Genomic DNA, 57,671 nt, shown 5'->3' on the forward strand with positions numbered 1-57,671 from the left:
GCCTCGGCGAAGTGCTCGGCGAGCCGCTCGGCCAGCCACACCGAGCGTTCGTGTGCCCACACGAAATTGTCGCCGACCGCGGTCGCGGTCTGGTCGATCAGCCACTCCGACAACCGGTCCCAGTCCTTCTCCGGATCGCCGTCGTCGATGGCGCGCTCGGCCTCCCGGGTCACCGCGCGCAGCCGGTCCCGCAGATCGTGATCGATGTCGGCGGCCAGGTCGGAGATCCCGTCGGTGAGGGTCTGCTGCCAGTGCGAGGACGACCGGCGCAGTCCCTCCGCCTTGGCCCGGGCCTCCCGCAGGCCTCGCACCGCGCGGTCGGCGGTCTCCGGATTCTTCAGTGCCGCAAGCTCACTGCCCAAGGTGAGCGCCAGGTGCTCGGAGACGGTCCGCAGGTCGGTGCCGGCGGCGGCGCGTGCAGATCGGCGCGCCGAGGGCACCACGGTTTCCCGGAGATACCGATAGAGGTCGGCGAAACCCGCCTCGGCGTTGAGTTGTTCGTCGCCGAGACGCAGGGCATGGGCGCGCATCGTCGACGAGACGGGAAGAAGTGGGATGTCGATGTCGGCGGCCCGCAGGTGGGCGCGGTCGGCGTCGGCGATCCGACGCCAATGCGGGTAGAGGTCGGTCTTGGTGAGCAGACAGGCCACGGTCGGGCACAGGTCGACCACCTGACGCAGGAACGCCATCTCCGGTGCGGTGAACTCCTGGCTGGCGTCGGTCACCATGAACACCGCGTCGGCGGCCGCGACCATGCCGAGAGTCGTTGCCGCGTACGGGTGTCCGTGACCCCCGACGCCCGGGGTATCGATCACGACGAGTCCGTCGGCCAGCAGTGGTCCGGGCGCGGTGATCTCCAGCCGCATCACCTCGCGTCCCTGGGTGTGGGCGCTGGTGGGGGTGACGGAGGTGACCTCGTCGAAGGGAATCGGGATCGGCTGGTCGGTGCCGGCGACCACCAGGTGGGCGGCGGGCTGCTCGGCGTGGGAGATCAGCGTGGGCACGGCGGTGCTCTCGTCGTCGCCCACCGCGCAGACGCCCAGGTTCAGCAGCGCGTTGACGAACTGGCTCTTGCCCTGTTTGAGGTTGCCCACGACGACGATGCGCAATCGGGGATCGGAGAGTCGGGCGTGGGCGCCCTGGAGGCGGGCGGTCAGGTCGTCGCGCTGTGTCTGTGCCGCCAGGGTCGCGGCCCGAGCGATGAGATCGGAGATCGTCGATCCGGTGGGGCGAAGATCGGAGGAAGCGGGCGCGGCGCCCTGCGGTGCGGGTGCTTTCGGCGTGTTGTCTTGTGGCGCGGCCGGATACATGGCCTGTTGCTCGGCGGATGTGTGCGACATGGTGCTCCCACGGTAGCCCGACCGGTGCCGCTGGGTCGCGGCATCGCGGTGAGAAAGCGAAGACCCTTTCCCTGCCCGCGGCTCCGGTCACGCGGGCAGGGAAAGGGCAGGGGGGATGTGGTCGGCGATCCCCGAGGGAATCACCGACCACCATCTCCTCGGCGGCGCGAGCCGTGAGGCCACGCGCGACGGTGGACGTCGTCGTCAGCCGCCGAGAAGTCCTTCGTGGCCCCCGATGCCGTGACCGGCATCGGGATGCGGGGTCGTGGAGTCGGTGCCGGGGTCCGCGCCGGTCAGGCCACCGCCGAGGCCGCTCTCGAGGCCTCCCGTCAGGCCCGAGGTGAGATCGCCGGTGGCGTGGGTGGTGGCGTCGAGGGTGTGGCCGAGCGGGTTGCCCGCGCCTGCGGAACCCGTTGCGCCGGAATCGGTTGCACCGGTGCCCAAGCTGCCGGCCGCCAGGCCCGTCGAGCCCGGTTCGGTGGTGCCCGGATCGGCGCCCGTTCCCACGCCCAGACCGTTGGCGCCGACCTGGGCGATCGATCCGAGTGCGCCATGGCCGCTCTCGGTGACGGTGCCCTCGGTGGTCGTCGTGTTCTGCAGGCCGGAGAGTGCGGTACCGACGAGACCGTGGCCGCCGATCGAACCGCCGGCGTCCCCGCCGGTCAGGTCGCCGAGGTGGGAGTCGATCTCGCCACCGAGCCCGCCTGCGGCCGCGCCGCCTCCGCCGAGGCCCAGTCCACCGGTCAGGTCATTGCCGACGTGGGTGAGTTCGGTTCCGAGGTGGTGACCCGCGTCGGGTGTGGTCGTCAGGCCCAGTCCGAGGTCGGGCGTGTGGGTCAGGTCGGTCGAGAGCCCCAGACCGCCGGTGAGATCCGAGCCGGCGCCGGCAAGGCCGTCGGCGATCGCCGCGGTCTGCAGGGCAGCGCTGCCGCCGGCAGTGATCGCGCCGCTGCCGACGATGCCGTTCTGGCCGAGTGTCAGGGCGGGTTGGGCGACGGTGACGAGGTCGGCGTCGACGATCCGATCGATACCGCCGCCGGCCTCGAGCGTCGAGGTGAGGCCCGCGGTGATCGACCCGGCCTGGCCGGTGTCGAGGTTCAGGGCCCCGCCGAGTGCGGAGGTCAGCGAGGTACCGAGATCGGCGCCGTCGACGAGCGAGCCGGCGACGGCGCCACCGAGGTCACCACCGAGGGCCGAACCGAGGACGGCGCCGAACGAACCGCCGAGCGCCGAGCCGATCTCGCCGCCACCGCCGAGTGCGGAGGACAGCGCGCCGGACAGCTCACCGGTCGTCGCGGTGAGCGCCGCGGAGTCGAGGCCCCCGATCAGTCCACCACCGATCGCTCCGCCCCCGGCGAGTTGCCCACCGAGTGCGGCGTCGAGGGCGCCGCCGAGTTGCCCGATCAGTGCGCCGTCGACGCCGAGGGCGGTACCCAGGTCGGCCGCGAGGACCTGCCCCAGCGTGGCTTGTGTTGCGCCGCTGAGGCTTCCGTCGATGCCGGTGGCCGCGGCGAGCATCCCGCCGAGTGACCCGCCGAGCGCGGCGGCGAGGTCGCCGCCGAGTCCGCCGACCGCGCCGAGTTCGGTCGCGAGCCCACCGGCCAGTCCACCGGCGAGCCCGCCGTCGAGCAACGCCGACAGTTGCGCGCCGCCCAGCCCGGCGGTGTCGAGCACGCCGGCCAGAGCGCCGCCGAGATCGAGAGCGGTGGACGCGCCGAGCGCCGAGCCGATCGTGGCGCCGAGAGTCGAGTTCAGGGTGGCGCCGAGAGCGGTGTCGAGGCCCGCGCCGGTGGCGAGCAGGCCGCTCAAGGTGCCGTCGGCGTCGATTCCGCCGGCGAGCGCGGCACCCAACGCGGCACCGAGGTCACCGGCGACGGCACCGCCTGCGCCCAGGGTCGAGGCCAGGCTCGCTCCGAGAGCGGCGCCCAGGTCGGTGTGAGCGTCGAGAGCTGTCGCGAGTCCACCGGAGAGGGCCGTGGAGAGGCCGCCGGAAAGAGCGGAGTCGAGTGCGGCCGTCAGTCCGGCGCCGCCCGCGCCACCGATCCCGAGTGCCGCGGTCAGTGCTGCCGACATCGCGGTGCCTGCCCCGGCGCCCGCGGTCAACGCGATGCCACCGGCGGCGGCCGCACTGCCGGCCAGCGCGGCGCCCAGCGCACCGCCGAGCCCGGCGGCCACCGAGCCGCCGGCGGCCAGGCCGGTCGCGAGCGCACCCGACAGCGTGGTGGTCAGCTCGCCGGCGAGAGAGGCGACGGCGCCGGCGTCGAGAAGTCCGGTCAGTTCGGCACCGACCCCGCCCGCTGCGGCGAATGTGCCGGTCAGTGCGGTGCTCAGGGCGGCCGACGCGCCTGCACCGAGGTCCAGGACACCCGAGAGGCTGGCGCCGAGTGCGGTGGCGGCGTCCAGGCCTGCGGTCAGTCCGGCCGCGAAGTCGGCTCCGAGGGCCCCGCCCGCGCCGAGTGCGGCACCGAGGGTGGCACCCAGCGAGGCGGCGAACGCTCCGGCGACCTGGCCGCCCGCGGTGAGGCCGGCCGACAGCACGGCGCCGAGTTCGGCCCCGCCGGCGCCCGCGAGTCCGGCACCGACGGACAGTACCGCCGAGAGCGACGACGACAATTGGGCGGCGAGCTCGCCGCCGAAGCCCAGCGAACCGATCAGCGCCGCGGCCAGTTGGCCGCCGATCTCGGCTCCGTCGCCGAGTGCGCCCCCGACCAGTGCGTCACCGCCGAGCAGGAGATCGAATGCGCCGCCGAGTGCGGCACCCAGTTGCCCGGCCACCGCGCCGCCCGCGCCGACGCCTGCGGCCAGGGTCGCTGCGAGTCCGACCGCGAGTTGTCCGGCGAGGTCGAGCTCGGCGAAGGCGATGCCGCCGAGATCGACTGCGGTCAAGGCGAATCCGGACAGATCGGCACCGACGACCCCGATGCCGCCGAGGACGCTGCCGAAGTCGATGGAGCCGAGCGAGAATCCGCCGACGTTCACACCGCCCAGGCCGACACCACCCAATCCGACGCCGCCCAGTGCTGCCCCGCCGAGGCCCAGTCCGCCGAGCGCCCCGCCGCCGAGGCCCAGTCCGCCGAGCGCCCCGCCGCCGATGCCCAGTCCGCCGAGGGCCCCGCCGCCCACAGCACCGCCGGCACCGACCGCGCCGCCGGCACCGGCGATCGCGCCGAGTGCTCCACCGGCGCCCCCGCCGGCGACCAACGGTGCCGCAGCGGCGACCTCGGCCGGGGTGACCCCGCTCAATCCGGCCGCGGCGAGCACGGTCTGCGGCGATCGGCAATACCCCTCAAGGGCTTCGTCGTCGCGCAACAGCCCCAGGATGAAGTCGAGAACGGCATTGTTGCTGCTCATGGGAAGTCTCCTCAAATGACATGCGGTGGATGATGACCACGCTATGGGGGCCGCCGGGCCGGCACATCGGGGAAAAATCCCCCCTTCGCCGCCGTGCCCCGTCACGTTCCCCGAGGGGGCATTTCCCCCTGCGGGCCGTGGGCCGGGCGCGGGTTACGGGGAAATTCCCCCATCTTTGCTCCGTCGGCTAACGACACGCCCGGGAGTCGCGACATGATGAGCAGCGTGACCTGCGGGTCACCCGGCGCGTCCACGCCGGTTAGAGGAGACGAGGAGAGACGATGACCGTCGACATCCGGCATGACGCGACACCCGAGCCGGCCGGGGGTGTGGGCGACCATGAGGCGGCTCCCGCGTTGGCGATCGGCATCAAGATCGGCACCGACGTCTCCATCGCCGTCGGTGCGCACGCCGACGGCTGGGCGGGTACGGTCACCCGCCCGACGCTCGAACTCGCCGGACGCGACGACTTCCTACCTCGCATCGGCGATCCGGTCGGTCTCGTCGACGCCGCAGGTGATCCGGTGTTCGCCGAGGCGCTTTACGCGCAGGCCGTCCATCGGCTGCTCACCGAGACACTGGAGGCGACCGGCGCAGACCCTCGGGCCGTCCAGGTGACGTTCGCCGTCCCGGACGGGTGGTCGCCGGCGGTGATCGCCGACGTCGCCCGCGCGGTGCAGGCGGCCACCGGGCTCACCGCGGACCGGTGCGCCTGGACGAGCGCAGCGGTCACCGCGGTGACCGCCGTCGAACACGCCACCGGCGCCTTCGCCGACGGCGATCCCGTTGTCGTCTACGACTTCGGTGCGTCCGCCACCACGGTGACGGTGCTCGCCGCCGGCGCCGATCCGACCCCGTTGACGCGACCACTGACCTCGACGTTGGTGAGTGGGCGTGACATCGACCGGCTGCTGCTCGATCACACCCTCGAGGCCACCGGGCTGGGCCAGGCGTTGGGCGCCCGGATCGACGATCCCTCGATCCTCGCCGACCTGACCGAACTACGCAGGCGTTGCCGTACCGCCAAGGAGATCCTGTCGACGGATACCGGTACCGCCGTGGATATCTCGGTCGGACCGCATCGCACCGAGGCCCGTCTCGTGCGTGAGGACGTCGATGAGCTGGTGCGTGGGCCGGTGCTGGAATCGGTGAGCCTCGTCCGAGACGCGCTCGCCGCCGCAGCCATCGATCCGCGTCGGGTGGCGGCGATCGTCGCCGTCGGTGGCGGCTCGACGGTCCCGATCGTCTCCGAACTGCTGGAATCCGCCCTGCACATCCCGGTGATCCTCGACCCCGATCCGGCGGGCGCCGCCGCGGTCGGGGCGGCGTTGATCTCCGCCGACCGTCTTGCCGGCGCCGGTGCCGCCGACGACGCCACCGCGCTGCTCGCCGCGGCCGCGCCCCTGCCTGCACCTGCCCCGGTCCACGCCGTCGAACCGGCCCCGGTCTCCGAAAGTGCTCCCGCGCAACGCCTCTCGAATCGCAAACGCGGTGTTCTGGTCGCGCTCGGCGTGGCGGTCATCGCGGTGTTCACCGCCGCCGGATTGTCGGTGGGCACCGGGCTCGTCGGCTCGACCAAGCCGACGACACCCGCGCCGGCCGAAGGCGCGGTGCCCAGCGGATCGCACGGGGCATCCACTGCCGCGCGGTCGACGCCGTCCTCCGCGCAGGCCGGTGGTTCGGCGCCGTCGGGGTCGGGTCGCGGCGTACCGGCGGGAACGGCCGGGCGCAACGCCACCACCGGTGCGCCCTCCTCGGCGGCCGCCGGCGTACCGGCGGCCTCCACCGCTCCGCAGGCCGGCCAACCGGCAGCCTCCACCGCGGCGCCACAGCCGTCGGCCTCCAACGGCGGTGCGACCGATGGGGGTGCGACGAACGGCGGTACGACCGGCGGGGGCACCGGCAGCGGGAGTGACGGCGGCAGCGGGAACACCGACACCGGCGGCACCGACGACGGCTCGGGCGGTGGCGCGCCGTCCGGCGGCTCGGGCAACAGCGGTTCGGGTTCGGGCGGTGGAATCGGTGGCGCGGTGCGCCAGTTGCCGGGCGACGTCCTCGGCGGCGTGGGTCAGATCACCTGCGGCCTCGTCGGACTGCCGGCGTGCCCGTGAGCGAGGGCCTCGCGGCTCCCGCCGCCGTGGCACCCTTGCCCGGCGACGAGTCCGATCCCTGGGCGATCCGCGTCGTCGACGAACTCGGCCGACACGGTTGCGGTCTCGATCTCGCCGTTCTGGTCGGCCCGCCCGGCAGCGGCCGGTCGCGGGCGTTGGCGACCCTCGCCGATCGCTTACGCGCGGGCGGTGCGCGGGTCGTCGTCGGAATCCCGCGGGACGCGGAGTGGTCCGACGCCCACGGTCGCCGACCCGTCGTGATCGCCGACGACGTCCATGCCTGGCCGGTCGCGAGCGTCGCCCGATTGCGCTCGGCACTCGACGACGGCCACGTCGCGGTGCTCGCCGCGACCGAGAACAGGGTGCGCGACACCATGATCACCGGCCTCGTCCAACGGTCCCGCCCCGGCGGCGGAGTCCGGGTGTGCGCCCCGGTGTCGACCGCGTGGGTACTCGATCGGGCCTTGCTGCGGCGCGTCGACCTCGATCCGACACAGGCCTCCCACATCCGACGCGCGTGTGCGGGTGCACCGGGCCTCATCGACGAAATCCTTGTGACGCTGACGTCCGATATGGGTGCAGCACAACATGATTCGCGACCAACGGACGCCGTCGAGCATGCTGCTCTGCTCGCGCGGACGGCGTACCGGCGTCGTGTGGAGCATCTCGACGACGCCACCCTCGCCGTTCTCGCGATCGCCGACGAGGGCAACGGGCTCGACACCTCGATGGTCGCCGAGGTCCTCGACATCGACGAGCAGAGCGCGATCACCGCGATCGACCGAGCGCGGGGCAGCGGTCTGCTCCTGAGCGCCGACACCCTGGTGTCGGCTGCGCGGGGGCCGCTGGTGGAAACGCTGGGTTCGGGTCGGGTCACGCAGGTGAGGCGTGCGAGTGTGGTGCGCCGCATGGGAACCGGCTCGATCTCGCCGCGTGATGCGATGGCCGCCGCCGAACTGGGTATTCGCGAGCCCCGGGTGAGTGCGGCGCTGCTCGAGGCGGCCGCCCACGCGTCGGCGTCGGAGGCGGAGGTGCTCCTGACCGCAGCCGCCGGTGCCGGGGGTGATGCCTTCGAAATCGCGCTGCGCCGAGCGCATGTGGCGCTGGCCGCCGGTGACGTCCACCGCGCATCGCAAATCGTCGACGAGATCATCGGGGCCGCAACGAGTCCCGCAGCCGAGATCGTGGCCCCGACCATGCTGTCGGCGCGGATCGCGCTCGCTGCCGGCCGGCCGTCCCACGCCGCCGACCTCATTCGCTGGCTGGGTCCGGAGTATGCTGCGACGCAACCGATCACGGCGGTCCGCGCGCTGCTCGACGTTGGCGATCGCGACGCCGCCGCCCGATATCTGACCGACACCGGTGCGGCGCCGACGGCCGTGCGCACAGCACAGCGTGACGTCCTGCGAGCCCTGTTCGGCGAGCCGATCGGCGGACCGACGCTCGACGGTCTGTTGCGGGCGCTGCCGATGCTTGCCGATCACGACGACATCGCCTGGCCGGCACTGATGCTTGCCGTGCAGTCCGGAGACATCCTCGCCGCCCGGATGGTGGCCGACGAGGTCTTCGACGCCGACCGCCGTGATCTCGCACTGCAGTGGATCGCGCTGCTTCTCGATCCACACCCCGCACCCGGCGTGCCGACGCCCGTGCCGGTCGCGCGTACGCCCGCCGATCGGGTGCGTGCGGAGGTCGCCGCGCTCGGGCGGGTTCCGACTCCCAACGCCGGTCGTGGACAGGCTCTGCGGGCTGCGGCCGCCATCGAGTTCGGGCTCGTCGACGCGCTCACCCTCGGCGAGCTATGGCTATCACTCGCCGCGGCCGGCGAACAGGTGCGTGTGCGCGGTCAGGTCGCCGCATTCGACGAGATCGTCGCCGGGGTCGGTCTCGCAAGCGGCTGGGCGGTGACGTGGAACTGGTATGCGGTCCGCGCGTGCGCCGCCGTCGGCGACCGGACGGGTGCCGGGAACCGGCTCGCCCGCCTCGAGACGGCGCTGTCGGCACATCCCGGGGACGAGCGCACCGCAACTCTGGTGGCGGCCGCGCGTGTCGTGCACGATCTGGCCTTCGCCGCAACGCCGGTCGACGATCGGCGGGTGGTGCAGGCCCGGGCCGGACTGGTCGCCATCGGCGCACCGACAGACGCCGCCCGTCTGTGCGCCGACACCGCCGCACCCGACCTGCCGAGCCCGCGTCCGACACGCGCCGAAGTGTCATCCCCGCAGGTCAGCCCACCATCGGGGCCGTTGACCGAACGTGAGGCGCAGGTGGCCCACGAGCTTCTCGCCGGCTGCACGTATGCCGAGATCGGCGCCCGGTTGTTCATCTCGGCGAAGACCGTCGAGCACCACGTCGCCCGTATTCGCCGGCGCTTCGGGGGCGGGTCACGGTCGGAGATCCTCGCCGCGTTGCGCGCAGCCGGTTACCGCTGAATCTTACTGAACGGTAAGATGATCTGATCCCTGCCGCGCGGTGGGGGTGTGGCGAGTGTGAGGAGCCATCATGGTCGGCGGGACCAAACGACTGCCCCGCGCGGTGCGCGAGCAGCAGATGCTCGACGCCGCGGTCTCGGTGTTCGCCGAGAACGGCTTCCGGGACACGTCCATGGATTCGATCGCAGCCCAGGCGAAGATTAGCAAACCGATGCTGTATCTGTACTACGGGTCCAAAGAAGAGCTGTTCAGTGCGTGTATCGCCCGAGAGGGCGGTCGGTTCATCGACGCGATGTCGGTCGGCTTCGACCCCAAGCTGCGCCAGAGCGAACAGGCCCGCACGGTGGTGCGGGAATTCCTCCGCTATGTCGACGAGAACCGCGAGTCCTGGCGGGTGCTCTACCGGGTTGCCGTCGGATCGGCGGCCTTCGCCGACACCGTCAGCACCAGCCGTCGACACATCGTCGATATGGTCTCCGACCTGATCCGCCGCGGTACCACGGTCGAGGGCGCGCTCGACATCGATTTCGAGCTCACCGCGATCGCGCTCGTCGGGGCCGGTGAGGCTGTTGCCGACCGGATGAGCGAAGGCGACGTCGACCTCGAGACCGCCACCGATCTCCTGGTCGGCATCACCTGGCGCGGCCTGAAGGGCGTCGGTATCCACACCCCGTCCTGACGCGCGTTCACCGGTGCGGCGCCCGGTGCCGACGCAACATCACCGAACCCAGCCACACCAGCACCGCCGCCGCGAGTAGCCCCGGCATCATGTGGACGGCGAGCACACCGACGAGACTCGGCCCGCCCCAGTCGTTCTGGTAATCGTTGCCGACTGTGAACGGTTCGGCCGCCGCGCGGCCGATGAAGAACACACACACCATCACCACGAGCGTCAGACCCCAGATCCGGGCGAGCTTTCTCATGCTGCCGACGCTACGACTCGCCGGTGGTGGCGACATCGGGGATGACCCCGAGATCGTCCCGGACTTCGAGCGGCCTCGTGTCGCGGGCAGCAGCGAAACGCAGAACTCCCGCCCGGCATTGCCGGACGGGAGTTCGGGGACCTGGCGGTCGCCTCAGTTGGTACGCGTGGTCGCCGTCAGGTGCGGATACCCCTTGCGCCGGTTGAGAATCGAGATGTCGAAACTCCCGGCGCCGTAGGTATTCGGCCCGCTCGCTGCGCTCCCGGCACCGTCCACCCTATGGGTGTAGACGTTCACCTTGGCCGGCAACAGGATCGGCTTACCCCACCGCACCGTGTAGGTGACGGCGTCGGGCAGTTGCGCCTCGACGTTGGCGACAGCGGCTGCCGCGCTCCACATTCCGTGCGCGATGGCCTTCGGGAAGCCGAACGCCTTGGCGGTCAGATCGCCCATGTGGATCGGGTTGCGATCCCCCGACGCCGCCGCGTACTCGCGGATCTTGGCCAAGTCGACGGTGAGTACCGCATCCGGTGGTGGTGGCGCCTGATCCCGCGGAGCCGGCCCGCGCGGTTCGTCGGAGAGGCTGGTGCGTTGTTGTTTGAGGAACGTTGCCACCTGCCGGGTCACCAGCTCGGTGCCGACGTTGATCTCCGAGACCATGTCGATGAGCATGCCCTTGCGGTGTTCACGCAGGTTCTCGGCGTGATTCACGATGGTCAGCGGCTCGTCGATCCCGATCGGTCGCAGTCGCGTGATGGTGTTCTCCAGATGCACCGAACCGACTGCGCCGAAAGGGAAGTCGCCGTCGGTCATGATCTTCATGGCCAGCGGGAACTGCAGCACGAACGGGTAGGTGATCGGCAGCGTCGGGCCGAACTGCTGACCCGTCGCCCGGGTGTAGGCCAGCAGCCGGTCCGGATCGATGCGGATGTTCTCGAGCCGGTAGCGCCGGTCCGGGATGGTCGCGTCGGCGCGGATCCGGGCGGGCTTGCCGATCACCGGGAGCATCGCGGTGACCGCCTTGGAGTAGACGTCGGCGGTGCTCGGCGGCGACGAGAGGGTGATGGTCTTGCTCATCACGCCCCCAGGAATCCCTGGCCGCAGACCCGGACCACGTTGCCGGTGATGGCGTTGGAGGCCGGATTGGCAAAGTAGGCAACGGTTTCGGCGACATCGATGGTCTGACCGCCCTGCTGCAGCGAACTCATCAGGCGGCCGGCCTCGCGGGTGGCCAGCGGGATCGCGGCGGTCATCTTGGTCTCGATGAAACCGGGGGCGACGGCGTTGATCGTGATGCCCTTCTCGGCGAGCAGCGGGGCGTAGGTGTCGACGAGACCGATCACGCCGGCCTTGGAGGCGCCGTAGTTGGTCTGGCCGCGGTTACCCGCGATACCCGCGATCGACGACACGTCGATCACCGCGCCGCCAGGCTTCAACGCGTCCTTCTCGACGAGGGCGTTGACCAACTGCTGTGGCGCGATCAGATTGACCGAGATCACCGAATTCCAGCGCGCCGCATCCATGTTGGCGAGCAGCTTGTCGCGGGTGATGCCGGCGTTGTTGACGATGATGTCGATGCCGCCATGGCGCGCGAGCGCATGCTCGGCGAGCTTCTCGCCGGCGTCGGGTGCGCTGACGTCGAGCGGCAACGAGGTGCCGCCGACCTTGTTGGCGGTCTCGGCCAGGGCCTCGCCGGCAGCCGGGATGTCGGCGCAGATGACGTGGGCGCCATCGCGGGCCAGCACCTCGGCGATCGTCGCGCCGATACCGCGGGCGGCACCGGTCACCACTGCCACCTTGCCCTCGAGCGGCTTGTCCCAACTCGCGGGCGCGGTGGCGTCGTCGGCGCCGACGCGGATCACCTGGGCGTCGACGAAGGCCGACTTCGCCGACAGCACGAAGCGCAGCGTCGACTCCAGGCCGGTGAGCCCGGTCTTGGCGTCGGGGGAGACGTAGACGAGCTGCACGGTCGACCCCTTGAGGAGTTCCTTGCCGAGCGAGCGGGTGAATCCCTCGAGGGCGCGCTGGGCGACATGCTCATCGGGATCGGTGACGAGTTCGGGGGTGGTGCCGAGCACGACGAAGCGCGCACAGGCCGCCGTCGAGCGCATGACCGGCTGGAAGAACTCGAAGAGCTGCTCGAGCTCGGCGGGGGAGGCGATCCCGGTGGCGTCGAAGACCAGACCGCCGTACTTGTCGGCGCTGCGACCGGTGGTGGCGTTCTCGATCAGCGTGTAGTCGGGACCCGAGAGCAGCTCACGCAGCGGCTCGACGAGACGGCCGGACCCGCCGAGCAGCACCGGTCCCGGCAGCGGCGGCTCGGAGGCCTTGTAGCGCCGCAGAGGTGGCGGGACGGGCAGTCCGGCCTGCTTGGCGATGAACGCACCCGGCCCGGAGTGCACGAAACTCGAGTACAGGCCTGCGGTCGTGGAGTTGGCAGCCACGTGAATCTCCTCTGAATTGTTCTCACGCTCGGTGTGATCGAGGACGCTGCTGGGTGGAGCGCCGTTCGACATCTAACTTACTCTGGAGTAAGAATACGTTAAAGGTACCAATCGACACCTGGGAGATCTCTCGTGGCCAACACACCCAAGACCCGCACCGAGCGCCCGGTCGCGATCCTCGGCGGCAACCGCATTCCGTTCGCGCGGCAGGACAAGGCATATGCCAAGGTCAGCAACCAAGACATGTTCACCGCGGCCCTTGACGGCCTCGTCAGTCGCTACAGCCTCCAGGGTGAACGACTCGGCATGGTGGCCGGTGGCGCCGTCCTGAAACTGTCGCGTGATTTCAATCTCATCCGCGAATCCGTGCTGGGATCGGCCCTCTCGCCCTACACCCCGGCCTTCGACATCCAGCAGGCGTGCGGCACCGGCCTGCAGGCGATCACCGCCGTCGCCGACGGCATCGCGCGCGGACGCTACGACGTCGCCGTCGGCGGTGGCGTCGACACCACCTCCGACGCACCGATCGGCGTCTCCGAGGGCTTCCGTCGCGGCCTGCTCGAGGTGAACCGGGCCCGTAGCACCCAGGACCAGGTCCTCGGACTCCTCAAGGCACTGCCCAAGCTCGGCATCGAGATCCCGCGCAACGGCGAGCCCCGCACCGGGATGTCGATGGGTGAGCACGCGGCGATCACCGCCAAGGAGTTCGGCATCAAGCGTGCCGACCAGGACGCGCTGGCCGCGGCCAGCCATCAGAAGATGGCCGCCGCCTACGACGCCGGCTTCTTCGACGACCTGGTCACCCCGTTCCTCGGCCTGACCCGTGATCAGAACCTGCGTGGCGACTCCAGCGTCGAGAAGCTCGCCAAGCTCAAGCCGGTCTTCGGGGTGTCGCTGGGCGACGCCACCATGACCGCGGGCAATTCGACGCCGCTGACCGACGGTGCGTCGACCGTGCTGCTCGCCAGCGACGAGTGGGCACAGGACAAGGGCATCCCGGTGCTGGCGTACTTCGTCGACTCCGAGTCCGCGGCGGTCGATTACGTCAACGGCCCCGACGGCCTGCTGATGGCCCCCACCTACGCCGTCCCGCGTCTGCTCGAGCGCAACGGCCTCACCTTGCAGGACTTCGACTTCTACGAGATCCACGAGGCGTTCGCCTCGGTGGTGCTCGCGACCCTGCAGGCATGGGAGTCCGAGGAGTACTGCAAGGAGCGGCTGGGCCTGGACAAGGCGCTCGGCGCGATCGACCGCAGCAAGCTCAACGTCAACGGCTCGTCGCTGGCCGCCGGACACCCCTTCGCCGCCACCGGCGGACGCATCGTCGCCCAGGCGGCCAAGCAGATCAAGGAGAACGGCGGCGGGCGCGCGCTGATCTCGATCTGCGCCGCGGGCGGCCAGGGCGTCACCGCGATCATCGAAGGCTGAGTGGGATTCTTCAGCGCGGGATTCCTCCGATGAATGGACACCCCGTGTTGTAACGAAGACGAAAGTCCCGTAGATATACGGGGTAGCTTCGGTTGAGCTGTCAGACCCCCGACCCGACAGCTCAACCGGAGCGCCTCTCACAGAGGGCCTGACCAGCGTGTATTCGCCGGTCAGGCCCTCGATTGCGTTGTGGGGAGAAGCCGCCCGGGTCGCATTGGCCGGATTTGTTCGGTATGAGTGACAGCGTGGGATCAGCGCGACGACGTCGATGGCGGGTGGGCGCACGAATCACCACAGGTGTGATCTCCGTCATACTACTGACGTTGTCCATGGATCTTCTGGTCACCTCGGGGCACACGGCCCGCGGCGCGGTCACCGCCGGCCGCGACGTCGGCAACCTGTCCCCGGTGCGCCTGGACCATCGGCTCGACGAGATGATGCAGCAGGCGAGCGTACCCGTGCGACTGCGCACCGAATCCGGCTCGGCGACCGTCGACCCCGCGGCGTTGGGCGTGATGTTCGACGCCGAGGCGACCGCGGCGGCCCTGCAACGTCAGCCGCGTAGTCCGCTCACCCGGTTGCTGGCGCTCTTCGGCCGCACACACGACGTCGCGCCGGTCGTCCGGGTCGACGCCGCACGCTTCGACGAGGCGATCGCCGGTCATCACCGCGATCTCGAACGGTCCGCGGTGGACGGTGGGGTGCACTACGCCGGTGCCACGCCGGTCGCCGATCTGCCCGCTGCCGGTCGCCGCGTCGACCGGGATGCGGCGCGCGCGGTACTGGCCCGCGAATGGCTCGACGGAGACGTCGTGGACCTGCCGATGGAACCGTTCGCGCCGAGCGTGAGTGCCGAGGTGGTGCGCGCGACCGTCGCGGGTCCGGCGACGCGGGCGGTGTCCGACGACGTCGAGATCTCCGGCCGAGGTGGCGTTCGGGTCAGCCTGTCTCCCAGGCAGATCGGCGCGATCCTCACTTTCGTCCCCGACGGTCGGGGAGGGCTCGTCGCATACGTCGACCGCCAACGCGGTCGTACGGCGCTGGCCGCGCTGCGCGACTCCGAGAGCCGGCCCGCCGATGCGAGATTCTCGTTGGCGACGGGACGCCCGCGGGTCGTGCCCGCCCGCAACGGCGCACGCGTCGACTGGGACAAGACCTTCGCCGCAGTCGAACGCGCCGTCGTCGGCACCGGACCGCGCACCGTCGCAGCCGCCTACCGGACGGTGCCGCCCGCGTTGTCCACCGAGAAGGCCCGCTCGCTCGGGGTCACCGAGGTGATCGGCGAGTTCACCACCGGCGGTTTCTCGTCGGCGTCGGGCGAGAACATCCGGCTGGTCGCGGCCGAGGTTGACGGGGCGCTGATCCTGCCGGGCAAGAACTTCTCCCTCAACACCCACACCGGGCCGCGGGGCAGCGCGCAGGGCTACGTCAGCTCGACGATCATCGATCACGGCCGCGCGTCGAACGCGGTGGGCGGCGGTATCTCCCAGTTCGCCACCACGCTCTACAACGCCGCCTACTTCGCCGGGCTCGCCGACGTCGACCACACCGAACACGCCTACTACATCTCGCGGTACCCCGAAGCGCGGGAGGCGACGGTGTTCGAGGGCGCCATCGACCTCGTCATCGGCAACACCTCGCGCCACGGCGTCCTGATCGAGACCACGTGGAGCCCGTCGTCGGTGACGGTTCGGCTGTGGGGCACGACAAGTGTCGAGGTCCAGTCGATCACCGGGGAGCGACACGCCTACACCACGCCAGAGGTGCGCCGGGTGCCCCGCGGGCCCGACTGCATCGCGAGCCGTGGCAGCCGCGGATTCACCACCAGCGACACCCGGGTCATCACCGACGCCCGCACCGGCGCACTGATCAGCAGGCACACCCGAACCGTGCGCTACGCGCCGGAGCCGATCGTGCGGTGCATCTGACGCCGACGGCGCCCTCCCCATCGCCGACAGCGCTCTTCCCGACGCCGACGGCGCTGCGCCGGCTATTCCGTCGGCTCACCACGGCGCCTGCCCGACCGCGGTGAGTACACAGGCGCCGAGCAGAACCACCGCCGTGACCCCGTGGATTCCGAGTGCGCGGGATCGGCTGCCGTGTTGCCCGAGCACGATCAGCATGTCGCCGAGCGGGATCAGCGCCAGCACGCCGAGGAGCAGGGGCAGTCGATCGGTGCCGGCAACGAGGAATGCGAGTACCAGAACACCGGTCGTCACATCACGGATGCCCTTGACCTGCCACCATCCACGGTCGTGGGGCGACAGCGACGTCGGCAGGCCGAAACCGGCGGCGTTGGTGGCGTTGCGGGCCAGGTAGGCGGCGCCGATCACGATGATGCCCAGCGCGATCACCACACCGATCGCCGCCCCGGTCCACCACAGGATGCTGGTCATGGTTGGCCCTCAGGGCGGGTGAAGCTCGTTGTCATCGTTCGCACCTTCCTGTTGTTATCGATGGAAAGAAATCTAACACCGATAACAAGATCTATCAATGGTAGGTTTCGACCATGGGTGGTGCACAGGATCGGCGCGCGCGAGAGCGCGCCGAACGTCGGGATCGGGTGGTCGAGGCGGCGCGCGACTTGGCGGAGCGTGACGGATGGTCCGCGGTGACCACCCGCCGGCTGGCCGACGAGATCGAATACACGCCGCCAGTCCTCTATCAGCATTTTCCCGGCGGGCGCGACGAGATCGTGACGGCGGTGGCGTTGCTCGGATTCGCGGAGTTCGTCGCGTCGGTGTCCGGCGACACGGAGACCGAAGGCGGGGTCGGCGGCCTCATCGATGCGTATCTTGCTTTCGCGCAACGCAATCCGGCTACGTACGAGGCGATGTTCGCCATGCCGATCGCCGCGCGGTTCGCTCACGACGAGACTCCTGAGATCATGCGTCGCGCATTCTCGATCTTCGTCGAGGCTCTCGGTGGCGGGGATGCCCTCGGTGAGGACGTCGGCGTTCAGGTGCGCGCGGAACTGCTGTGGAGCGCGCTGCACGGGGTGTGTGAGTTGCGCAGGTGCGGGCGGCTGGACCCCTCGATGGAGTCCGCGAGGCGGGCTGAGCTCGTCGCAGTGTTCGAAGGCCGGTCACTTACCGACTGATCGCTCGGCCCCGGGTTGTTAGACCAGTCACACGGCGTCGTAGTCTGTCGACGTGGATATCAACGGAGCAAGTGCAATCGTGACGGGTGGGGCGTCGGGCATCGGCGCCGCGGTGGTTCGCCAGCTGGCGGCCAAGGGGGCGAAGGTCATCATCGCCGACCTCAATGCAGAAAAGGGTGGTGAGCTCGCCAAGGAGATCGACGGCAAGTTCGTCGCCGTGGACGTGACCAAGACCGAGGATCTCGAGAACGCGGTCAACCAGGCGACCGAGTTGGGCCCGCTGCGGGTGCTGGTGAACTCGGCCGGTATCGGCTGGGCGCAGCGCACCATCGGCAAGGACGGTGACTTCGCTTCCGCGCACAACCTCGACGCGTACAAGAAGGTCATCGCGATCAACCTGATCGGCACCTTCGATGCCATCCGGCTGGCCGCCACCGCGATGAGCCGCAACGAGCCGCTGGAATCGAACGAGCGGGGCGCGATCGTCAACATGGCGAGCGTCGCGGCATTCGACGGCCAGATCGGCCAGGCGTCGTACTCGTCGTCCAAGGGCGGCGTCGTCGGCATGACCCTGCCGGTCGCGCGTGACCTCGCGGCCGTGGGCGTGCGCGTCAACACCGTCGCCCCCGGCCTGATCGACACCCCGATCTACGGTGAGGGCGAGGCCGCCGAGGCATTCAAGGCCAAGCTCGGCGAGTCGGTGCTGTTCCCGCGTCGTCTCGGCGTGCCCGACGAACTCGCGTCGATGGTCGTCGAGCTCGTCACCAACTCCTACATGAACGCCGAGGTCGTCCGCGTCGACGGCGGCATCCGGATGCCACCGAAGTAGTTCTGGCACAAGTCCTCTCACGGTCACGGCCGCGTCAGACCCTCGGGTCCGACGCGGCCGTGGTGGTTCTCGGGGAATCTCAGGCGCTCATGATCACCTTGAGCGCCTTGGTTTCTGCCGCACGGGAGAACACGTCGTAGGCGTCGATGATCTCGCCGAGCCCGAATCGGTGGCTGATGAACGGCTCCGGGTCGATACGGCGCTGTGCCACCAACTTCAGAAGTGTGCCAAGGGTATTGGTGTTCACCAGGCCCATCGACATCACGATGTTGGAGATCCAGAGGTCCTGGATGGGCAGCTCGACGGGTTTGCCGTGCACACCGACATTGGCGACATGGCCTGCGGGGCGGACGATGTCGAGGCACATCTGGAACGTGTCGGGAATGCCGACGGCCTCGATCGCGACATCGACGCCGAGTCCGTCGGTCATCGCCAGGATCTCTTCGCGCCAACCCGACGAGGTCGACACGACCCCGTCGGTCGCCCCGAACCGGCGGGCCTGCTCGACCCGGTTGGCGTCGATGTCGACGGCGATGACCCGGCTGGGCCCGTAGAGGCCGGCGGTGGCGATGGCGGCGAGCCCGACCGGGCCGGTCCCGATTACCGCGACCACATCACCGGGTTTCACCGCCCCGTGGCGGACGCCGATCTCGTGGCCGGTGGGCAGGATGTCGGAGAGTAACGTGCCCTGCTCGGGGCTGACCGCCGACGGCAGTTTGTGGACCGAGTTCTCGGCGTAGGGCACCCGCACGTACTCGGCCTGGGTGCCGTCGATGAGATGGCCGAAGATCCAGCCGATACCCGACGTGCCCTCGCTACCGAGGCAGTGCGAGTAGACGCCCTGTTTGCAGAACGAGCATTTCCCGCATGAGGAGATGCAGGACAGGATCACCTGGTCGCCGACGGCCAGCGTGGTCACGGCGTCGCCGACCTCGGTGATCGTACCGACGCCCTCGTGTCCGAGAATGCGGCCGGGAGTGACCGCGGGAACGTCACCCTTGAGGATGTGCAGGTCGGTGCCGCAGATCGTCGTCGTATCCATCTTGACGATGACGTCGGTGGGTTCGCTGAGCTTCGGGTCGGGGACGTCCTCCCAAGCCTTCTGGCCGGGACCGTGGAAAACGAGTGCCTTCATCTGGTGTCACCTCACGTGGTCGGGTCCCCCGTGTCTCACGCCCCCGCAATTCACGCTACGTATGCGCGCCCGGCCATGGGTGCCGATCGGTGCCTGCGATGCGTGTCAATATGAGAATTCGCCCCTGATCCGCGCGCAGTTCAGATGCCGGATCAGACCGCGCCTACCCGACCACATCATGAACCGGTGGTTCGCGTGCAAGATTGGACGGCCGACGCGGATGAGGGGGAGCGGCAGCGGTGTGGTGAGGTCGACGACCTGACGGAACTCGGCCCGACAGCCGTCGGCGGGAGTACCTGGGTGAATGGTCCACCGCGTCCACCCCGTCAGGTCGCCGTCCACGCGCGCCTGCAGGACGCCGGCCGCGGGGTCGACGATGTCCTCACGCACGTGCACCCGAAGCGATATCGGCAGCAATGACCGCAGCACCGCATCGCCGGAGGTGTCGTCGACCCTTGTCGCCTCGCGGACCTGCGGCCACCAGGTGGGGTAGGAGTCGGCGTCGGCGAGCGCGGCCAGCACGGTGTGGTGGTCGAAGGGCAGTTGCCAGACGGAGTGCATCCGGAAGGTCCGTGCGCTCACGTCGTCCAGTATGCGCCGAATCGCCGAGGGGCCGGGATCTCGACGGAGATCCCGGCCCCTCGGCTCGTGCGGTGTTCTGTTGTGTCAGAAGGCGGCTTCGTCGAGCTCCATGATCTCGCCGTCGATGTTCTCGACGGTGGTGCGGATCGAGGTGAGCAGCGGGAGCATGTTCTTGGCGAAGAAGCTCGCGACGGCGACCTTGCCCTCGTAGAAAGACTTGTCGTCGCCGGTCACGCCCTCATCGAGCTTGGCCAGCGCGATCTCGGACTGACGCAGGAGCAACCAGCCGATGAGCAGATCGCCGACCGACATCAGGAAGCGCACCGAGCCCAGCCCCACCTTGTAGAGGTCCTTCGGGTTCTCCTGCGCGCCCATCAGATCGCCCGTCAGGGAGGCGGCCATGGCCTGGACGTCCTCGAGGGCGGTCTTGAGCAACGCGCGTTCGGCCTTGAGGCGACCGTTGCCGGCCTCGGTGTCGATGAACGACTGGATCTGTCCGGCAACATGCGCGAGGGCCTGCCCCTTGTCGCGAATGATCTTGCGGAAGAAGAAGTCTTGCGCCTGGATGGCGGTCGTGCCCTCGTAGAGCGAGTCGATCTTCGAGTCACGGATGTACTGCTCGATCGGGTAGTCCTGCAGGAAGCCCGAGCCACCGAAGGTCTGCAGCGACTCGTGGCCGAGGTTGGCGTAGGCACGCTCGGAGCCGACACCCTTGACGATCGGCAGCAGCAGGTCGTTGACCCGGTGCGCCATCTCGGGATCGGCGCCGGAGACGATCTGTGCGGCAACGGAATCCTGGTGCGATGCGGTGTAGAGGTAGATCGCGCGCAGACCCTCGGCATATGCCTTCTGGGTCATCAGCGAACGCCGGACGTCGGGGTGATGGGTGATGGTGACCCGCGGTGCGGCCTTGTCGGTCATCTGCACCATGTCGGCGCCCTGCACTCGCTCCTTGGCGTAGTCGAGAGCGTTGAGGTAACCGGTCGACAGCGTCGAAATTGCCTTGGTGCCCACCATCATTCGCGCATGCTCGATCACCTGGAACATCTGCGCGATGCCCTTGTGAACCTCGCCGACGAGCCAGCCCTTGGCCGGGACGCCGTGCTGGCCGAAGGTGACCTCACAGGTGGCCGACGCCTTGATGCCCATCTTGTGCTCGACGTTGGTGACGAAAACGCCGTTGCGCTCGCCGAGTTCACCTGTCTCGAAGTCGAAATGGAACTTCGGTACGAAGAACAGCGACAGCCCCTTGGTGCCCGGGCCTGCGCCCTCGGGGCGGGCGAGCACCAGGTGGAAGATGTTCTCGGTCATGTCCTGGTCGGCGGAGGTGATGAAGCGCTTCACACCGTCGATGTGCCAGGAGCCGTCCTCCTGCTGAACAGCCTTGGTACGTCCGGCGCCCACATCGGAACCGGCGTCGGGCTCGGTGAGCACCATCGTGGCGCCCCAGCCGCGCTCGGAGCAGATGGCGGCCCACTTCTTCTGCTCGTCGGTTCCGTTGTCGTAGAAGATGTTCGCGAAGCCCGAGCCTGCTGCGTACATGAACACCGGCGGGTTGGCGCCGAGGATCATCTCACCGATTGCCCAGTACAGCGATCGGGGCGCCGGCATGCCACCGAGTTCCTCGTTGACGCCGACCTTGTCCCAGCCACCCTCGACGAGGGCGTTGTAGGACTTCTTGAAGCTTTCCGGGATGGTGACGCTGTGGGTCTCCGGGTCGAAGACCGGCGGGTTGCGGTCGGCCTCGGCGAAGGATTCCGCGATCGGGCCCTCGGCCAGAGTCCGGACCTCGCGGAGCATGTCCACGGCGGTCTCATGATCCAGATCGCCGAACTCCCCCGACTCGAGCACCTTGTCCAGTTCGAAGACCTCGAAGAGGTTGAACTGCAGGTCGCGCATGTTGCTCTTGTAGTGGCCCATTTGGATTCCTATCTGACGCGGGCTGAATCCCTCGCGGGTGGTCGCTGGATGTGTCGGCAGGTGAACTCGTGCAAACGCCCGGTGGATGCTCTGAATGGAACACGACCGAACGACCGCTAAGTTACTCGCCGGTAACCCCAGGATACAACTCGTTCGCAGGGTCGACAAGCCGAGATTTCTGTGACCTCCGCTAACTTCTGCAAGCGCAATGTCCTGTATCGCGAATCTTCGCCTCGTTATCGCGAAACCCGGCGACTAGCCTGTCCGCATGTCCACTGATTCCCTGGTCCTCGGATGTATGTACTTCGGCACGCGCACCGACGACGCCACTTCCCGCGCGCTGGTCGAACGATTCCTGGAACGTGGCGGAACAACGCTTGACACCGCGGACTGCTATGCGTTCTGGGCGTCGGGGACGGGATCGGGCGGACAGAGCGAAGAGATGCTCGGCCGGTGGTTCGCCGACAACCCGGGTGTCCGGGAGCGAGTGACGCTGGCGACGAAGGTTGGGCCGGAGCCCGTTCCCGGACGGCCGGGTGAGGTCGTCGGTCTCGGTCACGAGGTCGTCATGCGTTCGATCGAGGCCAGCCTCGCGCGGCTCCAGGTCGATCACATCGATCTGTACTGGGCGCATCTGGAGGACCGACGGACGCCGATGGCCGAAGTGGTCTCGACGTTCGGCCGACTCGTCGACGACGGCGTGGTCGGACGGATCGGTATCTCGAACCATCCGACGTGGCGCGTGGAGCAGGCGCGCGCCCTGGCGTCGGTCGCCGGCACCGAACCGTTCACCGCATTGCAACTGTCGACGTCGTACGTCCGGCCACGCCCGGACACCGTGGTGCCGGGCAAGGATCACCGCTTCGGATTCGTCACCGACGAGACCATCGACTACGTCACCACCCATCCCGAGATCGAACTGTGGGCGTACAGCCCGCTGATCCAGGGCAGCTTCGACCGCGCCGACCGACCGTTCCCCGAGGCCTACGACCACCCGGGAACAACCCGACGCCTGGCCGAATTGCGCAGCGTCGCAGCCGAGCTGGACGCCACGCCCGGGCAGGTGGTCCTTGCCTGGCTGCTCGGTGGTTCCCCGGTGATCCGGCCGATCGTCGGCGTCAGCACGTTGGCCCAACTCGACGCAGCCCTCGACGCCGCCGAGCTGACCCTCACCGCCGAGCAACGCGCGAGGCTCGACGCCGCGGTCTGATAGCCGGCCTTCGATCCAGTGGTCAGCCCTTCCCCGGTGGTCGAGGTGCGAGCCGCGTGCGGCGAGCCTCGAGACCGCTTGCGCCGGTGCCGGTTCGGCTCGACGGGTGGTGCGGATGCTGATCGGCGGGAGGGGTCTCGAGGCCTCGACCATCAGAACGGATAAATGGCCGTTTCCTGACCGATGTTCGACCGTTCCTCCCCGGTGGTCGAGGGCTTCCGCCATCCGACGCTCGCCCCTTCCCTCGATGGTCGAGGTGCGAGCCGCGTGCGGCGAGCCTCGAGACCCGGCGAGATGAGAGGTATCGCAACCACATCGACGCCCACTTGACGCGCGCGAAAAAAGTTGTCCACAGATTTCTCCGGTCCGGCGTTCGTCGGATCGGTTTTGTCGGTACCCCTTCGTACACTTGTTCTCATCAAGTCCGATCGCGGGAGGGGAGGTTGTTCGGATGTCGACCACGTTGACGTTCACCGATCCGGATGCCGACGCTGCCGCAATCACGTCGATGTCGCGCGATGAGCTCATCGAGATCGGCCCTGATCTGTTGCGCCAATCGCGTAAACACGAGGCCCGGACGTTGCTGGCTGCTGCCGCGTTGGCCGATCGGGTGTACCGCGAGCATCTCGCCGGTCGGTCCGAGACCAGCGTGTGGGGCTCAGTCATCGAGCATGCCGAGAAACTCGGCCGGGCCGAGGTGTCGTTGCAGTTCAAGGTCTCTCGCAGTAAGGCCGGGAGTTGGGTGGCGTTGGCGGAGCTGTTGGAGAAGTTCCCGCTGATCCGTGCCGCCTACCTGAACGGGGAGCACTCGACCAACCGGGTGTCCATCATGGCGCGGGCCGCGCAACGTGCCGGAGACATCGATCTCGACGGCATCGAGGGTGACGACGCGGAGATGTCGTTCGAGAAGATCGTCCTGAACTATGCATCGCGCGCCACCACCGACCCAGTGCTATCGCAGGAGCTCGAGGCAGCGCTGATCTCGATGAACCCCGACAGTGTGATCGAGGACCGCGACACCATCACCGATCTGGTGGGAAATGTGACCATCACCCCCGAGGTTGCCGGGCACTCCACCCTGGATGCGGTCGTCCCCGCGCATTACGGGGTGTTCCTCACAACCCAGATCGAGGCGCTGATCGATGAACGCACCTGCCGCAAGGACCCGCGACGCGTGGGGTCGCTGCGGGTGATCGCCCTCGGGGAGATCACCGGTGTGCCGGGAGCGCACCTCGACTGCGAATGCGGCTTGGAGAGTTGCGCGAAAGGCGGTGCTGCCCGTGACGGGTCGGCAGAGACACCCGCTGACGCTGCGGATGCACAAGCGTGGGACGACCTGTTGCCCGAACCTGTCGACGCCGATGTACCTGAAGTCGAGGACATCGAACCTTCCAGTGCGCCGGAAACTTCCGATGAGCATGACCCAGTTGAGCTGGTGGAGCCGGTCGCGGAACCCGAGATCCCCGACCCGACTGAACCTTCCACCCCTCCTGAGGTGGCGGTGGCATTCGGACGTGCCCTGGTCGTACCCGGGGCACCCGTACTGACGGTGTTGAAGGATCCGGACGGGATTCTCGTGCCTCGGTTGCAGGGATACGGGCCGATCGACCGCGACTACGCCACCGCCCTCGCCGACGTGGCGAAGACCGTCCACTACCCCGAATCCGCCCGTGCCGCGGGACCACTCATCCCGCAGATTTCCGACCGGCCGCAGGCGCCACCGGCGGATCCGACCGGACACGGTGGTCACACCGTGCCACCTCCTGGCGCATTGACGTATGCACCCAGCGCGACATTGCGCGCTGAGGTGCTGGCCAATGATGCCTGGTGCCGGTTTCCGTTCTGCGGGATGCCGTCACACCTGTGCGACCTCGATCATTGGCGACCGTTCAACCACACCGACCCCGAGGCCGGAGGCTGGACGGTGCTCGGTGATCTGATCCCACTGTGCCGGGCCGATCACCAACGCAAACACCTCGCCGAGTGGGTGCCGACGCTCTACACCGATCGGCGGGTGGAGTGGCGAAGCCGACGGACGGGGCAGGTGATTGTCACGTATCCGCGGTGACGGGGTTCCGCTGTGGGATGGAACCAGCTGTGACTCACCGGGTCTCGAGGGCGCTACAACGCCGACCGCAGGTATTCGAGATCGTCGGGGATTCCTTCGGCCGGCGTCTCGAGGATGATGGGTGCGTCGGCCGCTGCCGCGACGGCGACGAGCACCTCGGGATCGATGTGTCCCGACCCCAGATTCGCATGACGGTCGCGGCCGGAGTCGAACTCGTCGCGGGAGTTGTTGAGGTGCACCAGATCGATACGCCCGGTGATCTCCCGGACCCGCTCGACGAGTCCGACGAGATCCTCGCCGCCCGCCCACGCGTGACAGGTGTCGAGACAGAAGCCGGCCTGCTCGAAATCGCCGACCGCCTCCCAGAGTCGATCAATGGCCTCGAGGGTTCGGGCCATCGCATGGTCGCCGCCTGCGGTGTTCTCGATGAGAATCGGGACCCCGAAGCCGCCCTTGTCGACCTGACGGTCGAACAGCTTGCGCCAGTTGGCAAACCCTTCCGCTGAATCCTCCCCGTCGCGCAGGTGGCCGCCGTGGACGACGAGACCGAACGCGCCGAGGTCGGCAGCAGCGGCAGCCTGCTCCTCGACGGCCTTGCGGGAGGGCATGCGGAGCCGGTTGTTCAGGCTGGCCACATTGATCTGGTAACTCGAGTGGACGACGACGTCGATCGGGGAGTCGCGGAAAGCCTGCGCGTCCGGGCGGGGGACCGGCTTCTTCCACTTCTGAGGGTCGGTGACGAACATCTGGAAGACGTCGACGCCGAGGTCCGTCGCGGTGGTCAGCGGGTCGTCATCCTCCCGCAAGTGAGCTCCGATGCGCATGGTGCCAGCTTAGGGCGCGTACGCGAGACCGAACCCCGCAGCCCGCACTCGCCGAACGGTGCAGATCAGTCGTTGGGCTCGGTCTCGACGGTGATCGGCACACCGGACGCGATCAACAGTCGGCAGGGCGCCTCGGTGTCGGGGTACAGGTTCAACCACTGATGGCCGCCGCCGTGCGAGTACACGGACTCCAGGGCGCGGTCGAGCCGCGCTTCGGCCTCTTTGGTGATGATGTAGCGCTGATCGCCGTAGCGCAGGAACCTGTTGGGCATCTACAACCTCCTGACCGGATGCCGGCCTCGCCGATCGGGCACGTGACTCACAACTGCCTGAGCGTGTGATGTGTCCCACTCGGAGTCTATGTCGCGTCGCCGATCGGCGTCGGGCCGTCGGCATCTTCGACACTCCTGACGTGCGAAGGGGCGAGGCGACCGGCCACTTTCAGGAATGTTCATTAGGCTGACTTTGGGTTACGTGTCGGTAGTGCGGTGATGAAGAGGCGGTTTCGCGTGAGTGTTGACGAGGCAATCGACGTGCCCTCGCCGGACGATCACCGCCGACGGCAGGCTCCTGAGCAGGTCGTACGCGAATCCGCCGTGGATCAGAACGGCGCGGGCACCGGCGTCGAGGAGACCGACACCGACGCCGCATTCGGCGACGACAACCCGCCGGACCTCGAACCGATCCTCGCCGACATCGCCGCGGCCGCCGAGATGGAGGCCGAACCCGAGAAGCGTCGCGACCTCACCATGGTCCGCCGGGTCGCGATCGTCGCGTGGGCGCTGTTCATGGTGTGGGAGATCGTCGAGCACGGGCTCGCCTTCGACCGCACCCGCCTGATCATCCTGCTGTGCCTCGGGCTGATCGCGGCCAGTATCGGCCGGCGCCGCGTCATCACCGTCATCATCGACTGGGCGCCGTTCGCGCTGATCCTGTTGCTCTACGACTGGACCCGCAACGTCGCCGAGTTCATCCAGGTCCCGGTGGCCTGGCATCTCGCCCCCGACGTCGACAAGGCCATCTTCGGGGTGGTCCCGACGGTGTGGCTGCAGGCGCACCTGAAGTCGCCGTCGGCGCCGTGGTGGGAGGTCATCACCAGCGTCGTCTACATGTCGTACTTCGTCGTCCCGTACGCGCTCGCGGCCATCCTGTGGCTGCGCAACCGGGCGACGTGGCGACGGTTCGCCGCATGCTTCATCGCCACCACCTTCCTCGGGCTCATCGGATACACGTTCGTGCCCGCGGCACCACCCTGGGCAGCCGCCCGGTGTACCTCCGCGGAGGTCGCCGACGGACCGCGCGAGGCGATCTGCATGACCACCCCGCAGGCCACCCAGCCCGGCGGGATACTCGGTCCCTTCGACCCGAGTCATGCCGGTGCGGCACCGTACGTCGAACGGATCTCGGCCCGCGGATGGGAATTCCTCAACATCCACGTCGCGTCCAACCTCATCGAGATCGGTCAGGGCAAGTCCAACCTGGTCGCAGCCATCCCCTCGCTGCACGCCGCGCTGACGATGCTGCTCGCCCTGTTCATGTGGCCGCGCGTCAAAGCGCTCGGCCGAACTTTGTTCCTGGGGTACGCCTTTGCCATGGCGTTCACCCTCGTCTACACCGCCGAGCATTACGTGTTCGACATCCTGCTCGGCTGGGCGTTGGCGGCCTTCGTCGTCGCCGTCTACCGGCTCGTCGACCGCAAGCTCATTGCGCCACGCAACAGACGCAAGGCGCAGGCAGACGCCGAGGCGTCGCCCGTCGGCTGAGGTGGGCCCGCCGGTTAGGCTGGTCGCGATGCGCGCCCCACGAATCGGTCACCGGCAGTGGTGGCTTCGTGTGTGCGTGGTCGGGCTGCTCGCAATCGCGGTGCTGCTCATGCACTCTCTCGTCGCCGGCGCCCCGCGTGAAGCGCACGCTGCACCTCACCAGAGCCCTGAACACCACAGCACTGAACACCACAGCACCGAACACCACAGCATCGCAACGATGACCAATGCCGCGGACCCGGAAGTCTCCCACATGAGCGACGCCGGTGACTGCGTCCTGGGCCACCACTGCGTCTTCGTGCGCGCCGACGACGCGCCACTGCCGCCGGTCATCCTGCTGGTGCTCGTCTGGGGCTTCGCGGCGCTACCCGCCCTCATGGGCATCGCGCCCGCACTCCTCGGACACCTCGGGCGACCACCACCCTGGGCGCAGCCCACGCATCTGAGCCTGTCGGTGATCCGCTGCTGATGGACCGGTCCCAGACCACCATCACAGCCATATCGACCATCACACAGGAGCTTTCAGATGTCTCTTCGCACCATCCGCAGGGCCGCTTCGGCGGCAACAGCACTCGCCGCGGCCGCGTTGATCGTGGCGGGCTGTTCGTCGTCGGAGTCCTCGTCGCCCACCGGGCACTCGGGACACGGCACGACGGCAACCTCGTCGCCCCACAACGCGGCGCACAACCAGGCCGATGTCATGTTCAACCAGATGATGATCCCGCACCACGAGCAGGCGGTCGAGATGGCCGACCTGGTGCCCAGCCGTACCGACAATGCCCAATTGCGCGCGCTGGCAACGCAGATCAGGAATGCCCAGCAGCCCGAGATCGATCAGATGACCGCACGGCTGAAGTCTTGGGGCGTCGCGGTCGACGACGGCGGCGACCATGGCGGCCACTCGATGAGCGGCGACATGGGCGGGATGATGTCCGACGCGCAGATGACGTCGCTCGAGAACGCCCGTGGCGCGCAATTCGACACGCTGTGGTTGCAGGGCATGATCGCCCATCACCAAGGGGCGATCACGATGGCCGATGCGGAACTCGCCGGCGGGATCGACCCTGAATCACGGTCGCTGGCAACGCAGATCAAGAACACCCAGCAGGCCGAGATCGATCAGATGAACGTCATGCTGGGACGGTAGGCCCACCTCGACGCTGTATTTCACCTGCGCCATCAGCCGCGCCGCAGCGGCAGCCGCATCAGGTAGACCTGATAGCCGAACGACACGGAATAGGTGAAATACAGCGTCGGGCCCGACGTCGACCATGGATGGATGAACGGTGCGTAACCCGAGTACGGGTCGTCGCGGGAGACGACGAGTTCGCCGGCCGACCACGGTCCCTCGGGCCGATCCGCGGTCCGCAGCTTGACGCCCGGCTCGGTCTGCACCAGCGAGATGTATTTGCCCAGATACGAATCCCACGCCACCGACATCTCCCCGTTCTTGGGTGGCATGATCGGTGTCGCTGCTCCCGGGACGCGTGGCACCCACCGGCCGTTCGAGAAGTACTCGTAGGCGTTGATGTTCTCCATCTGCGACGCCGGGACACGAGCCAGATAGACTGCGCCCCAACGGCTGTCGGGTGTTCCGTATTGATACACGGTGTCGCCGACCTTGAGGTAGGCGGCCATCTGGAACTTGACGTTGCCGCCCGAGTTGGGGCGTTGCGGTCCCACACGCCGCCAGGTGCGTCCGTTGTCGTCGGAGCGGGCGAGGCCGGAGAAATTGGTGACCCAATGACTGTTGGCCACCCAGTGTTTGACCGACATGAAGTTCAGGTACTGCGTCTTGCCCACGGCCACACCGGCGGTCGGGATCAGGGTGATCTCCTTGCGGAGGTCGGGTTTGAGCAATCGGCTGGCATACCCGGGTGGTCCGGTGTGGCCGGTGAAGGTCATGCCGTCGGCCAGGTTGTGATCGGTGCTGCGCAACAACACATTCGAGCGCCAGTGGAACAACGACCCGTAGAGCAGGGACCGCCCGTCGAAGGACTGGGTATCGCCGAAGGCGGTCAGGATCTCGCCACGTCCGTTGTCCCACATGACGCCGAGGTCGGTGCCGAGGATGTCGTAGCGCCCGAGGGTGTCGTTGATGGCGCCGGGGCCGGTGAGTCGGGCGACGGTACCGGCCATGCCTGCGGCGTACGTCGTGGCGCCGGCCGGTCCGCCGCCCACGCCCGCCACCATCAGGCCGATCGTCGTGACCGCGATGGCCACCGCCGTTCTCGGGCCCAGGGGAACGGATCTCGGGCGCAGACGGGGCCGGGTCATGTGGTGGACCCTAGCAAAGTTCGATCACGCTTCGCGATACCGGCCGCGCAGATCAACGTTGGTGAAGTCGATTTCGGCCGCGGCGTTGTTCACCGCCGTCACCATTCCGACGCCCCACATCCCGTCGACGTCGTACAGCCCGGCCGTCGACGCCGAGATCCCGTCGTGCTCGGTGTGCGAGTCGGCTTCGACGCCGATGCGATCACCACGCGGCAACCGCGACAGGGCCACGGTCAGATCGCAATTGATGAAACCGATCCCCGTGGTTCCCCAATTGCAGATCAGGCTGGTCGATTCGGCGCTGATCGCGGCACGCACGAACGGTGTCAGTTCCGCCCCGACGACCGCCGGTGCGGCCCGTGTCCACACCCGTTTGCGCAGCCCGTTCTGGTGGTTGCCCATGTTCGAGTCCCATTCCCCGACACCAGCGGCGTCGGAGGCGAAGCGGGGTGCCCAGTCGTCGACCGCGGTCGTCGGCGGCGAGAAGGTGCGGGCCCCGACATCACGTTGCCACCGCTGCCCCGGCGGATTCTGCGACTCGCGCAGGAACACCGCGGTCGCCCGCGCCACGATCACCTCAGCCTCTGCCGCGCTGTCGTCGGGGAACTGCACGACGTCGACCTCGGCGACCCGAATCCGCCCACCCGATCGCAGCACACGGGCTCGGGTGCTGGTCGGTATCTCCCGCGCCGCCTTGAACAGGTCGATGGTGAAACGTGCCGCCCGGAAACCCGGCTCGGCGATCCGCTGCTCGGCTGCATGCGCGGCCAGCGCGCAGACCGCGGGTCCGTTGAGGGTGCCCGGCGCCCACAGGCTGCGGGCGTAGGCGAGCGGCAACACCCGCCCATCGGTGTCGGGCCGGAAGAAGGCGATATCGCTCACGTCATCTTGTCTACCGGTTCACCCCCTGCGGGTGATGCGCGGGTCGATCGGGCGATACCGCCGAGAGTCCTTCGGCCCAACCTGCGCCGACCTCTCATCCCTCACACCGAATTCGGGATAATCTTCGGCAATGACATTCGGTGTGAACACCAGACAATTCCCGAACGAGATCATCGGCGCGGTCCGCACGGCATTGATCGTGACGTCCATCGTCGGGATCGTGCTCGGCCTCGTCGCCGTCTTCTGGCCCCGCGCGACCACTCTCGTGCTCGCCGTGCTGTTCGGCATCTCGCTGATCATCGCCGGAATCTTCCGGCTCTACTAGGCATTTGCCGCGACGTTTCTCTCCACCGGGTTACGGGCGCTGCTCGGCGTCGTCGGTGTGCTGACCCTGCTCGTCGGCATCATCGCCCTGTTCAGCCCGGGTGACGCGGTGTGGTTGCTCGCATTGTTCATCGGCATCGGCTGGATCTTCCAGGGCGTGCACGACCTGTTCAGTGCGGTGTCCGGTTCACAACACTCCCCGACCTGGTTCCTGATCCTCTCCGGCGTGATCTCGGTGATCGCCGGCATCGTGATGATCGTCCTCGGTCAGTACGCAGTCACCGTGGTCGTCTTCGTCGGCGGCGTCATGCTCGTCGTCATCAGCATCGTCACGCTGTGCACGCTGCCCAAGAAGATCGAGAGCGGCCCCGACACCCTCTGAGCGCGTCGCGCGCGAACAATCGAAAAGAAGGGCCGCAACCGGTTTCCGGTTGCGGCCCTTCGAGTCAGCCGAACCAGGGTGCGATCGGATTGCCCTGCCACCGGGTGTGTGCAGGCACCACGTCACCACGCATCACCAGCGATGCCGGGCCCACCGTCGCCGACGTCCCGATCCCCGAGGCGGGCAGCGCGACACAGTGCGGGCCCATCGTCGCACCCGGCTCCAGGACCACCCGGTCGATGGCCATCACCCGGTCGTGGAACAGGTGGGTTTGCACCACGCAGCCGCGCTCGACGGTCGCGCCGTCACCCAACGTCACCAGGTCGGCCTCGGGAAGCCAGTAGGTCTCGCACCACACCCCACGACCGATGGTGGCGCCGAGCATCCGCAACCACAGGTTCAGGATCGGCGTTCCCGTGGCGGCGTTGGCGAACCACGGTGCGGCAACGGTTTCGACGAACGCATCCGAGAGCTCGTTGCGCCACACGAACGAACTCCACAGCGGATGCTCGGAGACCACGATGCGTCCGACGACGAGCCACTTGGCGGCTGCGGCGATACAGCAGGCCGCCGCGCCCGCGACGAGCAGGATCAGTCCGCTCACCAACCCGGCGATCACGTAGTTCGCGTGAAAGGCAATGTACTGCAGACCGATCAGCATGAACAGCCCGAGCACGAACGACACCATCACCGGGATCAGACGCAGGGTCTCGATGACCGACCGGGCGACCTTCAGGCGCATCGGCGGATCAAAGGTGCGTGAGGTATCGGTGCGGGCGGCGGTGCGGCGCAACCGAACCGGCGGACTACCCAGCCAGCTCGACCCGGACTTGGCCCGATCGGGCGCCGCCGACAGCACGGCGACCAGGCCGTTCTTGGGCACCTTGCGACCCGGCCCGGCCATCCCGGAATTGCCCAGGAAGGAGCGTTTGCCGATCTTCGCGTCGTCGATGTGCAGCCAGCCGCCGCCGAGTTCGTAGGAGGCGACCATGGTGTCGTCGGCGAGAAAGGAGCCGTCGTCGATGGTGGTGAACTTCGGCAACACCAGCGCGGTCGAGATCTCGGTGCCCTTGCCGACCTTGACACCCAGGATGCGGAACCACCACGGCGTCAACAGGCTTGCGTACAGCGGGAACAGGTACGTCCGTGCCGAATCGAGCAGTCGCTCGGTCATCCACACCTGCCAGCCGACCCGCGACCGCACCGGGTGATACCCCTTGGTCATCCCCAGTGCGAGCAGCCGCACGAGCACCGCGGTGATCACGGCGAATACGCCCAGGCTCACCAGTGTGGCGGCCGGGGTCAGGATCAACGCGCGGACGGCGACGTCACGCAGCCGGTCGGCGTGCAGCGCCCAGGTGCCGATCACCACGAGTCCCGCACCCAGCGAGATCAGCGGGATCGCGGCGAGCAGCAACGACGACACCCCGTACACCGGGACCCAGCCCGATCGGCGCGGCGGGCGATGTGCGGGCCACGGATGGCCGGCCTTGCCCACCTTGACCGCGGGTGAACCGGCCCAGTGCTGGCCCTTCTTCACCCGGCCGAACACCGCCGAGCCCGGCCCGATCTCGGCGTCGCGGCCGATCACCGCGCCCGGAGCCAGCGTCGAGCGGGCGCCGATCGAGGCGCCGCGTTTGATGACGATCTCCCCGATGCGTACGACGTCGCCGTCGATCCACCATCCCGACAGGTCGACCTCGGGTTCGATCGACGCGCCCTCGCCGACGGTGAGCATGCCGGTCACCGGTGGGATGGTGTGCAGGTCGACGCCGCGGCCGATGCTCGAGCCCAGCGCACGGGCCAGGTAGATCATCCACGGCGCACCGGACATGTTCGCCGCGCCCGCGGCTTCCAACAGTCGCTCGGCCACCCACAGCCGGACGTGTACCGATCCGCCACGCGGGTAGTCGCCGGGGGTGACACCGGCCAGCAGTGCCCGCGCTCCGGCCGCGGCGATCAGCATCCGGCCCGGCGGGGTGATGAAGATCGCGAAGGCCACGATCACCACCCACCAGTTCACCTCGACCAGCCACGGCACCGAGACATCGAGCGCGCGGGCCGCGGCGCCCGCGACGTTGTTGGTCACGCCCAGCCACGTCGCCCACTGCAGACCGGTCAGCGTGGTCAGCGGCACCGACAGCAGGATCTGGGCGATACCGGTACGACGCGGGGTCGGGGTGACCTCGCGTTCGACGACGACCGTGGCCGGCGCGATCGCGTCGAGCATCCGCGCCAGCGATCCCAACCGCGGGTGATCGTAGAGGTCGGCGACGGTGACCTGCGGATACCGTTCCCGCAGCGCGGTCACCAGCTGCGCCGCGGACAGCGATCCGCCGCCCTCGGTGAAGAAGTCGGCGTCGAGGCTGGTGATGCGTGCGCCGAGGACGTCGGTCCAGCGGTCGGCGAGCCATTGTTCGGTGGCGGTGAAGTCGTCGGCGTCATCGTCGTCGTCGGTGCCCGCCCCGGGCAACGGCCAGGGCAGCGCATTGCGATCGACCTTGCCGGAGGTTCGGGTGGGCAGTTCGTCGACGAGTGCCAGTCGCGGCACCATCGGCGCCGGCAGTCGCTCGGAGAGCAGGGCATGTGCCGCCGAGACGTCGAAGTCGGGGTCGGTGGAGACCAGGTAGCCGACGAGCAGTGCGTTGCCGGCCGCCGATCGGCGTACCGCCGCTGCTGCACCGCTCACCCCCGGGAGGTGTTGCAGCGCATTGTCGATCTCGCCGAGCTCGATGCGCCGACCGCCGACCTTCACCTGATCGTCGGCGCGCCCCTGGAAGACCAGACCCTGCGCGTCGAGTCGGACGAGATCGCCGCTGCGGTAGGCGCGCTCCCAGCCGAGGGTGGGCATCGGCGCGTACTTCTCGGCGTCCTTGGCCGGGTCCAGGTAGTGGGCCAGTCCGACGCCGCCGATGATGAGTTCGCCGATCTCGCCCTCGGCGACCGGCCGGCCTTCGGCATCGACCACCGCGAGATCCCAACCGGGAAGCGGTAATCCGATCCGCACCGGTCCCTCTCCACCCAGCGGTGCCGCACAGGCCACCACCGTGGCCTCGGTGGGCCCGTAGGTGTTCCACACCTCGCGGCCCGGAACAGCAAGCCGCTCACCGAGTTCCGGTGGACACGCCTCCCCGCCGAAGATCAGCAGACGCACCGCCTCGAGAGCCTCCGGAGGCCACAGCGACGCCAGTGTCGGGACGGTGGACACCACGGTGATGTCGCGCGCCACCAGCCACGGGCCCAGGTCCATTCCGCTGCGGACGAGCGATCGCGGTGCGGGTACCAGGCACGCGCCGTTGCGCCAGGCCAGCCACATCTCCTCGCACGAGGCGTCGAAGGCCACCGACAATCCGGCCAGCACCCGGTCGCCCGGGCCGATCGGCTCGTCGGTGAGGAACAGCCGCGCTTCGGCGTCGACGAAGGCCGCGGCGTTGCGATGGGTCACCGCAACACCTTTCGGGGTCCCGGTCGATCCGGAGGTGAAGATGATCCACGCGTCGTCGGCGGTGGTGGGACGAGTGGCGCCGGCATCACCGGGCAAGGCGTCGGGTTCTTCGGGAGTCGACGTCGGGTGCACGCCGTCGGCGTCGATCAGCACGTCGATCCCGGCCTCGCCGAAGACGAGTTCGGCGCGCTCGTCGGGGTCATCGGCATCGACGGGCACGTACGCCGCACCGGCGTAGATCGCGGAGAGGATCGCGGTGTAGAGGTCCCGCGACCCCGACGGCATCCGGATACCGACACGCCCGCCGCGCCGCACCCCGGCCGCCGCGAGACGGTCGGCGCCGCGGCGGATCACCGCGCGCAGTTGCGCGTAGCTGTACACCCGCTCACCGTCGTCGATCGCGGGCGCATCGGGGTATCGGGCGGCGGTCTCGTCGAGGATGTCACAGAGTGTTCGCGGGTCGCTGGCCTGCGACGACAGCAAATACTGTGCTGGGATCTCCACACTCACCACCGTTGTCTAGACATGGAACGAGAAATATATCGCGACTCGTCGACGAGTTGCGCCGGACACGGGTGAACGGAAGGTGTCGATCGTCTCCGTTCGCCCGCCCGCGGTGACCCTGCACGCAAAGGCTGCCGAACAACCGGAACGAACTCTGATCTCGGTGTAGGTTCGCTTACACCAGAGGTTGGAGCTGACCCGTCCACACCGGTCATGCCCCATCGGACCCGCCCGACGCCGGCACAGGAGGTATTCGGTATGCCGATCGTCCAACACCGCAAGGCCAGCGCGCTCTCGTATCCGATCTGGGTGGGCAGCCGACTGTTCCTGAAACCGTTGCTGTCGCTGTGGCCGCTCAACCGGGAGGGAATGGCCGGACTCTTCCTCATCGATCGCATGTTCGCCGTCGGGCCCAAACCGCACAACGTCGTCCGGGAGCAGATTCGCCTCGGTGACCGGCCGGCCGAGGTGATCCTGCCCACCGGCCCCTCACGCCGGGACTCCGACACCGCGATCCTCTACCTGCACGGCGGCGCCTTCGTCGTCGGCGGGGTGGGGACGCACCGGTCGATCGCGGCGCGACTCTCGCGCGCCTGCGAGGTGCCGGTGTTCTCTCTCGTCTACCGACAGCTGCCCGCGGCCGGGGTCGGTACCTCGGTCAGCGACGCGATGTCGGCCTACCGGGAGTTGCTGACCGAACGCGGATACCGACGCGTCGTCGTCGCCGGCGATTCGGCGGGTGGATTCCTGGCCGCCAAGGTCGTCGAAGGGGCTGCCGCACAAGGACTCCCGGCACCTGCAGCGCTGATCGGGTTCTCGCCGCTGTTGGATCTCGATCTGGCCGACAATCCCGACCGCAGCAGCCGTTCCGACGCCTACATCCCCTTGTCTCAGCTGGTCAAGCTCGCGCCGCACTTCTTGCGCGGCCCGGTCGCCTTCACCGGGGTGCGCCGCATCGCCGACCTCGAGCTGGAGGACTTCCCCCCGACCATCATGATCACCGCGGAGAACGAACTGCTCGAACCCGATGTCATCGACCTCGTCGAGAATCTCGACGAGGCGGGGGTCCGGGCGGAGGCGCACAGCTATTCGTGGCAGATTCACGCGTTCCCGGTCTTCGGTTCGCATCATCGCGAGACACTGGAGGCCATCGAGGTGTCGGCCGAGTTCGCCGGCCGCGCGATCCGAGAGGCGAAGAGCGCTGACGACCGAGAGAACAAGTGGGCCGGATGACGAGCGGGACCAGCCCGCGCGCGTAGCCGGCGCGCCGGATGCGCGGTTCACGCTGGCGGCCGAGCGCACGCTGCTCGCGTGGGTTCGGACGTCGCTGGGGTTTCTGGCCGGCGGTGTCGCGATCGTCTACGTGGCTCCCGACATCACCGATCGCACACTGGAGACGACGCTCGGCCTGGTGATGGTGGCGCTCGGGTGTGCGATCGCCGTCATGGGCGGTTGGCGGTGGCGCCGGACCGATCGTGCGCTGCGTGAGGGTGGCCCGATGCCGGGGTCCTCGCATCTGCTGGTGGTGGTCGCTGCCATAGTGGTGATTGCGGTGGCGATCGCGTTGACGATCGTCATCGGGCACTGAGTACTTCCCGAGCCACAGACCAGGAGGGTCGGCGTCACCATGACCGATCACCAGTTCCAGAGCGCCGCGCAGACCTTCTCGCGGGGCATGGTGACCATCGGGGCGATCATCGTGATGGTCTGCGTCGGCTTCCTCACCTACATGTGGTGGCGCGACGGCCGGTGGCTGTGGGTCACCCTCGGCATCGTCCTGATCGTGGTGAACATCGCGATGCTCGTGATGACCTACCGCAAGGCGCGGCTCACCCCGCCCGCACAGCCCGCGGACGACGAGGACTCCTAGCCTCCTCAGTCGCCCCCGTTCTCCTCGATGTCGTTGTCGTCCTCGGGCGCAGCTTTCACTGCCAGCACGGGGATCGGCGATTTCAGCAGGAGGCGTTGGCTGATGCTGCCCAGCATCAGTTTTCCGACGGGTGTGCGTCGCTTGACACCGATCACCAGGCGGGTGGCGTGTCGATCGGAGATCTCGTCGAGTACCGCGTCGACGGGATCGCGGTCGTCACGCCCGACCCGATCGACGACCGTGATCTGCTGATCTGATGCGAGTGCGGTGGCGTCCAGTGGCGTGAGCCCGAGATTGACGGCGACGAGCGGGGTGTCGAGGCGCCGGGCCTCGTCGGCTGCGGCGGCCAGCGCCGCTCGGCCCTCCGCGCTGTGTGCTACGGCAACGATGATGGTCATGGGTATCTCCGAGGAAGGGGTGGGGGATGGGGAATCGATGGGGTCACGAGCGGGGGAACTCGCCGCGCGCGAAGTGTTCCTCGAGTTCTTCGAGAGATCTTCCGCTGGTGTTGGGCAACATCTTCCACAGGAAGCCGATGCAGATCAGGCCCAGGACGAAGAACACGAGGTACGAGCCCGTAAGTCCGGTGAGGTTGAGCATGATCGGGAATCCGTAGGTGAGAACGGCATTGGTCACCCAGAGCATGAGAACCGCTGCACCCATACCGAAGCCGCGCAGGCGCAGTGGGAACATCTCCGAAAGGCACACCCACACAGGTACATTGAGCATGGTCTGCATGGAGAAGACGAACAGGCCGATGAGAGCCAGGATCAGGTAGGCCTTGAGGGTGCCCTCCGGCAAGAAAGTCGCCGCGGTCACGATCAGGCCGTGGCACACGGTGGTGGCGATGAAACCGCTGATGATCAGCTTGCGTCGTGGCACCCGGTCGATGAGCACGAACAGGCAGATGACCGATCCGATGACTCCGAGCGCGCCGGGCACGGCCGCGTTGACCACCAGGGCGGTGCCTTTGTCGAAGCCCGCGGTGATCAGCAGCTGCTGGCCGTAATAGAGGACCGAGTTGATACCGGTGCATTGTTGCGCGATCGCCAGGCCGACGGCGGCGATCAGGAGGCGACGCACCCAAGGAACCGCAAGATCGGCGAAACCGCCTGTCTGAGATTCCTTTTCCTCTTCGGCGAGAATTTCGACCTCGGCCATCTCGGCTCGCGCGCGGTCCTCTGTCCGCACCTGCATGAGCACGGCGAGCGCGTCGTCGTGGCGGCCTTGCGAGATGAGCCAGCGTGGGGATTCCGGCATCCGCAGCATGCCGACGAACAGGAAGACGGCCGGGATGGCACAGACAGCGAGCATGTATCGCCACACGCCGTCGTGGTCGCCCCAGATGTTGCCGATGATGGCGTTGATCACGAATGCGAGCAGCTGGCCGGTGACGATGACGAGTTCGTTGCGACCGGCGAGTCGCCCGCGTCTCTCGGTGGGAGCGAGCTCTGCGAGATAGACAGGCACGGTGACCGACGCACCGCCGACGCCCAGTCCCAGGATGAAACGCGCGGGTAGCATGACGCCGAGGTCGGGGGCGAACACGGCGCCGAAGGTGCCGACGAAGAAGACCACGGCGAGGATGGTCAAGGTCTTCTTGCGGCCGAGGGCGTCGTTCATCCGGCCGCCGACCAGGGCGCCGACGGCCGCGCCGATGAGAAGTGCGGCGCCGATCAGGCCCTCGGTGGTCGAGGTCAGACCGAGGTCGCGCGTCATCGGTTCGAGTGCGCCGTTGAGCACTCCGGTGTCATAACCGAAGAGCAATCCGCCGAACGTCGCGACGACCGCGATCAGGTCCAGCCGGCGTTGATGAGGTCCGGGCCGGAGCGGCGGGAGGGCGTGCTCTGCCTTTGCAGAGAGGTTGTGGGACATGGGTATTCCAGTTCTCGGAAGATGAGTGTGGGCTGTGCTCAGAGAGCGGGGGTGAAAGCGGCGCGAAAGGCGTCGAGCGCAGCATCAGAATCGGTGCGGGCCCATGCCTCGAGCCCGACGACGCCGTCGTATCCGATGCGGTTGAGGGCTGCGGCGACGCCGCGGTAGTTGATCTCGCCGGTGCCGGGTTCGCAGCGACCGGGAACGTCGGCGACCTGGATCTCACCGATGAACGGCAGTGCCTCGGTGACGAGTTCGATGAGATTCCCCTCGCCGATCTGCGCGTGATAGAGGTCGAGGTTCAGGCGCAGATTCGGGTGATCGACGGCCCGCACGAGGGCCAGGGTGTCGGCGGCTGCGGCGAACGGCGTGCCGGGGTGATCGACCGCGAGATTCAGATTCTCCAGGACGAACACGCGTCCCGCATTTGCGCCGAGTTCGGCGATACGCCGCAGCGTGTCGGCGGCGCGCAGCCACATTGCGGGGGTGACCACCTCCACGGGATGTACCGGCAGCCCGCGCTCGCCCAGACCGGTGCCGTGCAGGTTCAGCCGTGGGCAGTCCAACCGCTGTGCGGCGATCAACGACTCCGCGGCTGTGGCGAGGAGCTCGGCGATGCCGTCGTCGGTGGTGAGATCGCCTCGCAAATAGCCGGTCATCGAAGAGAATTCGGCCCCGGAGGCGGCTAGTGCGTCGAGATCCTTGGTCGCCCAGTCCCAGATCTCGACGAGCATGCCGTGTTCGGTGATCCGTTTGACGCGATCACCGAAGGGCTGATCCAGATAGAGCATTTCCGCGCACGCGGCCAGACGGACGCTCATGCCGCCACCCCCGTGGAGTTCTCGATGGCGGAGACGGTGACGGTCGAACCGGTTTCGACGCTGCGGATCGCGGCGAGCGCGATCGACAGTGCGGTCCGGGCGTCGTTGCCGCCGACCAGAGACGACTCTCCGTTCCGAACCGCGTCGGTGAATGCGGTGAGCTCGGCGAGGTAGGCCGATCGGAGCAGGTCGGTGTCGCGTCGGGCGGTGTCGACGGCGATGCCGTCAGCGGAATAGCACGTCATATCGGTGCGGCGGATGTCGCCTGCGGTGACCATCCCGCCGGAACCGAAGACCTCACCGCGCACGTCGTAGCCGTACATGGCGGAGAAGCTCGCTTCGGCGGTCGCCATCGCACCGTTGTCGAAGACGATGGTGACCACGGCGGTATCGAGGTGTCCAGACGACTTCGCGTCGGGCCGGACGAGTGCGTCGGCGTGAGCGGTGACCGTCACTGGTGCGGCCCCCGGGTTGAGATAGCAGAGCGTGTCGAAGTCGTGGATCAGTGTCTCCAGGAAGATCGTCCACTGCGGGATGCGTGCCGGGTCAGCGGTGAACGGCCCGGGGTCGCGGGTCAGCGACCGGAGCAGGTGCGGGGTGCCGATGCGACCGGCGTCTATCGCTTCGCGGGCGGCGACGAAGCCGGGGGCGAAACGCCGATTGAAGCCCACCTGCAAGACGATGCGGGCGTCGGTGGCGGCTGCGATCGCGCGGTCCGCGTCGGCGAGTGTGACGGCCATCGGCTTCTCGACGAAGACGTGCTTACCCGCGGCCGCGGCCTCGACGACCAGGTCGGTGTGGGTGCGCGCCGGTGTGGTGATCAGCACCGCGTCGACGTCGGGACGAGCGAGCACCACCTGCGCCGAATGTTCGCAGTCGACACCGAGTCGTTCGGCGAGGGCGTCGGCGGCGGGGGTGGGGTCGGCGACGGCGACGAGTTCGGCGCCCGGAACGTGCCGGGCGATCAACTCGGCGTGGCTCGATCCGATGCGGCCGGCGCCGATCAGGGCGACGCGTACCGGGGTCGGTCGCTGCGGTGATGGTTGCGATGGGGACTGCGGGGTCATGGCTCTCTCCTGTGGGCGGACCAACGTCGACTAGTACGTTCTAGTAGTACGTTCTAGGGATGTTAGCCACATCACTCCGGGAGGGTCAAGCGCCCGACGGACACATCAGGGTCGGGGTGCATCATGATGGACGGACGGTGGTGGGGACACATGCGAGCGAGGGAGCGGCGATGGCCTCAGGGCGACCGACGATGGCCGATGTCGCCGCGGCGGCCGGGGTCTCGACGGCGCTGGTCTCGATCGTGTTCCGGGAGGTGCCCGGTGCGAGTGAGGCCACACGTGAACGGGTCAAACGCGTCGCCGACGAACTCGGCTACGTCCCCGACCGGCACGCACAAAAGCTTCGGCAGATCCGATCCGGTCTGCTCGGTGTCACATTCGAGTTGCAACAGCCTTTTCACGGCGACCTCGTCGAACAGCTGTATCCGGCCATGACGGACCGCGGCTACGACCTTGTGCTCAGCGGGATCGCACCGACTCGGGATGAGAAGACGGCCATCGAGGCGCTGGTACGCGAACGATGCGAAGCGCTCATCCTTCTCGGTTCGCGGTTGGGGCCTGCTGATCTCGGGGAACTGGCCCACCGTGTTCCGGTCCAGGTGGTGGCCCGCGCGCCCGGGGTCGACACGGTGGGAGCGGTCCGCATGGACGACGACCTCGGGATCATCCTCGGGGTGGATCACCTGGCCGTCCTCGGCCATCGCCGTATCGCCTACATCGACGGCGGGGACGCGCCGGGTAGCGGTGACCGGGTGTCCGGGTTCCTCAGGCGTACAACAGAACTGGGAATCGACGGGCGAGTGGTACACGGGGGCTCCGCCGAGACCGACGGTGTCAGCGCCATGACCGCGCTTCTCGATCAGGGCGACACGGCGACGGCGGTCATGGCTTTCAACGACCGCGTGGCGATCGGCGTCCTCGACGTTCTCGTCCGCCGAGGCAAGTCTGTGCCCGAGGACATTTCGGTCATGGGATACGACGACTCCCGGCTGTCACGACTCGCGCATATCGACCTGTCCACGATTGCCCAGGACACCGACCGACTCGCGCATGAGGTCGTCGCGCAGGCCGTCGGTCAGCTCGGCGGTCATGCGGTGAGCGATATCGTCCTACCGCCGACACTGATCGCGCGGCGCACCACCGGCCGCGCACCCGAGAGCTGAACCCGCGGAACCGCCAAACGCCCTACGCCCCGGCCGCGCAGCACGCCTCGTCGTCGTCGGCGGCGAACTGGGTGCGATAGAGCTGTGCGTACCGACCGCCTCGTGCGAGAAGCGTGGGGTGGTCACCGCGTTCGACGATCCGGCCGTCCTCGATGACGGCGATCTGATCGGCGGCGCGGATCGTCGAGAGGCGATGCGCGATGACGATGGAGGTGCGTCCGGCCAGGGCTTCGCCGAGGGCTTCGGAGACCGCGGCTTCCGACGTCGAATCCAGATGTGCGGTGGCCTCGTCGAGGATCACCACCGACGGTCTCGCCAGGAGCAGTCGCGCGATGGTCAACCGTTGCCGCTCACCGCCGGAGAGCCGGTAGCCGCGCTCGCCGACGACGGTGTCGAGGCCCTCGGGCAGCGACGCGATCAACTCCTCGAGTCGGGCCCGGCGCAGCGCCTCCCAGATCTCGTCGTCGGATGCCTCCGGCTGTGCCAGAACCAGATTGGCGCGGACGGTGTCGTGGAAGAGGTGGCCGTCCTGGGTGACCAGCCCGACGGTGTGGTGCACGGTGGTGGCGGTGAGGTCACGCAGATCCACGCCGTTGAGCTCGATACCGCCGTCATCGACGTCATAAAGCCGGGTGGCCAGCGATGCGATGGTCGACTTGCCCGCGCCGGAGCTGCCGACGAGGGCGAGCATGCCGCCTGCGGGGACGTCGAGGTCGATGTGGTGCAACACCGTCTGACCGCCCCGATTATCCAGTTGCGCAACCTCTTCCAGGGAGGCCAGCGACACCTTGTCGGCCGACGGGTAGGCGAACGACACGTCCCGGAAGCGCACCGACACCCCGGCGTCGGAGCGGGGTAGGTCGACGGCGTCGGGCTTGTCGACGATCAATGGTCGCAGGTCGAGCACCTCGAAGACCCGCTCGAAACTGACCAGCGCACTCATGATCTCGACGCGGGCGTTGGCCAGTGCGGTCAGCGGCGCGTACATGCGAGTGAGCAGCAGGGCCAGGGAGACGACGGCCCCGGCCGACAGGTGCTGGTGCACGGCCAGCCAGCCCCCGAGTCCGTACACCAACGCCAGTGCCAGCGCGGAGACCAACGTCAGCGCCGTCATGAACACCGTCTGCAGCATGGCCCGCCGAACCCCGATGTCGCGCACACGATCCGCGCGGTCGGCGAACTCCGCCGACTCCTGCTCCGGGCGTCCGAACAGTTTGACCAGCGTCGCTCCCGGAGCGGAGAACCGTTCGGTCATCTGCGTCGACATGCGGGCGTTGTGCTCGGCGGCCTCCCGTGACAATGCGGCCATCCGCCTGCCGAGGCGGCGGGCCGGAATGACGAAGACAGGCAACAGGATCAACGCCAGGACCGTGATCTGCCAGCTGATCGCGATCATCACGCCGAGCGTCAGCACCAGTGTCACCAGATTCGACACGACGCCCGAGAGCGTGTCGCTGAATGCACGTTGGGCGCCGATGACGTCGTTGTTCAGCCGACTCACCAGGGCGCCGGTGCGGGTACGGGTGAAGAACGCGATGGGCATGCGCTGGACGTGGTCGAAGACCGCGCGGCGCAGATCCAGGATGAGACCCTCGCCGATGTTGGCCGAGAGCCATCGCGTCACCACCGACGCGGCCGCCTCGGCCACCGCGATCACGGCGATCAGACCGGCGAAGCCCGCGATGGCCGCGGCGGCACCGGAGTCCTGCGCGGTGATCAGGTTGACCACGTGCCCGGCCAGCAGTGGTGTCACCACCGTCAGTACGGCGGTGAAGATCGACAACACCAGGAAGGCGACGATCCGGCGGGCATGCGGGCGGGCGAAGCCGCCGATCCGGCGCAGTGTGCCGCGACGGTCGGGGCTGCGGGGCGTGCCGTCGGGGGAGGTCATCGATTTGTACATGACGTCCCACGCGACCGATTCCATACTCATGGCAGCCAGGTTAGAACTTCAAGTGAACTTGATGTCCAGAACCCGAAGCAGAACGGAAGCAGAACGACTGGTCCGGAATACGAGAAGGGCCCGCACCGAGACCTCGGGGAGAGGTGACGGTACGGGCCCTCGTCGAGGGGGCCGTGAGTGTCAGCCGGCGGCCTGCGCCAGCGGCGTCCCGATGTTGTCGACGACGTAACCGAGGCTGAGCACGGTCTGCCAGCCGAACGCCTTCTCGAGTTCGCCCTCGAGGTAGACGCTGTGGTTGTCCTTGACCGCGGGCAGGTTGGCCAGCGCACTCTGGTCCAGGACCGTCTGCTTGCCCTTGGGGGCGTAGGACAGCTGATCCCACACGATCACGTCGGTGTCGAGCTTGCGGGCTTCCTCCAGCGACAGCGTCGCATAGAACTTGTCCCCGGCGGCCTGATCGACCTGGGTGTTCGGCGCGAAGCCGAGCGAGGTGAAGAACTGCGTGCGGGGATCGGCCGCGGAGAACGCCGACAGTGCGCTGCCGTCGTAGGTGGCGACGCTGATCGTCTTGCCCTTCCAATTCGGGTGGGCGGCACCGAGGTCGGTGATCTTCTTCTTCACGCCTGCAACGAGCTCGGCAGCCTTCTTGGGCTGTCCGACCGCGGCACCGATCTCCTCGGTGGTCACGTCCCACGGCTGCTCGTAGTCGGCGTAGTCGGCCTTCTGCGCGATCACCGGGGCGATCTTGGACAGCGCGTCGTAGGTGTCCTTGTCGATGCCGGAGTAGACGGCGACGATCAGATCCGGCTTCATCGAGGCGATGGCTTCCGGATCGATCTCCTCGGCGTTGTAGATCTCCGGCTTCTGGCCCTTGAGCAGATCGGTGGCCCATGCGCCGACCGCAGCGCCCTTGGTGGTGGTCATGCCGTCCCAGTTGCGCACCGTCACCGGCACCACGCCGAGTGCGAGCAATGCGTCCTGGTCGGTGTAGCCCAGCGACACCACGCGCTTGGGTACTGCGGTGACCTCGGTGGAACCGAACTTGTGGGTGATGGTCGCCGGCAGTGCACCCTGCTCGGCCGCCGGCGCCGCACTCGACGACGAGTCGTCGGAATCCGAGCCGCAGGCCGTGAGGAGCGCCGCCACCAGGGCGACGAGCGCCATCAGGATCGCACCACCACGAATTTTGTTGAACGTCACCATATCTCCTGTGTTCTCTCGGCGAAGCCGATCAGATTTCGTCCACATAACCGGCACGCGTGCCGAAGTACTCGGTAGCCGGTACCTCCCGGCCGTCGTCGAGGCGTAGACGATCGAGGACGATCGCCGGGGCCGGACGATTGGGGGCGTCGGAGCCGCACACCACCGCGATACCGCCTTCGCATTCGACGGTGACGCGTCCGGGGGTGCCGCCGAAGCGGCCCCGCGAGACGTGCGCGCGGATCACCCGCAGCCGCTCACCGCGGAATCGGAAGTGCGCGTTCGGGTACGGGTCGGACTGGGCGCGCACCAACAACTCGATGTCGGCGGCACTCGCGGTGAAGTCGATCCGGGACTCGCGGTCGGAGCGCTTGTGGAAATATGTGGCGCGAGCCGGGTCCTGCTGGTGATCGGTGAGGGTGCCCTCGGCGAGGGCCGACAGCGTCGAGAGCACCAGGGGCTCGATCAACTCGGTGGTCGCCGCCACCAGTTCGGTGGTGGTGGCGCTCGGTCCCACCGGAATCGCCTGCTGCGCCACGATCGGGCCGCCGTCGAGCGTCTCGTCCATGCGGTGGACCGTCACCCCGACGCGGCTCTCCCGATTGAGCAGGGCCCAGAGGACTGGCGAGAATCCCGCGTACTCGGGCAGCAGGGAGTCGTGGACGTTGAGGGTGCCGTGGGTGGGCAGGTCGAAGACACTCTTGGGCAACCACGTCCGCCAGTTGTTGGCCAGGATCACGTCGGGCTTCGCCTGGTGTACCGCGTCGATCAGGGCGTCGTCGGCCCGCTGGGCCACGTGGACCGGTACACCGTGAGCCTGTGCGAGATCCTCGACGGAGTCGCTGAACATCTGCTCGTAGGGGTGGGAGCTGGTGGGATGGGTGACGGCCAGGACGACGTCGTGCCCCGATTTCAGGGCCGCGGTGAGAGTCCGGTGTCCCCAGGTCTGATAACCGAAGGTCACTACGCGCACCACGGTAGGTTAGTGGAGCCTTAGCTTATGAGTCAATTCCACGAAAGGGTCAAAATGCCCGTCTCCGCTGACCTGCTCGCACCGCACGCCGACGTTGTCTTCGATCTCGTGGACGAGCGCAGATCGCCGTGCTGGCCGCGGTATCGCGTCCTGCCCGACGGCAGCGCCGAGGCCTTGCTGGTCACCGACCTCGACGCGCGTGGCGCCACCGTCGTCCGCGAGGACGGCGGTCCGACGGTCGGGTTCGTGCCGATCGCGGCCGACGATCTCGCGGCGCTGGTGGGTGGCGCGTCGTTGCCGCTGCCCGAGGCGCCCGGCGTCGCCCGCCTCGAGATCGCCTTTCCGGCAACCAGTTATCGCATCGCGCCCGGTGACGATGCACCCGGCGCCGACCCGTTCAACGCCGACAGCCCGGGTGGGCTGGTGTCGCTGCTCACCCATCCGCACGCGCCGCGGTCGGGGCTCGACGGGGTGGACCTGTGGCGACCGGATTCGCCCGACGGGGCCGCCGAGGCGGCCGAAGGTGCTCGCCCGCAGCGTATCCGGCTCGACCGCGGTGTCCTCGGCCGTCGCGCGACGATGCACCTGAGCGCTCCGCGACGGCCCGCCGCCGACGGCGTCGTCCCGGTGGTGCTGCTGCTCGACGGCGATGACTGGCTGCACCTGTATCCGCTGTCGTCCGCGCTGGCCGCCGCGGCCGCCGGATCGTCCGAGTGGGTGTCGGTGCTCGACTCGGTGGCACTGGCCTACCTGCCCGCACCGCTCGACCGGTCGGCGCGGGAGGACGAACTGACCTCAGCGGCAACGGCATCCGCGGTGGCGACGTCGGTGCTGGCCGCCGTGGACGCCGATCTCGTCGGGCGGGGGCTGCGTCGCGGGTACACCGTCCTGGCCGCGCAGAGCCTCGGCGGAATCGCCGCGGTGCGTGCCGCGGTGGCCGCCGCGCGCGCGGGCTCGGCGACACAGGGTATCGATGCCGTTGTCGCACAATCACCCTCGTTCTGGTGGCCGGCTCCGGCGGCGGGCGGGCCACTCGACGGACCCGACGGTGGTGCGGTCCTCGGAGAACTCGACGACGACACGCTCGACCTCTCGGCGCCGGCCCGCTCGTTCCGGTTCACCGTCGGCAGTGGCGAGCCCGCCATGCACCGGCACATCGACGCGGTGCGCGCCGCGCTCGCCGACCGCGGCGCCCGGGCGACCATGCGCGTCATCGACGGCGGCCACGATCATGCCGTGTGGCGGCTCGCGCTGGTCCGTGACCTCTGCGACGAACTCACCACACGGCACTGAACCTGCTGTGAACAACCTGGTCACGGTCATTGTGTCTCAGCCGAATTCGGCGGCGATCGCCGAGACGGTCCGAAGCTCGTAGACCTCCCGTACCGAGACCGGCCGGCCGAACTCGCCACGCAGCAGCGCGGCCAGCCGAACCGCCGACATCGAATGGCCGCCGACCGCGAAGAAGTCGACATCGGAGTCGACATCGTCGCAGTCGAGGGCTTCGGCCATCAGGTCGGCGACGAGTGCCTCCTGCGGCCCGGCCAGCGGGCGGCCGCCGGACTCGACGAAGTCTCCCGCGCCGAGCTTGGCATGGTCGATCTTGCCGTTGAGTGTCAACGGAATCCGTTCCTGCACCGAGAATCGGGTGGGCACCAGGTAGTCGGGCACCGCGTCACGCAAGCCGTCGCGCACCAGGGTCGTCAGGTGAGCCGGATCGTCGGTGTCGGCCACCAGATGACAGCACAACACCCCGTCACGGGCGATGGTCACCGCATCGCGGACGCGGTCGGCGAACCGCTCGAGCACCACCGCCGACACCTCGCCGGGATCGACCCGATGGCCGCGGATCTTCACCTGGTCGTCGGTGCGGCCGAGATAGTCGATCAGGCCGTCGCTGTTACGCCGCACCAGGTCTCCGGTCCGATACATGCGCTCACCCGCGGCGCCGGCCGGGCACGCCACCATCGTCGCGGCGGTCCGGGCCGCGAGATGGAGGTAGCCGCGAGCCAATCCGACACCGGTGACGTACAACTCGCCGGCCACCCCGTCGGGCACCGGACGCAGCCACTTGTCGAGGATCATCACCTCGGTGTTGTCCACCGGCCGTCCGATGGACGGCGTGGCCGACTCGTCGGTACCCACGCCAAGGGTGTTGATCGTGTATTCGGTGGGCCCGTACAGGTTGTAGCCGCGGGTACCCGCGGTGGCTCGCAGCCGCGCCCACAGGGTGGCCGACACCGCCTCACCGCCGAGCAGGATGAGCGGCGGAATGTGTGCCTGCGCCGCGAGAAGTCCCTCGGCCACGAGTTGATCGGCCTGTCCGGGCGTGACGTTGAGGACGTCGATCCGGTGCTCGGCGACGTAGGCGACGAGCCCGGTGGCGTCGCGCCGCAACTCCTCGTCGCAGATGTGCACCTCGTGACCCTCCGCGAGCCACAGGAGCTCCTCCCACGACATGTCGAAGGCGAACGAGATGGCATGGGCCACACGGAATCTCCGGCCCGCCGACTGCACCGCCGGGGCAAAGATCCGCCGCCGGTGATTGGCCAGCATGTTGGCCAGGCCCGCATGTCCGATGACGACGCCCTTGGGGGTTCCGGTGCTCCCGGAGGTGTAGATCACGTACGCGTCGCCGTCCGCGCGGGCGCGCGAGGCGGCCAGTGCCGGTGCCGCCGGATCGTCGGTGACCGGCATCAGCCGGTCGGCGGGGACCACCGTCGACATGCGCTGGCTCGACTCGTCGGAGACCAGGACGATGTCGGGATCGCAGTCGTCGCAGATCGCACGCAGCCGATCGTCGGGATGTTCGAGATCCAGTGGCGTATATCGCGCGCCGGACCACAGCACCCCGAGGATGGCGACGACCACCTCGGCGGAGCGGGGAACCGCGATCGCGACGGTCGAGCCGGGCGCGACCGACGCCTCCGCGAGCCGGCCGGCCAGCCGCATCACCCGATCGGCAAGCTCCCCGAGACTCCACCGCACCGCGCCGCACACCAGTGCCACCGACTCCGGTTCGCGGCGCACCGCCGCGGCGAACTCGTCCATCACGGTCGACGACCACGGCCCGTTCGCGGCCGCCACCGCAGCCGGATTCGGGCCTGACACAGCAGGATCGGATGCCACCGGTAGGGCGGCCAGCGGCGTATCCGGCGCCTGCGCGGTGCGCGAGAGTGCCCGCAGCACGGCCATGGCGTGGTCGGCCAGCCCCGTTGCGGTGGTCTCGTCGACCAACTCGGCGCGATACTCGACCTTCAGCGTCATCTCGTCGCCGGGGGTGAACACCCACGTCAGCGCGAAGTGGGTGGAGTCCTCGGCCTCCTCGGTGAGAATCCCGTGCCGATCCCGGGTCTCGCGGGCCGCCTCCGGATCGAGGAAGTTCTGGATCACCACCAGCGAATCGAAGAGGGCGGTGACGCCCAGCTCGCGATGGATCTCACCGAGATCGGCCCCGTCATGCGGCATCGCCGCGGCGCGATCGTCGGAGACGCTGCGCAGCATCTCCCGGACCGGACGCCATGCGTCGACCTCGACACGGACCGGCACGGTGTTGAGGAGCACTCCCACGACCTCGTCGATGCCGGGCACCTCCAGCAGATCGCGCCCCGACACCGACAGCCCGAACAGCACATCGGACTCACCGGTCGCCCGGTGCAGGGTCAACGCCATGGCAACAGTGGCCAACGCCGTCAACGTCACCCCGTGTGCACGACCCGCCGCGAGCAGATCGGCTGTCTCGGTGGTGTCGAGGCAGCGGATGATCTTGCGCGGCAACCCCTCGGCGGCAGCGGGTACCAGCGCGTCGAGCGCCGCGGGCCGGCCGAGCAGTGTCGGCCCGGCCATCCCGCCGAGAACCGAACGCCAGAACGCGAGGTCCTGCCGGTGATCTCGATCCTCGAGCAGCGTGGCCACCTCGGCGAAGCCGGGCCGCGCCGGTCGTGGGGTACGCACCGCGGACTGTTCGCGATCGCGCAACCGGTCGAGGAACTCGGTGAGGAAACGCGCCCTCGACCACCCGTCGAGCAGTGCGAGGTGATAGGTGAACAACACCGTGTCACCGTGGCCTGCGCGCCGGACGATGGTCGCACGGGCGGCGGGCGAGCGATCGAGCGGAATCGGCTGTGCGCGATCACGTTCCCGCAGGATGTGCTCGTCGGACGAGGTGTCGTCGGTGTGGACGATCTCGACCGGCAACAGCACGCGCTCGTCACGCCCGGGCAGGTACTGGGTGGGTGTTGCCGCGGCCAGGTCGAATCGCGCGCCCATCGCCGGGTGCACGACGACGGCGTCGGCGAAGGCCTCGGCGAGCTGATCCGGGTCGATCTCCCGATCGAAGGTCAACGCGGTCTGCGCGTGATACGACCCCGATGGCGCGACCTGTGACTGGAACAGCAGGCCCCGCTGCAACACCGTCGGCGGCACCGGCACCGGGCCACGATCGGCCGTCCGGTCGATCTCGGCGGCCAGCGCGCCGACGCTGCTCCGCACCGCGTCGGTGATCGTTTCGGCGGTGATCTCCTGGCCGACGATGTCCGAGATCGACTCGGCCACGGCGAATTGCACCACCAGGCGCGGTGATGACCCACTGACCCAGACGTCGGCCTCGACGGCGTACGGGGTGCGCGGCGGGGCGGACGGTGGTGGGGTGGGCAACACCTCACGGCTCTCGCCGCGACCCAGATAATTCACCAGGATCTGTGCTCCGCCCTCGGCGAGCAGTCGGGACGTCCGCGCGTGGATGTGGCGTAAGGCCATGTAGCCCAGCGGGTCCGGCTGATCGGCGAGAGCCGCGGCCAGTTCGCGGGAGGTCACCGCGGCGTCGGTACGGGCCGTCACCCGCACCGGTGCGATCTGGGTGAACCATCCGACGGTGCGACCGCAGTCCAGCGCCACGTCGCCGCCGCGCACCGGCTCACCCGGATCGGGGCGACCGTGCCCTTCGATGTCGACGAGCAGGGTGGGTTCGGTGCCGAGCAGACGTGCGACCGACGCGAGCATGAGGGCGACGATCACCTCGGTGACCGCCGCACCGAGCGCGGACGCGGCCTCGTCGATGACGACAGCCACCTCCGGTCCGTCGACCTCGACGGTGTGGGTGGTGATCCGGTGTGCGTCGAATACCGTTGCCGCGACCAGTGGCTCGGTGGTGTGCAGGTCTCGCCAATGCTCGAGATCCGATGCGATGACGGGGCTGTAGGCCGCGCGCATCACCTGCTGCGCATACGTGGCATACGAACTCGGCTCCGCAGCCGGACGCCCGCCACGCAGGGCCTGCTCGAGGTCGTCGACGATGACCATCCACGACACGCTGTCGACCACCGCATGGTGGGCCAGCAGCACCACGCACTGTCCGGCGTCGAGGAGGGCAGCGGCGATCGGTCGGCCGTCGGCGAGGCTGATGTCGTCGATCAGTTCACGCACCGCATCGGCCGGGTCGGCCGACGCCGACTCCCGCACCGGCGGCGTCGCCGGACCGGAGTCCGGCATCGAGATCGACAGCGCCGCATCGGCCTCGGTGCCGGTGATCACGGCGCCGAGCATCGGGTGTGCGTCGACGGCGGCGGTGAGAGCGGTGCGGAGCTGATCGGCGGTGACGCCCTGCGGCGTCCGGACCAGCCGTGCCTGCACCAGGTCATCTGGGAATCCCCACTCGTGCTGGCGGAGCAGGATGGGCGTCGGCACGGGTGCCACGCCGGTTCCGGAATCCGCTGCCGCACTGCTCAAGACGGGCACCGCATCGGTACCGAGGCGTTCGGCGATCCGCGCCGGGGTACGGCCGAGGAACACATCGCGCGGGGTCACCTTGACGCCGCTCGCGGTGAGCCGGTTGGCCACCCTGATCGCCACGATCGAGTCGCCGCCGAGCATGAAGAAATCGTCATTGCCGCCGACCGCGTCGAGGTCGAGGGCTTCGGCGATCACCGACGCCACGGCGGTGACCCGCGTGTCCGGGACGTGGGGGTCTCCGCTGTCCGGTGCTGCCATCTCGGGGATCGCGGCGACGGGGATCGTGACGAGTAGTTCCCGCAGCCGCTCGTCATCGCGTTTGCCGTTGACGGTGCGCGGCAGGGCATCCACCACGAGCACCTCGTCGGGCACCATGTGCGCCGGAAGAGACTCCCGAGCCGCGCGCCGCGCGCGGGCCGCGTGATCCTCACCGGAGCCTTGTGCGCCGTCGGCGACGATCGCTGCACGCAGGCGCGGACCGTCGGCGGTGTCGACGGCCAGCACGGCGGCCTCGGTGGCGACCCCGGAACGGCGTAACGCGGCCTCCACCTCGCCCGTCTCGATCCGGAAGCCGCGTACCTGTACCTGCCGATCGGCCCGGCCGATGTAGTCCATCCCGCCGTCGGGCCGTACCCGCACCACATCACCGGAGCAGTACAGGCGGTCGCCACCGTCTCGCAAAGGATTGGTACGGAACGGGTTTGCGACGAATCGGGTGGCGGTCAGGTCCGGACGCCGGTGGTACCCCGCCGACACCTGCGGTCCGGAGACGTACAGGATGCCGGTGTCGCCCACCGCCACCGGACGGAGTTGCTCGTCGAGCACATGCGTCACCAGACCGTCGAGCGGACGGCCGATGGGGCTGCCCGAGTCCTCGCGAATCCCTTCGGTGATCGCCAGCGCCGTGACGTGCACCGTGGTCTCGGTGATCCCGTACATGTTGATCGCCACCGCATCGGGGTGGCGGTCCAGCCACCGGCCGGTCAGCGCCGGCTCGAGACGTTCGCCGCCGAAGATCAGGTACCGCAGATCCGGAAGCGTCACGCCGGTCGCGTCGAGGGCGGCGAAGGCCGTCGGAGTCTGATTGAGCACGGTGATCCGCGCATCGCGCAGTGCGCAGGCGAGATCGGCCGGGATGCGGGTCAGCGCGTGATCGACCACGACGGCCAGCGCGCCGGCGCGCAGTGGTGCCCACAGCTCCCAGACCGAGAAGTCGAAAGCGAAGGAGTGTGCGACGCACCAGATGTCGTCGGGGCCGGTCACCACGTGGCTCTCGGCGTTGCGTAGCAGCGACACGACGTTGCGGTGCGTCACCACGACGCCCTTGGGGACCCCGGTGGAGCCGGAGGTGTAGAGGATGTATGCGGGGTCGTCGGGGCGGACGCGATGTGGTTGCGGGAGTGCACCGCCCGGCTCGGCGGGCGAGTCGCGCCGGTCGGGATCGGGGCACAGGACCGGGATGTGGTCGTCGGCGATGCGTTTCGCGAGCCCCGCATGGTCGGGAGAGGCGACGATCAGGGCGGGCCGGCAGTCGTCGACGATGAGGTCGAGGCGCTGCTGCGGCGAGTACGGATCGAGCGGGACATAGGTGACCCCGGCCAGTACCGCGGCGATGACGGCCTCGGCGAAGCGGCTCGAGCGCTCGATCAGCAATGCGACGCGCGGTGGTGGGTCACCGGCCGTCAGGGCGGGTAGGGCGCGGCGGATCTGCTCGGCGAGTGCTGTTGCAGAGGAATCGATCTCGCCGTAGGTGCGGGTGGCCGGGGCCGACTGGGCCCGCAGGTCGCCGAGTGCTGGACGGTCATGGTGCGCGCGGACCGCCGAGTTCCACACGTGCGCGAGCGTCGCATCATCCCGGTCGTCGTGCTCGTCGTGATCAACGGGGGCATCGAGGGCTGAACTCACCTCCGCGACGGTGCAGTCGGTCAGCAGCATCGTGGTCGCGGTGACGAGGTGCGCGGCGATGCGTTCGGCGCGAGCGCGAGGGATCACCGACTCGTCGTGGATCAGTCGCAGCGGTGCAGGGGAGTCCGGGGTGATCACCAGCGTGAGCGGATAATGTGGGGCGCCGTCGTTGACGATGTCGACGATCTCCAGACCCGTTCCGCTGGTGTCGATCTGATCGGCTCCGGTGCCGATCTCCACCACCACGAGGGTGTCGAACAGCTCTCCCGCCGACCGTCCGGCAGTGCGGGCGATGTCGGTCAGGCCGATGTGCAGGCAGTCGCGAACCCGATCGTGGTGTGCGGCGAGACCATCGACGAGGTCGCGGGCGCGCCGGGTGGGCGCCGCGCCCGGCGCGCGGACGGGCACGGTGTTGATGAACATGCCGACGGCGTCGTCGATCCCGTCCACCGGTGCGTCCCGTCCGGAGACGGTCGAACCGAACACCACGTCGGTGCCATCGTCGACACCGGTCATTCGGCGCAGCGCCAATCCCCATGCGGCCTCCACGACATCGGGGAGGCGCAGCCCGGCCGCACGGGTCCGTGCCGCCAGCGTTGCGAGTTCCGGTGCGTCGAGCGCCATCTCGGCCAGGGTGGTCGACGCCGTGGCGCCCGGCGCCACCACCACCGGATGGAGCCGACCGGCGAGTTCGTCGCGCCAGCGCGCCACGTCGGTGTCGTGGGGGCGGGCGGCGATCCAGCGCAGGTAACCGGCGAAACCTCGGTCGAGGCGGTGTGCGGGCACCTCGGTGCGGTCGCGTCCGGTGGTATCCCCGTAGCCGATATCCCCGTAGCCGGTATCCCGGTACGCGGCGAACAACTCGCGCAACGCGATCGGCACCGACCACCCGTCTGCGATCAGGTGGTGCACCGTCTGCACCACGACGTGGTCGTCGCCGTCGGGGATCACCGTGTAGCGCATCAGGGGTGCCGTCTCGGGATCGAAGCCGCGGTCGCGATCGGCGCGGGCGATCTCGTCGATGCTCACCTGTTCGGCGGTCCGGTCGAGCACGGTGAACTCGAGCCGGTCGGCGCAGTCGGTGTCGAGGAGCTGATACACCCGACCCGACCGTGTCGTCCGGAACGCCGCGGCCAGGGTGGGGTGGCGCCGCAACAACATCGCGGCCGCCGTCTGCAGCCGCTCGACGTCGAGGGTTCCGCGCAGCGTCAGGATCTGTTGCTCCACATACATACTCGACTGTGCGCCGTCGAAGATGCTGTGGAAATGCATGCCCTGCTGCAGCGGGGTCGGCGGCAGCACGTCGACGAGGCCGGGTCCGTCGATGGCGTCGAGTTCGTCCTGATCGAGGATCACCTCGCCGCCCGGGGTCAGGGCGAAGTCACCGGCCGAATGCGATGCCAGCGCGGCGATCCCGGATACCGCCCGCAGAGAGCGCTCCCACAAGTCCAGGAGCCTGTCGATCCGGTCGTCACCGAACCGGCCGGCAGCCCAGGAGATCGTGGTGCGGAGCACGGCCCCGTCGGGGCCGGGTTCGGTGATGGCGTTGAACTCGAGTTCACGGGGGAGGCGTTGCCGCGGGTCGCGACGCTCACCGAGTTGGCCCGTCGGACCCAGCGGCGCGAAGTCTTTGGCCTCGGCGGCCCCGACCCGGCCCAGATAGTTGAACAGCACCTGCGGCGACCGGTCCGGCGCGGTATCGGCTTCGGGGCCGAGATAACGTCCGATGCCGTAACCGATACCGCGGTGGGGCACCGCCGACAGTTGGTCCTTGACGGCCTTGAGTGCGCGGCTCACCTCGGCGGGGTCGTCGAGGTCGACGGCGCCGGGGTCGACGAGCACCGGATACAGCGTGGTGAACCAGCCGACGGTACGACTCAGATCGGCCTCGCCGCCGCCCGGGGTCGGGATGTGCCGGGTCTCGCGGCCGTGGCCCTCGAGTTCGACGACGCTGTGGGTGTGGGCGTGCGCCCCCTGGTGGTCCGCTCCCCGCTGTTCTGATCGGAACCGGGCCAAGGTCAGCGACAGTGCCGTCATCAACACCGCTTCGGCGCTGGTGGCGTATCCGGCGACGACCTCACCGAGCAGTGCCTCGGCCCCCGGCCCGCCGAACTCGTGCACCCGCGTCACCTCGTCTGCGACGCGGGCGGTCAGCTCCGTGGGGTCGTCGGCCAGCGGGGTGTCGGGGTGGGCGAGCACGTCGTCGAAGTAGGCGCGGTCGGCCTCGATGTCGGGCGCGGCCGCAATGAGTAGTTCGCTCCATCGCCGCAGTGAGGTGCCCTCGGCCTGCACCGGAGGGTCCACATTGGTTGTCGGAGAACCGGAATCGTCGAGTAACCCCTCGCGCCACGCCGCCATTGCGCGTGTGAGGTCGTCGGTGAGGATGTCCCAGGACACACCGTCGATCACCAGGTGGTGGATGACGACGAGAAGTCCGCGGGTGCCGTCGGCCGCCACGCGCAGACCGGCGGCCAGCACCACGCCGTGCGCCGGATCGAGCTGCCCGGTCAGCAGCTCGATGCTCTCGTCCGCTGTGCCCGAAGCCAATTCGGTCACGGGTACGACGTCGATCTCCTCGGCGCGCGGTATCCGCAGGTGCAGCCGTGGTCCGGTGACCACGGTCGCTGCGAGTGCCGGGTGCGCGCGGACGGTTGCGGTCAGGATCGACTGCGCGGCAGCCTGATCGAGATCGTCCGGGGCGCGAAGCTCGACGGCCTGCACGAATCCGTCGATGTGCTCGGCGATCTCGCCCGCCCATCGGATGATCGGCATCGCATCGACGACACCGTCCGGCCGGTCGTCGGGGTCGGGCTGGTGGCCGGCGCGGGTGACACGCGCGGCCAGCGCACGTGGTGTGCGGGCGTCGAAGACATCGGACACCGTTGCGCTCCAGCCCTCTCGGCGCAGCGCGCCGAGGACCCCGATGGCGCGCAGTGAATCCCCGCCGACGTCGAAGAAGTCGGTGTCGGGACCGATCCGGTCGATACCGAGAGCTCCGGCGAGTGCCGCGGTCACCGCGGCCAGCGCCGGGGAGGCCTCCGCGCGGGGCTCGCCGACCGCGAGATCTGGCTGCGGGCCGAGCGCTTCGGAGAAGTCCGGATCGGGTAGCGCGCGCCGATCGAGCTTGCCGTTGACCGTCATCGGGAACGCGTCGAGCACCATCACCGTCGCGGGCACCATGTAGTCGGGCAGCACCGACCGCGACCATTCCCGGATGTCCGCCCCGCTCGGGTGGCGGCCTCGGTGGCAGACGACGTAGCCGATCAGCCGGCCGTCCTGCAGTGTCACACAGGGCATTCGCACATCGGGATGCTCGGCCAACCCGGCCTCGACGTCCTCGAGTTCGAGGCGCATCCCGCGGACCTTGACCTGGTTGTCGGCGCGGCCGAGAAATTCCAGTGATCCGTCGTCGAGGCGCCGCGCCAGATCGCCGGTGCGGTACATGCGCTCGCCCGGCCGTCCGAACGGGTCGGCCACGTAGCGAGCCGCGGTGAGATCGCCCTGGCCCACATACCCACGGCCGAGCAGGAACCCGGCCGCATACAGCTCGCCGGGCTCGCCGGCCACGCTGGGCCGCAGCTCGGCGTCAAGGACATACAGCGCGGTGTTGGGGTTCGCCGACCCGATCGACGGCCCCATGCGGTCGTCGTCGCCGGCATAGATCACGTGGGAGACACCGATCGTCGCCTCGGCCGGACCGTATCCGTGGTACATCGGGATCTGCAGTTGTTCCCGGAAACGCCGGAACAGAGCCTGCGTCAACAGTTCCCCGCCGCACCAGACGTGCCGCAAGGAGTCCAGCCGCGACCCGCCGTCGGCCAGCGCGAGCAGCACGTCGAGCATCGACGAGACCAGGTAGGCGAAGGTGACGTGCTCGCGGGCGATCAGAT

39 protein-coding genes and 1 pseudogene (2 of these 40 cut by a window edge) are annotated in these 57,671 nt (G+C 68.7%); 18 read left to right on the forward strand and 22 right to left on the reverse strand.

Annotated features, from left to right (window positions below; all coding sequences use genetic code 11):
* Together GOPIP_RS09460 and GOPIP_RS09465 are read right to left on the reverse strand one after the other, a co-directional pair.
* A protein-coding gene (locus GOPIP_RS09460; protein ID WP_006369424.1) for a dynamin family protein crosses the window boundary here: on the reverse strand, nt 1-1,340 show its 5' portion. Its footprint begins 577 nt before the window's first position; the window shows 1,340 of its 1,917 coding nt (coding positions 1-1,340); the start codon lies at nt 1,338-1,340; its stop codon lies off the left edge, out of view.
* Nucleotides 1,341-1,544: 204 nt separating this feature from the next.
* Nucleotides 1,545-4,691 carry an IniB N-terminal domain-containing protein gene (locus GOPIP_RS09465; protein WP_006369425.1) on the reverse strand — a complete coding sequence of 1,049 codons (3,147 nt, stop codon included), beginning with the start codon at nt 4,689-4,691 and terminating at the stop codon, nt 1,545-1,547.
* Nucleotides 4,692-4,972: 281 nt separating this feature from the next.
* Here GOPIP_RS09465 and GOPIP_RS09470 point away from each other — a divergent pair, with 281 nt between their 5' ends.
* From GOPIP_RS09470 to GOPIP_RS09480, 3 genes are all read left to right on the forward strand, one after another.
* A complete protein-coding gene (locus tag GOPIP_RS09470) occupies nt 4,973-6,802 on the forward strand; it encodes an Hsp70 family protein (RefSeq protein ID WP_006369426.1) in 1,830 nt (609 codons plus the stop codon).
* Nucleotides 6,799-9,234: a helix-turn-helix domain-containing protein gene (locus tag GOPIP_RS09475; protein WP_244421130.1), complete on the forward strand. Its 2,436-nt coding sequence runs from the start codon at nt 6,799-6,801 to the stop codon at nt 9,232-9,234. The genes GOPIP_RS09470 and GOPIP_RS09475 overlap by 4 nt, the downstream gene beginning before the upstream one ends.
* A gap of 70 nt (nt 9,235-9,304) precedes the next feature.
* Nucleotides 9,305-9,913: a TetR/AcrR family transcriptional regulator gene (locus GOPIP_RS09480; protein WP_006369428.1), complete on the forward strand. Its 609-nt coding sequence runs from the start codon at nt 9,305-9,307 to the stop codon at nt 9,911-9,913.
* Between the two features lie 7 nt (nt 9,914-9,920).
* On the opposite strand, the gene GOPIP_RS09485 is transcribed toward GOPIP_RS09480, so the two are convergent.
* The 3 genes from GOPIP_RS09485 to GOPIP_RS09495 all read right to left on the reverse strand — a co-directional run bounded on the left by GOPIP_RS09485 (nt 9,921) and on the right by GOPIP_RS09495 (nt 12,601).
* On the reverse strand, nt 9,921-10,157 hold the full coding sequence (locus GOPIP_RS09485) for a hypothetical protein (RefSeq protein WP_006369429.1): 237 nt from the start codon (nt 10,155-10,157) through the stop codon (nt 9,921-9,923).
* A 153-nt stretch (nt 10,158-10,310) separates the two neighbouring features.
* Nucleotides 10,311-11,234, reverse strand: coding sequence for a MaoC family dehydratase (locus GOPIP_RS09490; protein ID WP_006369430.1), 924 nt, complete (start codon nt 11,232-11,234; stop codon nt 10,311-10,313).
* Nucleotides 11,234-12,601, reverse strand: coding sequence for a 3-oxoacyl-ACP reductase (locus GOPIP_RS09495; RefSeq protein ID WP_006369431.1), 1,368 nt, complete (start codon nt 12,599-12,601; stop codon nt 11,234-11,236). Before GOPIP_RS09495 ends, GOPIP_RS09490 begins: the two co-directional genes overlap by 1 nt.
* 132 nt (nt 12,602-12,733) lie before the next feature.
* Between GOPIP_RS09495 and GOPIP_RS09500 the strand changes: the two genes are divergently transcribed.
* Both GOPIP_RS09500 and GOPIP_RS09505 read left to right on the forward strand, forming a co-directional pair.
* Nucleotides 12,734-14,029, forward strand: coding sequence for an acetyl-CoA C-acetyltransferase (locus GOPIP_RS09500; protein ID WP_006369432.1), 1,296 nt, complete (start codon nt 12,734-12,736; stop codon nt 14,027-14,029).
* A gap of 233 nt (nt 14,030-14,262) precedes the next feature.
* The gene (locus tag GOPIP_RS09505; protein ID WP_210738957.1) at nt 14,263-15,957 is read left to right on the forward strand and encodes a VanW family protein; all 1,695 of its coding nucleotides are present in this window, start codon (nt 14,263-14,265) and stop codon (nt 15,955-15,957) included.
* A gap of 75 nt (nt 15,958-16,032) precedes the next feature.
* Here GOPIP_RS09505 and GOPIP_RS09510 read toward each other — a convergent pair whose 3' ends face one another.
* Nucleotides 16,033-16,425 carry a DUF4267 domain-containing protein gene (locus tag GOPIP_RS09510; RefSeq protein WP_006369434.1) on the reverse strand — a complete coding sequence of 131 codons (393 nt, stop codon included), beginning with the start codon at nt 16,423-16,425 and terminating at the stop codon, nt 16,033-16,035.
* Nucleotides 16,426-16,538: 113 nt separating this feature from the next.
* Here GOPIP_RS09510 and GOPIP_RS09515 point away from each other — a divergent pair, with 113 nt between their 5' ends.
* Both GOPIP_RS09515 and GOPIP_RS09520 read left to right on the forward strand, forming a co-directional pair.
* Nucleotides 16,539-17,129, forward strand: a complete 591-nt coding sequence (locus GOPIP_RS09515; protein ID WP_006369435.1) for a TetR/AcrR family transcriptional regulator — start codon at nt 16,539-16,541, stop codon at nt 17,127-17,129.
* A gap of 52 nt (nt 17,130-17,181) precedes the next feature.
* The gene (locus GOPIP_RS09520; RefSeq protein ID WP_014358650.1) at nt 17,182-17,958 is read left to right on the forward strand and encodes an SDR family NAD(P)-dependent oxidoreductase; all 777 of its coding nucleotides are present in this window, start codon (nt 17,182-17,184) and stop codon (nt 17,956-17,958) included.
* Nucleotides 17,959-18,037: 79 nt separating this feature from the next.
* Here the strand turns inward: GOPIP_RS09520 and GOPIP_RS09525 are convergent, their stop codons facing one another.
* From GOPIP_RS09525 to GOPIP_RS09535, 3 genes are all read right to left on the reverse strand, one after another.
* Entirely contained in the window at nt 18,038-19,093 is a 1,056-nt protein-coding gene (locus tag GOPIP_RS09525; protein ID WP_006369437.1) for a zinc-dependent alcohol dehydrogenase family protein, read from the reverse strand.
* 105 nt (nt 19,094-19,198) lie between these two features.
* Complete coding sequence (locus tag GOPIP_RS09530) at nt 19,199-19,675, reverse strand: SRPBCC family protein (RefSeq protein WP_231386770.1); 477 nt, start codon at nt 19,673-19,675, stop codon at nt 19,199-19,201.
* Nucleotides 19,676-19,759: 84 nt separating this feature from the next.
* Complete coding sequence (locus GOPIP_RS09535; RefSeq protein ID WP_006369439.1) at nt 19,760-21,595, reverse strand: acyl-CoA dehydrogenase; 1,836 nt, start codon at nt 21,593-21,595, stop codon at nt 19,760-19,762.
* 268 nt (nt 21,596-21,863) lie between these two features.
* On the opposite strand from GOPIP_RS09535, the gene GOPIP_RS09540 reads away from it, so the two are divergent.
* The gene (locus GOPIP_RS09540) at nt 21,864-22,805 is read left to right on the forward strand and encodes an aldo/keto reductase (protein ID WP_006369440.1); all 942 of its coding nucleotides are present in this window, start codon (nt 21,864-21,866) and stop codon (nt 22,803-22,805) included.
* A gap of 451 nt (nt 22,806-23,256) precedes the next feature.
* Nucleotides 23,257-24,873 (forward strand): HNH endonuclease signature motif containing protein, encoded by a 1,617-nt coding sequence (locus GOPIP_RS09545; protein WP_006369441.1) that lies wholly within the window; start codon nt 23,257-23,259, stop codon nt 24,871-24,873.
* Between the two features lie 53 nt (nt 24,874-24,926).
* On the opposite strand, the gene GOPIP_RS09550 is transcribed toward GOPIP_RS09545, so the two are convergent.
* Together GOPIP_RS09550 and GOPIP_RS09555 are read right to left on the reverse strand one after the other, a co-directional pair.
* Nucleotides 24,927-25,697: a deoxyribonuclease IV gene (locus GOPIP_RS09550; protein ID WP_006369442.1), complete on the reverse strand. Its 771-nt coding sequence runs from the start codon at nt 25,695-25,697 to the stop codon at nt 24,927-24,929.
* Between the two features lie 65 nt (nt 25,698-25,762).
* Nucleotides 25,763-25,969, reverse strand: a complete 207-nt coding sequence (locus GOPIP_RS09555; RefSeq protein ID WP_006369443.1) for a hypothetical protein — start codon at nt 25,967-25,969, stop codon at nt 25,763-25,765.
* A gap of 237 nt (nt 25,970-26,206) precedes the next feature.
* Here GOPIP_RS09555 and GOPIP_RS09560 point away from each other — a divergent pair, with 237 nt between their 5' ends.
* Genes GOPIP_RS09560 through GOPIP_RS09575 form a run of 3 tightly spaced genes read left to right on the forward strand, consistent with a single transcriptional unit; the run spans nt 26,207 to nt 28,607 of the window.
* Complete coding sequence (locus tag GOPIP_RS09560; RefSeq protein WP_006369444.1) at nt 26,207-27,460, forward strand: phosphatase PAP2 family protein; 1,254 nt, start codon at nt 26,207-26,209, stop codon at nt 27,458-27,460.
* A gap of 28 nt (nt 27,461-27,488) precedes the next feature.
* The gene (locus GOPIP_RS09565; protein ID WP_006369445.1) at nt 27,489-27,929 is read left to right on the forward strand and encodes a hypothetical protein; all 441 of its coding nucleotides are present in this window, start codon (nt 27,489-27,491) and stop codon (nt 27,927-27,929) included.
* A gap of 57 nt (nt 27,930-27,986) precedes the next feature.
* Nucleotides 27,987-28,607 (forward strand): DUF305 domain-containing protein, encoded by a 621-nt coding sequence (locus GOPIP_RS09575; protein WP_014358657.1) that lies wholly within the window; start codon nt 27,987-27,989, stop codon nt 28,605-28,607.
* 32 nt (nt 28,608-28,639) lie between these two features.
* Here GOPIP_RS09575 and GOPIP_RS09580 read toward each other — a convergent pair whose 3' ends face one another.
* The gene (locus GOPIP_RS09580; RefSeq protein ID WP_006369448.1) at nt 28,640-29,683 is read right to left on the reverse strand and encodes a glycoside hydrolase family 183 protein; all 1,044 of its coding nucleotides are present in this window, start codon (nt 29,681-29,683) and stop codon (nt 28,640-28,642) included.
* 78 nt (nt 29,684-29,761) lie between these two features.
* Nucleotides 29,762-30,619 (reverse strand): acyl-CoA thioesterase domain-containing protein, encoded by an 858-nt coding sequence (locus tag GOPIP_RS09585; protein WP_006369449.1) that lies wholly within the window; start codon nt 30,617-30,619, stop codon nt 29,762-29,764.
* Between the two features lie 130 nt (nt 30,620-30,749).
* Here GOPIP_RS09585 and GOPIP_RS09590 point away from each other — a divergent pair.
* Nucleotides 30,750-31,325, forward strand: a pseudogene (locus GOPIP_RS09590) (HdeD family acid-resistance protein).
* A gap of 64 nt (nt 31,326-31,389) precedes the next feature.
* On the opposite strand, the gene GOPIP_RS09595 reads toward GOPIP_RS09590, so the two are convergent.
* Complete coding sequence (locus tag GOPIP_RS09595) at nt 31,390-35,283, reverse strand: Pls/PosA family non-ribosomal peptide synthetase (RefSeq protein WP_020172556.1); 3,894 nt, start codon at nt 35,281-35,283, stop codon at nt 31,390-31,392.
* A 249-nt stretch (nt 35,284-35,532) separates the two neighbouring features.
* Here GOPIP_RS09595 and GOPIP_RS09600 point away from each other — a divergent pair, with 249 nt between their 5' ends.
* From GOPIP_RS09600 to GOPIP_RS09610, 3 genes are read left to right on the forward strand one after another with little or no spacing between them, the layout of a single operon-like run.
* Nucleotides 35,533-36,507: an alpha/beta hydrolase gene (locus GOPIP_RS09600; protein ID WP_006369453.1), complete on the forward strand. Its 975-nt coding sequence runs from the start codon at nt 35,533-35,535 to the stop codon at nt 36,505-36,507.
* A gap of 52 nt (nt 36,508-36,559) precedes the next feature.
* On the forward strand, nt 36,560-36,862 hold the full coding sequence (locus GOPIP_RS09605) for a YidH family protein (RefSeq protein ID WP_079931337.1): 303 nt from the start codon (nt 36,560-36,562) through the stop codon (nt 36,860-36,862).
* Between the two features lie 39 nt (nt 36,863-36,901).
* The gene (locus tag GOPIP_RS09610; protein WP_006369455.1) at nt 36,902-37,144 is read left to right on the forward strand and encodes a hypothetical protein; all 243 of its coding nucleotides are present in this window, start codon (nt 36,902-36,904) and stop codon (nt 37,142-37,144) included.
* A 5-nt stretch (nt 37,145-37,149) separates the two neighbouring features.
* On the opposite strand, the gene GOPIP_RS09615 is transcribed toward GOPIP_RS09610, so the two are convergent.
* Genes GOPIP_RS09615 through GOPIP_RS09630 form a run of 4 tightly spaced genes read right to left on the reverse strand, consistent with a single transcriptional unit; the run spans nt 37,150 to nt 40,907 of the window.
* On the reverse strand, nt 37,150-37,542 hold the full coding sequence (locus tag GOPIP_RS09615; protein WP_006369456.1) for a universal stress protein: 393 nt from the start codon (nt 37,540-37,542) through the stop codon (nt 37,150-37,152).
* Nucleotides 37,543-37,585: 43 nt separating this feature from the next.
* A complete protein-coding gene (locus GOPIP_RS09620; protein ID WP_006369457.1) occupies nt 37,586-39,019 on the reverse strand; it encodes a sugar porter family MFS transporter in 1,434 nt (477 codons plus the stop codon).
* 38 nt (nt 39,020-39,057) lie between these two features.
* Complete coding sequence (locus tag GOPIP_RS09625; protein WP_006369458.1) at nt 39,058-39,840, reverse strand: TIM barrel protein; 783 nt, start codon at nt 39,838-39,840, stop codon at nt 39,058-39,060.
* Entirely contained in the window at nt 39,837-40,907 is a 1,071-nt protein-coding gene (locus tag GOPIP_RS09630; RefSeq protein ID WP_006369459.1) for a Gfo/Idh/MocA family oxidoreductase, read from the reverse strand. The genes GOPIP_RS09625 and GOPIP_RS09630 overlap by 4 nt, the downstream gene beginning before the upstream one ends.
* A gap of 170 nt (nt 40,908-41,077) precedes the next feature.
* Here GOPIP_RS09630 and GOPIP_RS09635 point away from each other — a divergent pair, with 170 nt between their 5' ends.
* Nucleotides 41,078-42,070: a LacI family DNA-binding transcriptional regulator gene (locus GOPIP_RS09635; RefSeq protein WP_006369460.1), complete on the forward strand. Its 993-nt coding sequence runs from the start codon at nt 41,078-41,080 to the stop codon at nt 42,068-42,070.
* 22 nt (nt 42,071-42,092) lie between these two features.
* Here the strand turns inward: GOPIP_RS09635 and GOPIP_RS09640 are convergent, their stop codons facing one another.
* The 3 genes from GOPIP_RS09640 to GOPIP_RS09650 form a co-directional block, all read right to left on the reverse strand.
* Nucleotides 42,093-44,003, reverse strand: a complete 1,911-nt coding sequence (locus GOPIP_RS09640) for an ABC transporter ATP-binding protein (RefSeq protein ID WP_006369461.1) — start codon at nt 44,001-44,003, stop codon at nt 42,093-42,095.
* Nucleotides 44,004-44,153: 150 nt separating this feature from the next.
* The gene (locus tag GOPIP_RS09645) at nt 44,154-45,176 is read right to left on the reverse strand and encodes an iron-siderophore ABC transporter substrate-binding protein (RefSeq protein WP_006369462.1); all 1,023 of its coding nucleotides are present in this window, start codon (nt 45,174-45,176) and stop codon (nt 44,154-44,156) included.
* A gap of 28 nt (nt 45,177-45,204) precedes the next feature.
* Nucleotides 45,205-46,146, reverse strand: coding sequence for a methionyl-tRNA formyltransferase (locus GOPIP_RS09650; RefSeq protein ID WP_020172555.1), 942 nt, complete (start codon nt 46,144-46,146; stop codon nt 45,205-45,207).
* Nucleotides 46,147-46,200: 54 nt separating this feature from the next.
* Between GOPIP_RS09650 and GOPIP_RS09655 the strand changes: the two genes are divergently transcribed.
* A complete protein-coding gene (locus tag GOPIP_RS09655) occupies nt 46,201-47,439 on the forward strand; it encodes an alpha/beta hydrolase-fold protein (RefSeq protein ID WP_020172554.1) in 1,239 nt (412 codons plus the stop codon).
* A gap of 36 nt (nt 47,440-47,475) precedes the next feature.
* Here GOPIP_RS09655 and GOPIP_RS09660 read toward each other — a convergent pair whose 3' ends face one another.
* Nucleotides 47,476-57,671 carry the 3' portion of a non-ribosomal peptide synthetase gene (locus GOPIP_RS09660; RefSeq protein ID WP_006369465.1) on the reverse strand. Its footprint extends 1,246 nt past the window's final position, so 10,196 of the gene's 11,442 nt are visible here — the last part of the coding sequence; the start codon falls outside the window, past its right edge; the stop codon is at nt 47,476-47,478.

It is taken from the genome of Gordonia polyisoprenivorans NBRC 16320 = JCM 10675 (assembly GCF_000241325.1).
Classification (GTDB): Bacteria; Actinomycetota; Actinomycetes; order Mycobacteriales; family Mycobacteriaceae; genus Gordonia; species Gordonia polyisoprenivorans.

Bases quoted from the DNA above. Each gene is read 5' to 3' on its own strand.
- GOPIP_RS09465 (WP_006369425.1), bottom strand. From the start codon at position 4,691: ATGAGCAGCAACAATGCCGTTCTCGACTTCATCCTGGGGCTGTTGCGC.
- GOPIP_RS09470 (WP_006369426.1), top strand. From the start codon at position 4,973: ATGACCGTCGACATCCGGCATGACGCGACACCCGAGCCGGCCGGGGGT.
- GOPIP_RS09480 (WP_006369428.1), top strand. From the start codon at position 9,305: ATGGTCGGCGGGACCAAACGACTGCCCCGCGCGGTGCGCGAGCAGCAG.
- GOPIP_RS09485 (WP_006369429.1), bottom strand. From the start codon at position 10,157: ATGAGAAAGCTCGCCCGGATCTGGGGTCTGACGCTCGTGGTGATGGTG.
- GOPIP_RS09490 (WP_006369430.1), bottom strand. From the start codon at position 11,234: ATGAGCAAGACCATCACCCTCTCGTCGCCGCCGAGCACCGCCGACGTC.
- GOPIP_RS09505 (WP_210738957.1), top strand. From the start codon at position 14,263: ATGAGTGACAGCGTGGGATCAGCGCGACGACGTCGATGGCGGGTGGGC.
- GOPIP_RS09510 (WP_006369434.1), bottom strand. From the start codon at position 16,425: ATGACCAGCATCCTGTGGTGGACCGGGGCGGCGATCGGTGTGGTGATC.
- GOPIP_RS09515 (WP_006369435.1), top strand. From the start codon at position 16,539: ATGGGTGGTGCACAGGATCGGCGCGCGCGAGAGCGCGCCGAACGTCGG.
- GOPIP_RS09525 (WP_006369437.1), bottom strand. From the start codon at position 19,093: ATGAAGGCACTCGTTTTCCACGGTCCCGGCCAGAAGGCTTGGGAGGAC.
- GOPIP_RS09535 (WP_006369439.1), bottom strand. From the start codon at position 21,595: ATGGGCCACTACAAGAGCAACATGCGCGACCTGCAGTTCAACCTCTTC.
- GOPIP_RS09540 (WP_006369440.1), top strand. From the start codon at position 21,864: ATGTCCACTGATTCCCTGGTCCTCGGATGTATGTACTTCGGCACGCGC.
- GOPIP_RS09545 (WP_006369441.1), top strand. From the start codon at position 23,257: ATGTCGACCACGTTGACGTTCACCGATCCGGATGCCGACGCTGCCGCA.
- GOPIP_RS09550 (WP_006369442.1), bottom strand. From the start codon at position 25,697: ATGCGCATCGGAGCTCACTTGCGGGAGGATGACGACCCGCTGACCACC.
- GOPIP_RS09555 (WP_006369443.1), bottom strand. From the start codon at position 25,969: ATGCCCAACAGGTTCCTGCGCTACGGCGATCAGCGCTACATCATCACC.
- GOPIP_RS09565 (WP_006369445.1), top strand. From the start codon at position 27,489: ATGCGCGCCCCACGAATCGGTCACCGGCAGTGGTGGCTTCGTGTGTGC.
- GOPIP_RS09575 (WP_014358657.1), top strand. From the start codon at position 27,987: ATGTCTCTTCGCACCATCCGCAGGGCCGCTTCGGCGGCAACAGCACTC.
- GOPIP_RS09600 (WP_006369453.1), top strand. From the start codon at position 35,533: ATGCCGATCGTCCAACACCGCAAGGCCAGCGCGCTCTCGTATCCGATC.
- GOPIP_RS09610 (WP_006369455.1), top strand. From the start codon at position 36,902: ATGACCGATCACCAGTTCCAGAGCGCCGCGCAGACCTTCTCGCGGGGC.
- GOPIP_RS09615 (WP_006369456.1), bottom strand. From the start codon at position 37,542: ATGACCATCATCGTTGCCGTAGCACACAGCGCGGAGGGCCGAGCGGCG.
- GOPIP_RS09620 (WP_006369457.1), bottom strand. From the start codon at position 39,019: ATGTCCCACAACCTCTCTGCAAAGGCAGAGCACGCCCTCCCGCCGCTC.
- GOPIP_RS09625 (WP_006369458.1), bottom strand. From the start codon at position 39,840: ATGAGCGTCCGTCTGGCCGCGTGCGCGGAAATGCTCTATCTGGATCAG.
- GOPIP_RS09630 (WP_006369459.1), bottom strand. From the start codon at position 40,907: ATGACCCCGCAGTCCCCATCGCAACCATCACCGCAGCGACCGACCCCG.
- GOPIP_RS09635 (WP_006369460.1), top strand. From the start codon at position 41,078: ATGGCCTCAGGGCGACCGACGATGGCCGATGTCGCCGCGGCGGCCGGG.
- GOPIP_RS09640 (WP_006369461.1), bottom strand. From the start codon at position 44,003: ATGAGTATGGAATCGGTCGCGTGGGACGTCATGTACAAATCGATGACC.
- GOPIP_RS09645 (WP_006369462.1), bottom strand. From the start codon at position 45,176: ATGGTGACGTTCAACAAAATTCGTGGTGGTGCGATCCTGATGGCGCTC.
- GOPIP_RS09655 (WP_020172554.1), top strand. From the start codon at position 46,201: ATGCCCGTCTCCGCTGACCTGCTCGCACCGCACGCCGACGTTGTCTTC.